Annotated in this window: 48 protein-coding genes (1 of these 48 running past the window's edge); 2 read left to right on the top strand and 46 right to left on the bottom strand. The window is 39.9% G+C overall.

Annotated features, from left to right (window positions below; translation table 11 throughout):
- From aspS to nth, 18 genes are all read right to left on the bottom strand, one after another.
- On the bottom strand, window positions 1–1222 hold the 5' portion of the coding sequence (gene aspS / locus L877_RS0102305) for an aspartate--tRNA ligase (RefSeq protein ID WP_026834720.1). 578 nt of this gene lie to the left of the window's left edge; the window shows 1222 of its 1800 coding nt (coding positions 1–1222); it begins with the start codon at window positions 1220–1222; the stop codon falls past the left edge of the window.
- 43 nt (window positions 1223–1265) lie between these two features.
- Window positions 1266–2516, bottom strand: a complete 1251-nt coding sequence (hisS, locus tag L877_RS0102300; RefSeq protein WP_026834719.1) for a histidine--tRNA ligase — start codon at window positions 2514–2516, stop codon at window positions 1266–1268.
- A gap of 39 nt (window positions 2517–2555) precedes the next feature.
- Window positions 2556–4001, bottom strand: coding sequence for a coproporphyrinogen dehydrogenase HemZ (gene hemZ, locus L877_RS0102295; protein ID WP_051437619.1), 1446 nt, complete (start codon window positions 3999–4001; stop codon window positions 2556–2558).
- Window positions 3994–4629: an MBL fold metallo-hydrolase gene (locus L877_RS0102290; RefSeq protein WP_026834717.1), complete on the bottom strand. Its 636-nt coding sequence runs from the start codon at window positions 4627–4629 to the stop codon at window positions 3994–3996. Before L877_RS0102290 ends, hemZ begins: the two co-directional genes overlap by 8 nt.
- Before the next feature lie 9 nt (window positions 4630–4638).
- On the bottom strand, window positions 4639–6945 hold the full coding sequence (locus tag L877_RS0102285) for a RelA/SpoT family protein (RefSeq protein WP_034784873.1): 2307 nt from the start codon (window positions 6943–6945) through the stop codon (window positions 4639–4641).
- A 70-nt stretch (window positions 6946–7015) separates the two neighbouring features.
- Window positions 7016–8296: an Ig-like domain-containing protein gene (locus tag L877_RS0102280; protein WP_026834715.1), complete on the bottom strand. Its 1281-nt coding sequence runs from the start codon at window positions 8294–8296 to the stop codon at window positions 7016–7018.
- A 29-nt stretch (window positions 8297–8325) separates the two neighbouring features.
- Entirely contained in the window at window positions 8326–10101 is a 1776-nt protein-coding gene (locus tag L877_RS13305) for a putative bifunctional diguanylate cyclase/phosphodiesterase (RefSeq protein WP_051437618.1), read from the bottom strand.
- A gap of 173 nt (window positions 10102–10274) precedes the next feature.
- Complete coding sequence (locus L877_RS0102270; protein WP_026834714.1) at window positions 10275–12056, bottom strand: GDSL-type esterase/lipase family protein; 1782 nt, start codon at window positions 12054–12056, stop codon at window positions 10275–10277.
- Between the two features lie 128 nt (window positions 12057–12184).
- Complete coding sequence (locus tag L877_RS0102265) at window positions 12185–14830, bottom strand: SGNH/GDSL hydrolase family protein (protein ID WP_026834713.1); 2646 nt, start codon at window positions 14828–14830, stop codon at window positions 12185–12187.
- 115 nt (window positions 14831–14945) lie between these two features.
- Window positions 14946–16628 carry a DNA repair protein RecN gene (recN, locus tag L877_RS0102260; RefSeq protein ID WP_026834712.1) on the bottom strand — a complete coding sequence of 561 codons (1683 nt, stop codon included), beginning with the start codon at window positions 16626–16628 and terminating at the stop codon, window positions 14946–14948.
- A gap of 43 nt (window positions 16629–16671) precedes the next feature.
- Window positions 16672–20607, bottom strand: coding sequence for an Ig-like domain-containing protein (locus tag L877_RS0102255; RefSeq protein ID WP_026834711.1), 3936 nt, complete (start codon window positions 20605–20607; stop codon window positions 16672–16674).
- Between the two features lie 142 nt (window positions 20608–20749).
- Window positions 20750–21067 (bottom strand): thioredoxin, encoded by a 318-nt coding sequence (trxA, locus tag L877_RS0102250; RefSeq protein ID WP_026834710.1) that lies wholly within the window; start codon window positions 21065–21067, stop codon window positions 20750–20752.
- 15 nt (window positions 21068–21082) lie between these two features.
- Window positions 21083–21280: a ferredoxin-thioredoxin reductase catalytic domain-containing protein gene (locus tag L877_RS0102245; RefSeq protein ID WP_026834709.1), complete on the bottom strand. Its 198-nt coding sequence runs from the start codon at window positions 21278–21280 to the stop codon at window positions 21083–21085.
- A 12-nt stretch (window positions 21281–21292) separates the two neighbouring features.
- Window positions 21293–21865, bottom strand: coding sequence for a DUF1836 domain-containing protein (locus L877_RS13300; RefSeq protein ID WP_051437617.1), 573 nt, complete (start codon window positions 21863–21865; stop codon window positions 21293–21295).
- A 360-nt stretch (window positions 21866–22225) separates the two neighbouring features.
- Window positions 22226–22822, bottom strand: a complete 597-nt coding sequence (locus L877_RS13295) for a manganese efflux pump MntP (protein WP_207637217.1) — start codon at window positions 22820–22822, stop codon at window positions 22226–22228.
- A 4-nt stretch (window positions 22823–22826) separates the two neighbouring features.
- Entirely contained in the window at window positions 22827–24050 is a 1224-nt protein-coding gene (gene fabF, locus L877_RS0102230; protein WP_034784869.1) for a beta-ketoacyl-ACP synthase II, read from the bottom strand.
- A 50-nt stretch (window positions 24051–24100) separates the two neighbouring features.
- Window positions 24101–25831, bottom strand: coding sequence for an AMP-binding protein (locus L877_RS11780; RefSeq protein WP_084554731.1), 1731 nt, complete (start codon window positions 25829–25831; stop codon window positions 24101–24103).
- A gap of 52 nt (window positions 25832–25883) precedes the next feature.
- Window positions 25884–26510, bottom strand: a complete 627-nt coding sequence (gene nth / locus L877_RS0102220; protein WP_026834707.1) for an endonuclease III — start codon at window positions 26508–26510, stop codon at window positions 25884–25886.
- A gap of 207 nt (window positions 26511–26717) precedes the next feature.
- Between nth and L877_RS13290 the strand changes: the two genes are divergently transcribed.
- On the top strand, window positions 26718–28433 hold the full coding sequence (locus tag L877_RS13290) for an endo-1,4-beta-xylanase (protein ID WP_051437615.1): 1716 nt from the start codon (window positions 26718–26720) through the stop codon (window positions 28431–28433).
- Window positions 28434–28580: 147 nt separating this feature from the next.
- Here L877_RS13290 and L877_RS0102210 read toward each other — a convergent pair whose 3' ends face one another.
- Both L877_RS0102210 and L877_RS0102205 read right to left on the bottom strand, forming a co-directional pair.
- Window positions 28581–29351 (bottom strand): helix-turn-helix transcriptional regulator, encoded by a 771-nt coding sequence (locus tag L877_RS0102210; RefSeq protein WP_026834706.1) that lies wholly within the window; start codon window positions 29349–29351, stop codon window positions 28581–28583.
- A 59-nt stretch (window positions 29352–29410) separates the two neighbouring features.
- Entirely contained in the window at window positions 29411–30349 is a 939-nt protein-coding gene (locus tag L877_RS0102205; protein ID WP_026834705.1) for an HD-GYP domain-containing protein, read from the bottom strand.
- Between the two features lie 239 nt (window positions 30350–30588).
- Here L877_RS0102205 and L877_RS0102200 point away from each other — a divergent pair, with 239 nt between their 5' ends.
- Window positions 30589–32343 (top strand): MATE family efflux transporter, encoded by a 1755-nt coding sequence (locus L877_RS0102200; protein ID WP_026834704.1) that lies wholly within the window; start codon window positions 30589–30591, stop codon window positions 32341–32343.
- Between the two features lie 211 nt (window positions 32344–32554).
- Here the strand turns inward: L877_RS0102200 and nadE are convergent, their stop codons facing one another.
- From nadE to L877_RS0102070, 26 genes are all read right to left on the bottom strand, one after another.
- Window positions 32555–33310: an NAD(+) synthase gene (gene nadE / locus L877_RS0102195; protein ID WP_026834703.1), complete on the bottom strand. Its 756-nt coding sequence runs from the start codon at window positions 33308–33310 to the stop codon at window positions 32555–32557.
- Window positions 33311–33320: 10 nt separating this feature from the next.
- The gene (locus L877_RS0102190) at window positions 33321–34037 is read right to left on the bottom strand and encodes a DUF4428 domain-containing protein (RefSeq protein WP_026834702.1); all 717 of its coding nucleotides are present in this window, start codon (window positions 34035–34037) and stop codon (window positions 33321–33323) included.
- A gap of 97 nt (window positions 34038–34134) precedes the next feature.
- Window positions 34135–34905 carry a tryptophan synthase subunit alpha gene (trpA, locus tag L877_RS0102185; RefSeq protein ID WP_026834701.1) on the bottom strand — a complete coding sequence of 257 codons (771 nt, stop codon included), beginning with the start codon at window positions 34903–34905 and terminating at the stop codon, window positions 34135–34137.
- Complete coding sequence (trpB, locus tag L877_RS0102180; RefSeq protein WP_026834700.1) at window positions 34898–36082, bottom strand: tryptophan synthase subunit beta; 1185 nt, start codon at window positions 36080–36082, stop codon at window positions 34898–34900. Before trpB ends, trpA begins: the two co-directional genes overlap by 8 nt.
- On the bottom strand, window positions 36079–36699 hold the full coding sequence (locus tag L877_RS0102175; RefSeq protein WP_026834699.1) for a phosphoribosylanthranilate isomerase: 621 nt from the start codon (window positions 36697–36699) through the stop codon (window positions 36079–36081). The genes trpB and L877_RS0102175 overlap by 4 nt, the downstream gene beginning before the upstream one ends.
- Before the next feature lie 4 nt (window positions 36700–36703).
- Window positions 36704–37483 (bottom strand): indole-3-glycerol phosphate synthase TrpC, encoded by a 780-nt coding sequence (trpC, locus tag L877_RS0102170; RefSeq protein WP_034784892.1) that lies wholly within the window; start codon window positions 37481–37483, stop codon window positions 36704–36706.
- 42 nt (window positions 37484–37525) lie between these two features.
- The gene (gene trpD, locus L877_RS0102165) at window positions 37526–38545 is read right to left on the bottom strand and encodes an anthranilate phosphoribosyltransferase (RefSeq protein WP_026834697.1); all 1020 of its coding nucleotides are present in this window, start codon (window positions 38543–38545) and stop codon (window positions 37526–37528) included.
- Between the two features lie 49 nt (window positions 38546–38594).
- Complete coding sequence (locus tag L877_RS0102160) at window positions 38595–39170, bottom strand: anthranilate synthase component II (RefSeq protein ID WP_026834696.1); 576 nt, start codon at window positions 39168–39170, stop codon at window positions 38595–38597.
- Window positions 39170–40654: an anthranilate synthase component I gene (gene trpE, locus L877_RS0102155; RefSeq protein WP_242837109.1), complete on the bottom strand. Its 1485-nt coding sequence runs from the start codon at window positions 40652–40654 to the stop codon at window positions 39170–39172. The genes L877_RS0102160 and trpE overlap by 1 nt, the downstream gene beginning before the upstream one ends.
- A 538-nt stretch (window positions 40655–41192) precedes the next feature.
- Window positions 41193–41639, bottom strand: a complete 447-nt coding sequence (locus tag L877_RS0102150; protein ID WP_026834694.1) for an Hsp20/alpha crystallin family protein — start codon at window positions 41637–41639, stop codon at window positions 41193–41195.
- 193 nt (window positions 41640–41832) lie between these two features.
- A complete protein-coding gene (locus L877_RS11770) occupies window positions 41833–43362 on the bottom strand; it encodes a serpin family protein (protein WP_051437613.1) in 1530 nt (509 codons plus the stop codon).
- Window positions 43363–43505: 143 nt separating this feature from the next.
- A complete protein-coding gene (locus L877_RS0102140; protein ID WP_026834693.1) occupies window positions 43506–44471 on the bottom strand; it encodes a glycoside hydrolase family 43 protein in 966 nt (321 codons plus the stop codon).
- Between the two features lie 186 nt (window positions 44472–44657).
- Window positions 44658–45710: a hypothetical protein gene (locus tag L877_RS0102135; RefSeq protein ID WP_026834692.1), complete on the bottom strand. Its 1053-nt coding sequence runs from the start codon at window positions 45708–45710 to the stop codon at window positions 44658–44660.
- A 74-nt stretch (window positions 45711–45784) separates the two neighbouring features.
- On the bottom strand, window positions 45785–46018 hold the full coding sequence (locus L877_RS0102130) for a hypothetical protein (RefSeq protein WP_026834691.1): 234 nt from the start codon (window positions 46016–46018) through the stop codon (window positions 45785–45787).
- Between the two features lie 27 nt (window positions 46019–46045).
- On the bottom strand, window positions 46046–46507 hold the full coding sequence (locus tag L877_RS0102125) for a hypothetical protein (RefSeq protein ID WP_026834690.1): 462 nt from the start codon (window positions 46505–46507) through the stop codon (window positions 46046–46048).
- Between the two features lies 1 nt (window position 46508).
- Complete coding sequence (locus L877_RS13285) at window positions 46509–47159, bottom strand: signal peptidase I (RefSeq protein ID WP_026834689.1); 651 nt, start codon at window positions 47157–47159, stop codon at window positions 46509–46511.
- The gene (locus tag L877_RS13280; RefSeq protein ID WP_026834688.1) at window positions 47131–49368 is read right to left on the bottom strand and encodes a DUF2357 domain-containing protein; all 2238 of its coding nucleotides are present in this window, start codon (window positions 49366–49368) and stop codon (window positions 47131–47133) included. The genes L877_RS13285 and L877_RS13280 overlap by 29 nt, the downstream gene beginning before the upstream one ends.
- A 12-nt stretch (window positions 49369–49380) precedes the next feature.
- Window positions 49381–50946 (bottom strand): hypothetical protein, encoded by a 1566-nt coding sequence (locus L877_RS0102110; protein ID WP_026834687.1) that lies wholly within the window; start codon window positions 50944–50946, stop codon window positions 49381–49383.
- A 13-nt stretch (window positions 50947–50959) separates the two neighbouring features.
- On the bottom strand, window positions 50960–51616 hold the full coding sequence (locus L877_RS0102105; RefSeq protein ID WP_026834686.1) for a signal peptidase I: 657 nt from the start codon (window positions 51614–51616) through the stop codon (window positions 50960–50962).
- A gap of 11 nt (window positions 51617–51627) precedes the next feature.
- The gene (locus L877_RS0102100; RefSeq protein WP_242837105.1) at window positions 51628–52341 is read right to left on the bottom strand and encodes a hypothetical protein; all 714 of its coding nucleotides are present in this window, start codon (window positions 52339–52341) and stop codon (window positions 51628–51630) included.
- Between the two features lie 5 nt (window positions 52342–52346).
- On the bottom strand, window positions 52347–53159 hold the full coding sequence (locus L877_RS0102095) for an EAL domain-containing protein (RefSeq protein WP_051437612.1): 813 nt from the start codon (window positions 53157–53159) through the stop codon (window positions 52347–52349).
- A 121-nt stretch (window positions 53160–53280) separates the two neighbouring features.
- Window positions 53281–53934, bottom strand: a complete 654-nt coding sequence (locus tag L877_RS0102090) for a metallophosphoesterase family protein (RefSeq protein WP_341349119.1) — start codon at window positions 53932–53934, stop codon at window positions 53281–53283.
- A gap of 96 nt (window positions 53935–54030) precedes the next feature.
- Window positions 54031–54669 carry a hypothetical protein gene (locus L877_RS0102085; RefSeq protein WP_026834682.1) on the bottom strand — a complete coding sequence of 213 codons (639 nt, stop codon included), beginning with the start codon at window positions 54667–54669 and terminating at the stop codon, window positions 54031–54033.
- Window positions 54666–55373, bottom strand: a complete 708-nt coding sequence (locus L877_RS0102080; RefSeq protein WP_026834681.1) for an ABC transporter ATP-binding protein — start codon at window positions 55371–55373, stop codon at window positions 54666–54668. The genes L877_RS0102085 and L877_RS0102080 overlap by 4 nt, the downstream gene beginning before the upstream one ends.
- Before the next feature lie 18 nt (window positions 55374–55391).
- Window positions 55392–57128: a hypothetical protein gene (locus L877_RS0102075; protein WP_156922961.1), complete on the bottom strand. Its 1737-nt coding sequence runs from the start codon at window positions 57126–57128 to the stop codon at window positions 55392–55394.
- 237 nt (window positions 57129–57365) lie between these two features.
- Window positions 57366–57671: integrase core domain-containing protein (locus L877_RS0102070; RefSeq protein WP_026834679.1), on the bottom strand; the 306-nt coding region annotated here is incomplete at its 5' end.

Below are 57671 nucleotides of genomic sequence, written 5' to 3'. Positions count from 1 at the left end.
CTTTGTTCTTGTCGGCCGCGAACAGAAGAAGATCTCCCGGCTTACCATCCATAGCCTTTACAATCGAATCCAACTCTTCTTCAGTCATGAACTTGGCGAAGCTGGATTTAAATGTTCCGTCCTCATTTATGCTCATATACGCAAGACCCTTAGCACCAAAATCCTTGGCAAAATCTACAAGCTTATCAATCTTCTTTCGAGGCATATTTCCGAGACCTGAAGCGTTGATTCCTCGAACAGAACCACCATTTTCAATTGCTCCTGTAAATACTCCAAAACCACAACCCTTTACAACTTCTGTGATATCAGTTAACTCCATTCCAAATCTTGTATCAGGTTTGTCTGAACCAAATCTATCCATAGCTTCCTGCCAAGTGAGTCTCTGGAACGGAATCTGAATATCCATATCCATAACTTCTTTGAATAATCTCTTTAGAAGTCGCTCGTTTGTGTCGATTACATCATCCTCATCGACAAATGAGAATTCCATATCTATCTGTGTAAACTCGGGCTGACGATCTGCACGAAGATCCTCATCTCTGAAGCACTTTGCAACCTGATAGTATCTATCATATCCAGAGCACATAAGCAACTGCTTAAAGAGCTGTGGAGACTGTGGCAATGCATAGAAGCTTCCCGGATGCACACGACTTGGCACAAGATAGTCTCTCGCTCCCTCCGGCGTACTCTTGTTGAGTATTGGAGTCTCAATCTCCAAAAATCCCTCTTCATCAAGAAATGCTCTGGTAACATTGGCAACCTTGCTTCTAAGCATCATATTGCGCTGAAGGTCCGGACGACGAAGGTCCAAAAATCTATATTTGAGGCGCAACTCCTCCTTGGTCTTACTATTCTCTTCAACAGGGAACGGTGGAGTTTCACTCTCTGCTAAAATTCGTATAGCATTGGCGCGAACCTCAATATCTCCCGTCGCCAAATTCTCATTTACAGCACCTGATCGTGGCTCAAGATTACCGGTAACTGCCACAACAAATTCTGCGTGAAGCTTGGTTGCTTTCTCAAAAGCTTCTGCTCCACAGTCGCTCTCTTCAAAGATACACTGTATGATTCCGGAGCGATCTCTCACGTCAACGAAAACGATTCCGCCTTTATTTCTACTCTTCTGAACCCATCCCATGATAGTTACTTCCTGTCCTACGTTCGCCTTTGTAAGTTCAGCGCATCGACATGTACGCTTCAAACCTTTCATAGACTCAGCCATTTTTATTTCCTCCTTAGTTTTCCTCTTTATTCTCAACAATCAATTAATCACAGAAAAATTCAACGACATCGGTATAACCGTCTTTTGCCAACTGCTCCTTCTGGAACTTTTTATTTTTCTTCATGATATTGACACTAACATTGACACCTGCTTTTCTCTCCTCATTTGCCTTAGCAAGCACCTCGCTGATGAATTTCTGATCAGCTCTCTTGTCAATGAGATAAGCCTTTTTTTCTCCCTGCTCAGGAATCTCAAAATCTCTCTCCAGAAGGAGAAGCACGATTCTCTCAAATCCTATCGAAAATCCACAAGCCGGAACTTCATTGCCTGTAAATCTCTTGACCATCTCATCATATCTACCGCCACCACCGACAGCAGCTCCAAACTCGTCCATGTAAATCTCAAAAATAGGCCCTGTATAATATCCCATTCCTCTTACGAGTGTTGGATCAAATACAATCTTAAACTCCGCATTTTTCAGCATATCTATTGTCTCTATAATTCCAGCCAGATTCTCACATATTCCATCTTCAACGCAATCACCAAGCATCTCGCCCATCTTGATTACGTCGGCATTTCCATCTGCCATATTTGCAAAAATATCGGAACATTTTTCTATAGAATTCTCTGCAAATCCCTCTTCAGCAAGCTCTGCCTTGATTCCATCCAGACCTATCTTATCCATCTTATCCAGGATGATAAATACCAAATCAAATTTATCTTCAGGAAAACCACAGTACGTAGCAATTGCCTTCAAAATACGTCTGTCGTTAACTCTGATGGTGAAGTTTTTAAAGCCCAATTTGCCAACCAGTGTTGATGTTGCCTGTATGAGCTCAAGCTCGGCAAGACTTGTTGGCTCGCCGAAAATATCGATATCACACTGCATGAACTGGCGAAATCTTCCTCTCTGCGGTCTCTCAGCTCTCCATACATTTCCCATCTGAAGTGCCTTAAATGGCGCACCCAACTCGTTGGCATTATTGGAATAATACCTTGATAGGGGCACAGTCAAGTCATATCTGAGTCCGCTGTCGACCAAATCTGCTTCACACTCAGCTTGGTCGAGTTTCAACTTCTCGCCTCTCTTTAATATCTTGAATATAAGCTTTTCGTTTTCTCCTCCCTGCTTACTAGAAAGGTTCTCGATGTGTTCCACACATGGAGTCTCGATTGAGGAAAATCCGTAAGTCGCATAAGTCTTCTTAATAAGACCGATAACGTAGTCCCTCACTGCCATCTCCTTTGGGAGAATATCCTTCATTCCTGTAACAGGTTTTTTCTTTAGTGCCATTGTTTTCTCAGGGCAAACAAGTTCGCCCCTCCTCCTCTCTTATTTTATTCTCTTTCTATCAATCATTTCGTCTATTCTACTTATGTAGTCTTCAACACTCTTTACATTTTCCACCCTTTCCATCCGCTGAGAGCCATCCTCTGCCTTGTAGACATACTTTGTCGACCCTCCGCTTCCCAGAGCCATGATAGAATGCATCTCCTCCATAATAAAAATATTATAGAGACACTCTTTACCAGGCTTCGCATATGCCACATTTTCCTGATTGGTATTTCTCGTCGTACCGGCCTTGTTCTTCTGCCTGTACATATAATATGGCATATAACCGTGTTTCCGGAGAAAATGTTCCGCCAGATTCTGCATATCTTCGATTGCATCATCCGCATCTACAATCTCACTTCCACTTTCCAAGTGCTCTCTTCTGATTCTAGAAGCTCGCTTGATAACTAGCGTATGAACTGTGACACTATCCGGATCTAGTTCAACAACTTTCTCAAGAGTATCTCTAAACTCATCAACACCCTCATTAGCAAGTCCGACAATCAAATCCATATTGATATTATCAAATCCCAGTTTCCTTGCAAGCTCAAAGGCCTCTACTATTTGCTCTATCGTATGTTTTCTCCCCAAAGCATCCAACGTAGATTGTTGCATACTCTGTGGATTGATTGATATCCTCGTAACTCCATGACTCTTCATGGACATCAATTTTCCCCTAGTAATGGTATCCGGCCTTCCGGCTTCCACCGTATACTCAGGTATCTCATCTAACGGAAAATATTTCTCGACCGCCACCATTAGCCTCTCAAACTGCTCCTCGTTTAAGGATGTCGGGGTTCCGCCTCCTATGTAGAGGCTCCTAATGATCTTTTCGCCCAACAGGTCCTGAACATTTTCCATCTCATATTCTAAGGCCGCAATGTAATCATCAACTCGCTTTTCATACTGCTTGTATGAAAAGGATGAAAAGGAGCAATATGCGCATATACTCGGACAAAATGGTATGCCTATGTAAACACTTATAGAATTGTCATGGTCCATATCTCCCGCCAACTTTTGCTCAATTGTAGCTATATCTGTAGCAAGTTTGATTTTAGACTCTTGACATCTATATTCCTCACGCATTATGCGTTCTACATCTTCTCTTGAGTTTCCATCTTCTATAAGTTTTCTAGGAATCTTGGCCGGTCTAATACCGGTTAAAATCCCCCACGGAAGTTCGATTCCGCTCCTCTCACTCAAAAACTCATAGAGACAATTTTTTATGTCATTTTTTGTATATGGCCTTTTGACACTTGCCTCGAATTCAAGATCCGGTCCGTGTATCCTGAAGATATAATCTTCACTTGCCAAACTCTCATCAAATACAGTTTTATATTGACGCTCAGGATAAAAAGCCATCATAAGCGCTCTCAAATCATATGAGAATTCATTGTCAAATGTTCTGATATATGTAATCTCAGAATTCGTGGTATCACTATGCATATGGATTATTTGCCACCTCGTATTCTATCGTTGTTGAAGGGCCATGTCCGGAAAATGCCTTTACATCACCCGGAAGATCAAGTATTTTTTCTCTAAGAGATGAGATAATCTCTCGATAATTTCCGGTTGGCAAGTCAGTTCTTCCGATAGATTCCATAAACAGAGTATCCCCGCAGAAAAGAACTTTAGCATCCTCTATATAAAAGCAACAACTTCCCTTGGTATGCCCGGGAGTATGTATAACTTTGATATCTAAGTCGGCAATATTATATGTTATTCCATCTCGCATAAGTTCATCCGGCTTTATACCATATCCATTTCCAACCATCGCTGTACAATTTAGATTAGGATCCTCTAAGACTTCCGACTCTTCTTCCAATGCATAAATCTTTGCTTTCATCTCAGATAACAAGTCCGGTATTCCAAGAATATGATCAAAGTGTCCATGAGTCAATAGAATTCCCTCAAGGGTTGCTCCCTTCTCTCTTACATGCTTGGCAATCACGCTGCCACTTGCTCCGGGATCAATAACAACACACTTGTCACTGCCTTCTTTCCTGACAACATAGCAATTTGTACCAACGCTGCCAACAACATATGTATCAATCTCTAGTCCATTAACTAACATTTTAACTCCTTAATTTGAACGTCTCTCAATATCTATAATGCTCTCTACATTCCTTATCTTCTTGACAAGCCTGTTGAGCTGCTCCACTCCGTGAGTCTCAAAACCAACGATTATCGTTGCCTTGTCCTGCTTAGTAGTTCGCACATTCATTGATTTAACATCAATCTTACTCTCCGTAAATATTCTGGAAATATCAAGAAGCACACCGCTTCTGTTGAATGAGTATATGACAATTTCCACAGGATAGTCCTTCTCATTGGTTCTGGCGCTGTCACTCCACTCAGCGTCAATCAGTCTTATGCGCTCTTCCGCCGGAAGATTAACCATATTGACGCAATCAGTTCTATGAATTGACACTCCACGTCCTCTGGTGACAAATCCCACAATCTCATCTCCGGGTACCGGATTACAGCATCTAGAAAATCTAACAGCGATATCATCAAGTCCCTCAACTACGATACTTCCCTTGTTCTTAGCATTGGTATGTCTTGCCTCGCTCTTTTTGTTAGACTCATTCACCTTCTCGATTGCCTTGAGAACATCTGCCTCATTTACAACCTTATTATTTCTCTTATCATATTCGTATTGTAATTTATTGATGATCTGACCTTCTCTCAGGCCGCCATGTCCGATAGCCGCACAGACAGAATCCCAGTCATTAAATCCATATTTTCTCTTACAAGGGCCTGTATACTCGGGCTTAAGAAGAATTGACAAATCAATTCCCTTAGTCTTTGCATATTGATAGAGAAGCTCCTTGCCCTTGGTTATATTCTCTTCTTTGAACTCAGATCGGAACCACTGATTAATCTTATTCTTTGCCTGTGTAGTCTTTACAACTTTCAACCAATCTCTACTAGGTCCCTTACTGTTCTGAGATGTTACTATCTCAACTCTATCACCGTTCTGAATCACATAATCCAGCTTGACGATATTACCATTCACCCTGGCTCCAACCATCTTGTTTCCAACAGCAGAGTGAATCGAATATGCAAAATCAATTGGCGTTGAGCCGGCAGTCAGTGTCTTTACATCTCCCTCAGGAGTGAAGCAGTATACACTGTCTGCAAAAAGATTGAGATCACTCTTTATCAAACTCAAAAATTCCTTGTTGTCCGACATGTCATTATTCCACTCGAGAATCTGTCGCAACCAAGCAATCTTCTCATCATCTCCCTCAACTTTGGAACTCTTGTTGGTTTCCTTGTACTTCCAATGGGCCGCAATACCGTATTCTGCGATCTTATGCATCTCACGAGTTCTAATCTGAATCTCAAAAGGCTGACCGCTTGGCGCAATCAAAGTTGTATGAAGAGACTGGTAATGATTGGACTTTGGCATGGCAATATAGTCCTTAAATCTTCCCGGAATAGGCTTATACATCTCATGGATAATTCCAAGTGCTGTATAGCATTGCTGCTCCGTATCAACTATGATACGAATTGCAAATAAATCATATATCTGATCGAGAGTCTTGTTTTGATTGAGCATCTTTCTATATATACTAAACAAATGCTTAACACGCCCGTCAACTATAGCGGAAATCCCCTCTATCTCGAGAGTATCCTTGACTCTCGCCATGATATCTTTGACAAATACTTCTTTTTTATCTCTCAAGTTGTTGAACTTCTCAGACAAATCCTTATATGCCTCCGGCTCCAAGTACTTAAGAGACAAGTCATCTAACTCTACCTTAACTTTGGAAATACCCAGTCTATCAGCAAGTGGCGCATAGATATCCATAGTCTCTCTCGCCTTTTCCTTCTGCTTCTCCGGTTTCATAAACTCCAAAGTTCTCATATTGTGAAGTCTATCTGCAAGCTTTATAATAATAACTCGTATATCCTTGGCCATAGCAAGGAACATCTTCCTCAAGTTCTCCGCCTGAACATCCAACTTGTCAGCCGAATAATTCAACTGCGTCAACTTAGTAACACCCTCTACCAAGATTGCAATTTCCTTGCTGAACATTTCCACGATATCCTGCTCCGAAAACTCAGTGTCCTCAATCACATCATGGAGAAGTCCTCCCACGATAGCCTCTGTATCCATCTGAATCTGCGTCAAGATAATAGCAACACAAACCGGATGAATCAAATACGGCTCGCCGGACTTTCTCTTCTGCCCTTTGTGAGCTTTCTTCGCCAATTCATAGGCCCTAGCCACCATATCCATGTCAATATCCGGCCTATCCGACTCAATAATCTTTTTAAGCACTTCAAACAAGACATCCGGGTCCGTAAAACTAGGCGGAATTATATCTGTCGAAAGGGCGCCTGTATCAAATTGTTCTATTAATTCTGATCCTTTACTCATAAAAATTACCTCTCTAATTCTACTTAACAAATATGGTGTCATGCTTGATTTCAAGAAAAATGTTCCGCTCCTAGTACTTAGGTCGCTCCATAATATAGCCACCGCCGTAGCAACCGTCCGGTCTTGCAGCCCATTTTTCACAAACACTTACATTTCCATTGTCATCAATATCCGATATGGCATATCCCACGAACATTTCTACGTGATAAATACCCTTATATCGACCATTTTTAGCTCCGGGCTCAAACATAAGATCTCCCGGTCTAAACTTGAGACTCTGCACCTGCTTCTTCGTATACTTGTTGGTAAGCACCTTGCCATTGCTCTTAATATACTTGGCAAGTTCTGCAGCAACCGGCGCATAATTCTTATTTCCAAACTTTATATTTGCAAGGGAATATGACTTCCAAACAAGCGAACTACAGTCGTAGAATCCCTCTGTCATTCGCTTCGGCTGGCTATACTTCCAGTTTCCCCCGATGTACTTTGCCCTCTTGATAACCTTAGTCATCTTGGACTTGACAACAGAGATAACGCTTGCGAAGTACGCATCTCCAAGCTTTCCCTTAATAATAACATTTCCAACTTTCTTGGCCTTAACAACACCTTTTTTGGAAATAGTTGCAACCTTTTTGTTAGATGTGGTCCAAGATGCTTTTTTCTTGGTGCCATTTACTTTGAGTGTAACTTTTCCACCCTTCTTTAGCACCACACTTGTCTTATTTATTGCTATCTCTGTAATATTGACATTTATGACAAATACCTTGCCTCCGATGGTAACTGTCAAAGTTGACTTTCCCCCCGAAGAGGCACTCACATAAAGATTGGTATCATTTATCCAGCAAGACAATCCCATCTTGGTGTTGGTTGATGTAAAGCTAAGTGTCGCATTGTCCAATTCAGCACTCGTAGCTCCTTTGATGGCTATCTGCGCTGTATATATGTCTCCATTTGCCTTGATCCCGGTGATAGCACTTCTCGAAAGTCTGACATTTTCCATGTTGGGATTGACATCTATGTCACAATATCCAACAAAAATGTATGATCCGGAAAAATCATATCCCTGTACCATAATCTCGGCATGACCTGTAGCAATACAAGTATAAGTTCCCTTAGTGGGATCAACTCTTACAACAGCATCATTAGAACTCGAAAAAATCCACTCCGTTATGGCAAGTTTAGTATTGGGATGGATGGTTCCGGCATCACCGACATTGGCGCTAACCTTGGCTGTATCGCCATAGCTCACAGGAACATTTTTCACTACTGCCTCACTCTTTCTGCTTGGAAGCAAGACAAAAGCTAGTAACAATGTCACAATAACACAACTAATTTTCAGTACTCTTCCCATGTAATATCACATCCTTTCGGTGCAAATACTTAGAACTGATCAACCATAGTATGAGTCAAATAATACTTTTCTCTGTCTATCAACCTTTTCTCATATTCTTCACGTGGCATAGCCTCATCAAACCAAAATCCTTGGATGACGGAAACTCCCGCCTCCTGAAGGAAATCAAGCTGATCCTTGGACTCAACGCCCTCAACAACTGACTCCATGTCTAACTCGTTGATCATATTAATAGTATTCTTAACTACTACATCGTTATTTTCATTATCATCAGACAAGTCGTCAACAAAGGACTTGTCAAGTTTAACAACATCCACATTGAAATCTTTTAGCATGTTGAGGGAAGAATATCCGGTTCCAAAATCATCAATAGAAACCTTAATCTTCTCACTCTTCATCGTGCTCACAAAGTCATACAAGCGGTCGTAATCTTCTACAGAGGCTGTCTCTGTCAGCTCGATTTCAATATACTTGCTATCCACTCCATAATTATCCATTGTCTCGAGAATTCTCTCAGCGAAGCTCTTCTCGAAGAGATGGAGTTTAGAGAAATTCACTGATACTCTGACAGGTTCAATCCCCTCTCTCTTCCACTTCTCGATATCCTTGCAAACCTGTTCGAAGACAAAATGGTCCACTTCGCAGATAACATTGCCCTTTTCAAGGTCCGGAATAAAGTCGTCCGGCATGATAATCTCGCCGCCCTTTTTCCATCTGACCAAGGCCTCGGCACCAACTACTTCTCTGTTCTCAACACTAACTTTAGGTTGGTAATAAACTACGAACTCTTTGTTAGTGAGTGCTCTTGTGATGGCCATCGAGAGTTTCTCCACCTGAGCAACCTTCTCCAGGATTTCAGGTTTAAACCAACAGTAATCATCCTTTTGACTGCTCTTGGCTTTCTTCATAGCCGCAGTGGCTTCTCCCATGTTCTTGCCGTGGGGATTGCCCTCGGAATTCCTAGTAATACCGGCTCTAACCGATATCACAAATTCATCATAGTATACCATACCCGTTGCAGGATTCCTATACTCTGCATTTACAGGAACTCCATTCAAGAATCCCAAAAGAGTCTCTGTAAATGGTCGTCTAACCACAACTACAAAGTTGTCTCCACCAACTCTGGCAGCGAGACCGCTCATGGAAACATACTCCTTAAGTCTCTCTCCAAATGCTCTGAGAATATTGTTAGCTCTCTCCGGTCCAACCTGCTGGTTGATATAACCAAAACTCTTAATATTAAAGAATATTGTATTATACTGATGTAACTTACCTTCCGCTAACAATTTATTGGCTTCAATCTCGATTCCATTGGCATTATATAATCCGGTGAGCATATCGAGCATCCTAACTCTCTCAATTGTATTAGACGCTCTGGTCTTTCCCAGTATCACATGAATTGTCTCAAATACAAATTCCAATTCACCCTTGTACTCATCAGACCACTTTTCTCCTTCATATGGTGAAGCATGAATTTCAAAAAGACTTCCGCTGTTTTCATCCAATTTGAGAATAAGCATATCATCCTCATTGCCGACCACCCATCTTGGTCTCTCCGGGATACTTAGAATCTTAGTTCCTCCCGCCTTGTAATCATAACCTATAATTATTCTTTCTGTGTTTCCTTCACCTTTCATAGTCCCCGTTGAATCCGCCTGAATAAGACAATATCCAACATTTAATATCTTGGCAATCTCAGGAATCACATCCATGAGATCATAGTAAAAATCAAGTCCTTCTCCCTTGACATTACTCATTTTGCGAAAAATCTTTTTATAATCTTCGCTGACAAATTGCTCATTCATAATTATTCATTCCTTTTTCAAAAACAGAATGTACGCTTTTTTACATTTAAGCACACGTACTCAAAGATAATTTTACCACAAAATAGACCATTTATCAATAACTAAAATGTCCCTTATCACAAATGACAAGGGACATTTTGAGTTTCTAATATATTTAATTAGCTTTAATGAAATTAGTCTACTCCAATTCCATACATAACGAACTGTTTTTCTTCGTCTCCGCTCTTCATTCTAATCTTGAGATTGTGGTCTGCTGCCTCATCCTCTTCAAGGATGCTAACAGTTCCTGCTTGGTTCCATCCACCACTCTCGTAACCTTTGACAGTCTTAACTACCTTATCGTCAACGAGAACCTCTACAGTTCCAAAACTTGCGTTGTTTGCGATATTATATGCAAGCAAAATATTCTTACAGTGGAGATTTGCTTCAAATACAGCATCTCCATCTCCTTTGTCATGCATCCAGTTAGTAGCAAACTTCTGTCTCTTCTGGTTGAAATGATATACACCAGAATTTCCAAAAGTACTTACAAAGCTACCTCTGTCAACTGACTTGAAGATATCTGAATGATTCTCAAGACAATCCTGCAATGTAGCTGGCTCAAGATTCACGATGTCAGCATATGTAGGTGTCTTATATGCTGGGAAATTGTCAATATCTGCAAGATTATCTGCTTCTGGAGCTTCTTTGTCAATGGCATCAATAAGATTGATAATTGATCTAGCCATCAACTCATGTCCTGCAGTTTTTGGATGATATGCATCATTGTAATACCAGTCAGTGAACTCTGTTTCTGTATAGTAATCCTCGATACCATCGGCAACACTTACAACCGGAAGGTCATAGTGCGCACCAATCTTCTTGTACTCATTTCCAAGAACTACATTGTGAGCCTTGAATACTGACATCACGAGAACTACTGCTGAACCGGCCTTGATAGCACGTCTGATGAGTCCATCCATAGCTCCACCTTTTGTACACTCACCGCTGTCATTAACGGCGAACTCGATAAAGAGAATATCTGGAGTCTTGCCATCATTTCTCTTGATAACATCGTTGTCATATCTAATGATACCAAGTGCTGATGGAGTACCACTCTGTCCTGCATTGATGAATTTTACATTATTTCCTGTTCCATATTTAGAAGCGAAGAAAGATGCTGACAACTGTGCATAGCAAAAATCATTAGTTGGTTTTGCACCCTCTCCCTCAGTGATAGAACCACCGATATAAGCAAGTGTAACATCCTGTCCTGCTCTTGCTTTGTCGATAACAGACTTAACTCTTGCATTGTTTCCTGTAGATACAAGTGACGCACTAATCATATTCTCCCAGTCTGTTGCTGTTGGCTGGAATTCGATGTCTGGGTTATTTGGAGCATACTCTGAAGTCATCTCCTTATATACACGAAATGCAGCAGATGTATCAGGGTTGATAGTCTCATTGGCAATTACCTTCTCTGTTGGAGCAGCTGTAGGTGCAACTGTTGGCTCGACAGAAGGTACTACACTTGCAGTAGCTGTAGGCGCAACTGTAGGTGCAACTGTAGGTGCTTCGCTTGTCTTAGCAGCCGGTGTAGTAGAGACTGGAGTAGCTGTCTCTGCTGCCTTTGCACTAGCATTAGACTTTACTACAACCTTTACTGTTCCAATTGACTTTTTCTTGCTACCTTTCTTCTCCGTTACCTTGATCTTAGCTGTTCCTTTTTTTACAGCCTTAATCAATCCCTTTTTAGATACTGTAGCCACTTTTTTGTTACTGGATTTGAAAGAGTACTTAGCTTTTTTAACCTTATTCTTGATTACTATAGCTTTCTTCTTTCCCACCTTGAGAGTGACTTTTTTTGTTTTGAGTTTAGCTTTTTTTGCAGCATTCACTTCCGGGGCTGTAACACTTGTCACAACCATAGCTAACGCCAAAGCTCCAGCCAAACCATTTTTAAGATTTTTGTTCATTTTACCTGCGGCTATTGCCGCCCTCCTTTGTTTATTTGCAACAAATGTCGCATATTTTATCCTTAAAATATCAGGTGAGAACTAGCCCCACCTGATATTTACATAAGATTCTATTGTAAATAATATGATTACTTATTAATTCCAAGAGCCAACAAAGTAAACTCCTTAGACTCGTTTCCTTCTGCCATTCTAACTTCTACAGTATGCTCTTTTGCTGTATCCTCGTTGAATGCAAGTACAGTTGTCGCATTGTTCCAACCATCTGTAGCATAACCATTCATGTCACATTTCTTAACACCATCAACATAGAGCTCTGCAGCACCTGTTGCTGTACTGTTAGAAAGCTTATAAACTACCAACAAGTTCTTACATGTGGTCTTGAATGTGAGCGGCTCACTTCCGCTAGTAGCCGTATGCTTCCAGTTTGTTGGGAACTTCTGGCTAGAGCTGTCGAAGAGGAATGTTCCTGTGGCAGTATCCTTTTCGCTAAATCCACCTGCTTTAAAGTCTGTAGTTGAAGCTTCTACTCTGTCAGGGCTAACAAGATATGTATTCTCGTAAGCGTCTGTAATCTTTGGCTCATCCGGTACGGCAGGTCCATCAATTGCTTCATTTTTCTCTGTCTCAGCGAACATTTTCATGATACACTGTGCTGTAAGCTCATAACCATTATTACTTGGATGAAGTGAATCTGAGAAGTACCAATCCTGGAATCCGATAATATCCATGAATTTGTCTCCGCTCACCGGATCCTTAGAATCAACTGCATTTTTCATGCTTACCATTGGAAGACCATAGTACTCTCCAAGTGGGATATATGTCTGCTGCATATTCCAATCACTTGCAAATACAGAGAACATGAGAACTACAGCTGTTCCTTCTTTCATTGCTCTTCTGATGATACCCTCATAAGCACCACCATTAGTACATTCACCACTATCATTTACCGCAAACTCCAAGAAGAGAATATCAGGGCTTTTTCCTTCATTCTTGTCGAGTACATCTCTCTCATATCTAACAACTCCGAGAGATGAAGGAGTTCCGCTCATACCGGCATTGATATACTTGACATTATCGCCGGTACCGTATTTATCAGCAAAGGCTTTGCATGAAACAGCTGCATAACACTTATTATTAGGTGTTGCATTTGCTCCCTCTGTCACAGAACCACCAAGGTATGCGATAGTGACATCTTCACCTTTTTTAGCTTTTTCAATAACTCTCTTTACAGCATCACCTCTACCTGATGAGATGAAAGATGACTCAACCATCTCTGCTGTCTGAGTTTCATTTGGTGCAAATTTAACAATCTCAACTGCTCCAGGATATGCAATCTCGAGACTCTTGATAGTAAGTTCCTCAATATTCTCGCCATATGTATATCCCTTAAAGAGAATTGTTGATGACTCTTGCTTAGCAGTAAATGCATAGACAGCCTCAAAATCTCCTACAGTATAATCGCTGTTATCTTCTGCATCCTGTGTGAATTTATAAATATTTGATGTCGCACTGTCTACACCAGGACAGAGATATGCTCTAAATCCGTTGGCACCTGAATTTGTACCCTTGATTCGAACAGTTACTGTCTCTCCAGTCTGAACTTTCTGAGGAAGTGTAAATGTGAAAATCTTCTGGTCTCTTGCAATGAATTCATTTACATTAGTATCCCAGATACAATTATCAGCTTCACTCAGTGTTCCATGACTTGTCATGCTAACATCCATAAATGAAGGTGCTTTTGCTACTTCAATGCTTGAAATAACCAAGTCTTTGATTTGCTCTCCATAAGTATATGCCTTAATGGTGATAGCTTCGCACTCCTTCTTGGCTGTTATCTTAAATGACTGCTCAAACTCGCCGGTCTTGAATCCATCCGGACATCCTTCCTTTGTGAAGAGAGCCTGATCTGAATTAGCATTACCTGCAGCATCACCATACCATGCTCTAAATCCATTAGGATCATTGTTTATACCTTTGATCTTGATATAAACTGTTTCACCGGCTGCAATCTTGCCGATTGGTGAAGACAAGCAGAAATATTCCTGATTCTTTACAACAATATTTCCCTCTGCATCAAGGCTCACGCCGCTTCCTCCGCCAGGAGTTGTAATCGTGTCCTTAGGAACTTCTTCGTAAGTAACAAACTTCTCCATCTCATCAACAAAACCATCATTAGGCTTGCTTGATGGTGTGGCATCCGGAGTAGCAACTGGCTCCTTAGATGGTTCCACACTTGGCGCCGCACTTGGTACCGCACTTGGCACCTGAGTTGGAGCAACACTTGGAGCTTCACTTGATACATTCGCACTTGGCACTGCACTAGGTGCACTGCTTGGAACACCACTTGCTTTCGCGCTGGCAGCTGCAGTAGGTACTGTACTTGCTATTGCAGTTGCCTTAGCTGGAGCTGCAGTGTTAGTAACCTTCTTGCTCTTCTTCTTTACTGTTACTTTTACCTTTCCAAGTTTTCTCTTTTTCCCATTGAGTTTCTCGGTTACAGTAATCTTCGCTGTTCCGGCCTTCTTTGCCTTGACAACACCCTTCTTGTTTACCGTTGCCACTTTCTTTTTACTTGACTTGAAAGTGTACTTAGCTTTCTTGACCTTGTTCTTAATCTTAACTGTCTTCTTTTTCCCCACAGTAATTGTAAGTTTTTTCTTGGCCAACTTTGCTTTTTTTGCAGCATTTGCATCTGCTGATCCAAGTGGAGCCGCTGTAACTACAAGCGCCAACGCCAAGGCCGCACTTAGACCCTTCTTAAATGTTTTTTTCATTTGTAAATACCTCCAAAATAGTTAATTTTTTCTTACTATTCTATTTTATAACATTTTGGAGTTTTGGTCTAATAAAACTTGTATTATACTTACAGCTATCCCTATAATTACATAATTATAATCTATTCTTTAATTTATTCGCCTGTTCCTTCATCTCTCTTGCATTTGATATGACTGTTTCAGTAATCGTCGCACCCCCCAGCATTCTAGCCAGTTCTTCCTCAATCTGATTGTCATCTATTCTCTCAATGCAAGTCTTGGTATCATCACTTGTGACATTCTTTTGAATGATAAAGTGTGTATCCGCCATTGCCGCAATCTGCGCCAAGTGAGTAATACATAACACTTGATGCTTACTTGCAATAGCAGCCATCTTTTCAGACACCTTTTGAGCAGTTCGTCCACTGATTCCCGTGTCAATCTCGTCGAAAATCAGAGTTCCGATATTATCAACACCGGCGAATACCGACTTAATAGCTAACATTATCCTCGACAATTCTCCTCCGGAGGCAACCTTTGCCAAAGGATTAAGGCTTGTACCCGGATTCGGCGCAACCAAGAATTCAACTTCTTCGCGCCCCTTTGATGTAAATGAATCCAGTCTATTAATGGCAATCTCAAATCTAACTTTCTCAAAGTTCAAATCCTCAAGAGTATCTATGATTTCGACTTCCAATTTCCCAGCCGAAGCATGTCTCAACTCGCTCAGCCTATCGCACAATCGATCTAGCTTCTGTTCAATCTCATCCCTTTGATCTTTTAGCTCCTGTCTATATACTTCAAAGTCTTCATACTTCTTGATTTTATCACACAAATCATCGTAGTATTGCTTGATTTCTACATAAGTAGAACCGTACTTTCTCTGACAGCTTCTTATTAGATCAAGTCTCTGTTCCTTTTCTCTGATTTCAGACTCGTCATAGATAACAGAATCCATATAATCCTTAAGAGAGTGATCAAAACCAACTATCAAGTCCTCGATTTCACAGAGTTCTTCCCGAAGTAAACCTATCTTATCATCTATATCCGCAATCTCTGTTATTTCGCGGAGAGCCCTACCAACATAATCTTCACAACTATCTGAACTGCCACATATCAGCTCTCTAACGGAAGAAAGATTCTCCATAATCCTAGCCGAATAAGATAACTTTCTTACTTCCTCAGCCAGCTCTTCTTCCTCGCCTTGTTGTATGTTGGCATTTTCAATTTCATCTCTCTCATAGATCATAAAGGACAGCTGTCTCTCGCGCTCCTCCGGAGTCAGATTATCTGAGTCAAGTTCTCGCTGAATCGCGGAATATTTTCCATAAAGAACCTTGATCTCATCTTTGATTTCCCCGGCTTCGTCCCCTATGTATCTATCTAATACTTCCATATGGTATTCTTTTTTGAGTAGAGACTGGTGCTCATGCTGGCCGTGTATATCAATCAGATAAGCCGCAACCTTCTTGATAGTACTAACAGACACGCTCTCGCCATTAATCTTATTGACACTTCTATTGGCAGTGATTCTCCTTGAAATCACGATTTGCCCATCCTCTGTCTCGACTCCCAACTCCTCAAGTGCAGCTATGACAGAATCATCTTCCACTTGAAATACCAATTCAACCATGGCATTGTCGCCATTATTTCCTATCATCTCGGATGAAACTCTTCCACCCAAAGCTATATTAATCGATCCGATAATGATGGATTTTCCGGCACCGGTCTCGCCGGTAAGAATATTGAGACGGTCCCCGAAATCCACATCAATCTCATCTATAATCGCAAAATTCTTTACATGTAAATTTACTAACATGATACCTCCCTGAACTTGTTAAGTCATCGCACGTCCTAGTCTATTATAACCCGCGAACTGTAACTTTACAAGACATTTTCAACCCACGAACCTTAGCATATATTCTGCAGGTTCCCTTGCGCTTAGCCGTAACCAAACCACTTGCAGTCACTGATGCTATTGAAGGATTAGAAGAATACCATGTGATTCCCTCTTTGATCTCATCAACGCTCAGCTGCTCTTTGTCATACAGGCGAAGCGGAAGTTTGGTTCTATTCATGCCAACAACCAATACATCCACATGACCCTGCATTCCATTGGATGTCACGCCGTAGATAGTCGCCTGACCACGTCTCTTGGCATATATCTTACCATTGCTATTCACAGTTGCAACTCTCTTATTATCTGAGTAGTAGCTAATTCCATCAGAAGAGTTAAATGGTTCGATAGTTATGCCGGACTGAATATGTCTGCCCTTTGTGACAATCACTTCTTGATTAGAAACTGTAACCCCTGTGGCCGGCACAGGTTCAACTACATTCACAAGGCAAACTGCACTTTTGTTAGACCCATCCTTGCTCTTGGCGCGAATCTTGCAAAGTCCCGGACTTATTCCCTGGATTCTTCCTGTGGAATCCACTGTTGCCACCGCATTGTCACTCGAGCTCCAGCTGAGACTTCTAATTGTGGCATTCCTTGGCGTAATCTTGGCACTCAGTTTAAATGTTCGCCCAACAAGGACTTTGACATTATATCTACTTAGTTTTATCTTTTTAACTTTATTAATTACCTTAACCTTGCAGGTAGCTTTTACCTTGGAGCCATCCTGAGCCATACAAGTTATTGTGGCTGTTCCAACCTTCTTGGCTGTTACTCTTCCCTTAGAATTAACCTTTGCCACAGACTTTTTAGAGCTCTTCCATTTGAGTTTTTTCTTGGAAGAGGCTGTCTTATACTTGGCTTTGATGGTAAACTTTTTACCCTTTTGTATAGTTTTTTTCTTAGGAGTTAGCTTTAATGTTGTGACAACCTTGGTCTTTTCCGTAACTGTCACAAGGCAACTAACTACAAATCCTCCGGACTTTGAAACTCCCTTCACAAGGGCTGTTCCACCCTTAGCACCGGTCACTACAATATCCGACACACTTCCGTTTGATGGCTTAGTAAGCTTTACAACTGCCCCATCAGAAGTTGTCCAAGTCACTGTCTTGTCATGAGTTTCCTTTGGAGTAAATTCCGGTGACAAAGTTATACTCTGTCCCACTTTCAAATCCGCTTTCTCAGGATTGAGCTTTAACCCTGTTGCAGCTTCCTTAACATTTACCTGAATAACCGCCACTTGCCCTGTCGAAGTACTGGCTTGAATAAATGTTGTTCCGGTTTTCTTACCGGTAATCACTCCAGTAGCTGAATCCACAGTTGCCACTGCCGTATTATAAGATGAAAAGGTAATTGTATCTGTTCCATCTGCTGGTGTCTTTACGATGGTTGGCTTAAATGTTTCTCCAGCCAAAATCTCACACGTAGTAGGAGAAAAAGACAGCTTGGTAATCGGCTGCTTGACGTGAATCTTAAGCTGAGCAGCCGGTCCCTCAGAACTCTTCACGAATAAAATAGTCTCTCCCGCTTTCTTTCCCACAATTGTCGCCTGATTGGTATCCTTATCATAATTCACAGAAGCCACTGAATTATCAGTAAACTCCCAACTAAGCGTCGTCTCGCATCCAACCGGCAGTAAAGATACCTTGACCACCTTGTTTGTTCCGGCATTTATAGTCACATCCGCATCTGACAAACTGAGTTCTTCACAGCCAGATGTAACCTTAACAGGAATCTGAACATAAACTCCATTTGGATTATACTTTGGCGCCACCATGATAAATGTAGCACCCGGGCCCTTACCCGTAAGCGTTCCATACTCATCAACCGTCACAATTCCGGTGTCAAGTGATGACCAACTTATATCCGTCATAGTTACATTTTTTGGTGTAAAACTATCAATCTTAAGTTGCTGCGTAGCTCCCGACTTCATCTCCACACTTTCTTTGTTGAGCTTTATTGATTCATACGGAGCATTTATCTTGACCGTACATACTTCCTGTTCTTTGTTGAGAGAATTGACAACTGTGACAGTTACGGACCCTCCGTCAGCCGGCACTGCCTTGGCTGTGATAGTCGCCGTCTTATTATCTGATGTTAGCGTATAGGAAAGAGCACTTTCATCAGAAATATACCAATCATATGGCGCTATAGCCACTTCAGGATTAGCCTTTACATTGAGCACAATACTCTCTCCAACATTCATAACCGCCGAAGTCTGTGAAATAGTCAGATTGGCAGCAGTTGTAATAACCTTAACCTTACATGTTGCAATATACTCTCTACCACCATTTCCGTTGGAATTATTGGTATATGATGCCCTTATCGTCACGTCTTCACTTGTCACCTTTACTCCCTTTATCATTCCTGTGGCATCTACCGTGACAAGACTCGGATCACTGGAACTCCAACTAACATCCGTATTTGGTATTCCCGATCCGTTAAACATGGAATTCAATGACACACTCTGTCCCACATACATAGTTATATAGGTCTGATCCAGAGTGAATGTATCTCCAATGGTAAGAGATATTCTAAACTTGGAACTATCAAGTTCTGCTGCCTTCTCCGGATTCGTCAACTCTCTTATTAAGTTTCTATACTCCGATTTTGTGATAACATCGGCATAAACTATAGTTGTTCCGTCCACATTGGTATCCTTGGCATGAATAACTGCACCCTCGTTTAACTTATCCGCATAGGTCTGCCAAGCTCCTGCATTGGAACTCATAGTCACATTAAAATATTTATTAAACTCATCTACTGTTATATTAAAAGCATCTGCAATGCTAAAATTCGAATCCACCGGGATAGTCTCTGCATAGTCAGAAAAGCTTGCATAGATTGTCAAATTCAACACAGTTGGGGCAAAAACATCATTTGATATATTATCCGACTCGCTCTCATAAGCACCTCTTGGATAAAAGTATATGCGGTAAACTCCGGCTTTTCCGGTCACTCTCAATTGATTAGATCTACTAGAAATCGGCGTCACACTTATGAGATCAGACTGTTTTCCAAAGGAATCTGCTATTAACTCCTCGCCTCCGGAGGCAGTATCCTTCTTAATCGCCCATACAACTTTATTGCTGAGCGCTTCTGTATTATTGGAAAAATCTGCATCAACATAAACGCTAGATCCGTTGTCAATACCGAATTCTGCGTTCTTCATAAATCCACTGTTTTTATTGCTAACTGAAGGGTAAACATATGCATCAACCGACGTTGTATACGATGTTTCCGGGCTATCTTCAGGCGTATATGTAGCCGTTATCTTGGCCTTACCTGCTCCGACAGGTTTCACAACTCCGTTTGAAGAAACTTCCACAACTTCGCTGTTAGAGCTCGTCCATTGGGCATCAGCGGCCTCTCCGTAATTAAGTGCAAGCGGAACATTTTCATCTCCCACATGCATGAACATGGACTTTGAAGAGTCTCCCTGATGAGCGTACTTAAAAACATTGTCATTAATACTTGTATCTACAGAAAATACCACTCTGAGTTTGCAAGTCACGCTACCGATAGTTGTTCCAATCTCGTCCCCTGTCTTATTGTAAACCGTAGCGGACACAGTCACTTCCCCCGGCGCCTTGGCCGTAATAATTCCATATATTTGCGCGCTTCCTTCTTCAATGGTGGCAATATCTCTACCTGTCTCAATACTCCACTGGACTTCATAAAGGGTCTTGTCCTCATACATAGTCTCAGAGTCAGACTGAAGAATCAGCTGCACCTGTTTGTTCTTAACCTCTCTGGCAGTACTTGGCGTCAATACTTCTCCATCACAAGTGATATGAAGATCATTGGCAGCCAGGGCATTGTATCTAAAATACTGAAAAACCCCCAGTACAGCAAGAATCGTTATTATCAATGTAAGTAAAATCTTTCTGCTCTTTTGCATATCAAACCCTCCTCGTCAAATGTTCACAAAATATATCGTCTATATACGTATTATTCTAAAGCAAATTTATGTCAGAAATCGCACAAAAAAGCCTAGATATCCACGACATGCAATAGGCATCCCTAATATCTAGGCATAGTTTTTAAAGTGAATTAATTATTGTCATAATCTCACTCTTGTCTTTGTATCCAACAAAGGAATCAGCAACTTTTCCCTCTTTGAAGAAAAATACCGTAGGAATACTCTCAATATCATATTCCATTGCCAAGTCTCTCGCTTCATCAACATTAACTTTGCCAACCTTAATCTTTCCCTGGCACTCCTCAGCAATCTCTGAGATTACAGGGCCAAGCATCTGGCATGGACCACACCAAGTCGCCCAAAAGTCTACCAATACCGGAATATCACTTCCTAGCACCTCTTGTTTAAAATTCTCCGCTGTAAGAACAACTTCTGCCATAATGTTTTCCTCCTTTTACTTCTCTTTGTAATACAACCTGCAATGGCAATATCCCTCAAAATCCGGATCAGCTATCTGCTGACGAAACTCCTCGCAGATACACTTGTACTCCGGTTTTTGCTGAAGTCTGCATGGACAATATCCATCATTCTTTGCCAGGCCTTCTTTGATTGTCTTAACCACACTTTCATCTTCATTTAATCTTACCGCCATAGAATAACCTCCTTAATCTTCTTCCTCCATAAGGAGTAATTTCTCCGACAAAAGCTGAGAAAACCCCCCAATCATGGCTGACGTGATAATCAAGTCATTAGTACGTCTTGTAGCATCCTCCACTGTGAGCTCCTCCTTGAAAAATGGTCTGGCAAGAATCCTAGCCTGTCTCACAAAATAAGTAGATGCAAGTTCATGTTGATTTACGAAAGATACATAAAACTTCTCTAACTCCGCGTCTGTCAAGTTATCCGGAATTAGTTTTTGTATCAATGCAATACTAAGAGAATGCTTGAGTGTTAGGATGATAATCAAGTATGCAATATGCTTTCTATAGTATCTTTTCTTAACCGGAACAGGCATTATCTTCTTGCGAACATAATTATTGATTGTAGCCGCAGTGATAAACTGTTCCTCTCTCAGCTCCGGTGGCAAATAGTCGAGGTATTGCTGCAACAAAACCAATACCTGCTCCATATAGAGTCCGAGGTTTGGTATATTGTCCCAGGCCGGAAGATTGTAATTCTCCATATACTTCTCCCATCTCTCCAGTTTTGATGCAACATACTTTCCTTCGTATTCCACAATCATATCCTCCATGAACGAAAATCTTATATAAATTTTACCATTCTTATGCAAATTTCTCAACAAATATTTTTTACATCTTTTTTCAAAAAACAGTTGACATGATATATCTCATGTGTTAATCTAATATCGTAGATTAGATGAGTTGATTCATTTAACTACATCCTTTTATGTGTATGCGTTAAATGCTCTTCTATCATTTACTATACGTCATACACACATAGTATAAGCAGTAGCATAAGCCCTCTTTGCTACTTGCAAGATTTGTCTGGCTCATAACGTTTTGCTTACCACCACAAACTTACCTCTCTCTTACATAAGTTTGTAGTTGCTGGTTATGAGCTTTTTTTTTGCATTTTTTTAGAATACTAAGATTTTTACTCCGATTAGAATAAGGATAATTCCACCTGCAACTTGAGCATAGCTTGTAAATCTCTCTCCAAGTTTTTTCCCAATACTGATTCCGATATAACAAATAACTAATGTAACAATACCAATAATGCTGCTTTCCAACAGTGATTCCTCTAAGTTGAGAAGCGTCAGAGACACTCCCACAGAGAGAGCATCCAACGCAGTAGCGCACCCTTCGGCCATGAGCTTAAAAGGTTTAATAATGCCATTCGATACTGCAACTTTATCATCATCACCAGAAAAGTTATCCCCTCTTTTCCCTTCAAGGATAGCACTTATGAGCATATGTCCCCCAACTATAAGCAAGAGCACAAATGATACAATAGGAATATACTTTGCATATTCTATATGATTTTCTATATATAAATGTCCCAAAAAATATCCTGCAAATGTGAACAAAAACTGACAGAATCCAAAAGTTGATGCGATTATCACCTTCTGGATTCTCCTTATGTTAATGTTGCACAATCCGTAAACAACAGATACCGAAAAAGCATCCATTGCAAGGCTCACACCGGCAATAATGGAGCCCAAAATCAACAACATAATACTATTCATATTTCTTAAAAATCACACTCGAATTCTGTCCACCAAATCCAAATGAATTACTCATTGCTACGTTTACTTGTTTCTCTACAGCCTTATTAGGAGCATAATTAAGCTTCTCGCACTTTTCATCGAGATTATCGAGATTGATAGTCGGTGGTACAATACCAGTCTCTATAGCTTTAATACACGTAATTGCCTCAGTTATTCCTCCTGCTGCCATCATATGTCCCGTAGCTCCCTTAGAAGATGTCACATACATATCTGATGTATGATCGCCAAATACCTTGACAATGGCACTCGTCTCTATCGGATCTCCCACAGGAGTACTCGTTCCATGAGTATTGATATAATCTACATCTTCCGGCTTGATGCCTGCATTTTCCACAGCTTTCTCCATGCAGAATATAGCACCAATTCCCTCTGGGTGAGGACTTGTAACATGATATCCATCAGTGCAATTAGAAAAACCGGCAATCTCCGCAATAATCTTTGCGCCTCGCTTCTTGGCATTCTCTTCTGTCTCAATCACAAGAGCTCCACCGCCTTCACCGATGACAAATCCATCTCTGTCTCTGTCAAATGGTCTGGACGCCTTGGCCGGATCCGGATTAGTAGAGAGCGCATGAGCCGATGTCAATCCAAGTATAAATATAGGCGACAATGCTGACTCGGTTCCCATGGCAACAACTGCATCTGCCTGGCCTGCCTGTATGAGCATACATGCGGTACCGATAGCATCTCCTCCCGAGGAACAAGCTGTACTAACAGTCAAGCTGGGACCTCTATATCCCTTGGCTATGGCAACTTGAGCTGCCGCTTCATTTCCTATAATCTTAGGGACAAACCTAGGACTGACCTTACTGCGAATGCCCTTGCTGAGCACATCCTGAGTTTCTGAAATATGATTAATTCCGCCCAGTGCTGTTCCAACAACAATTCCCATTCTATCAGGTTCTGCTGCCTCACCAGCTTGATCAATCGCCTGCATAGCTGCCGCAAATCCATATTGCATAAAAGGATCCATCTCTCTCGTGAGCTTCTTAGGCATGTGCTCTGAGGGCTCAAAATCCTTGATTTCTCCTGCAACTTTAACGGGAAGCTCGGATGTGTCAAAGCGTGTTATCTCATTGATTCCACACTTTCCGGCAACCAAGTTATCCCAATACTCATCAACTGAATTTCCAAGTGGGGTTATGGCCCCCATACCTGTAATAACTAATCTCATCTCAAAACGGACACTGAGTCCAATCCTCCTTATATATTCTGATGCAAATTCTACTTCTCTGCATCTTCATTCTTCTCTTCATCAGCGACTTCCTCTGCCTTCTTCTCGGCTTCTCTCGCTGAGTCAAGCCTAATTTCTTTCCTTCGAATCTTGCCACTAATAGTCTTAGGCAACTCCTTAGTAAATTCCAATACCTTAGGCCATTTGTATGAAGCAATATTGGCCTTTAGAGACTTCATAATATCATTCTTAAGCTTATCACTTCCATCTACTGAATCAATCAAAACTATGCTAGCCTTAATCGTCTGTCCACGAATAGGATCCGGCACAGGAGTAACTGCACATTCTCTTACATATGGAAGTTTCATAATCTCATTCTCTATTTCATAAGGTCCAATGCGATAACCACTTGATTTGATAACATCATCAGCTCTTCCGCAATACCAGAAGTAACCATCTTCATCTATATAAGCTGTATCGCCTGTATGATAATATCCATCATACCAAACCGAATTAGTCTTCTCTTCGTCTTCAAGATATCCCAAGAACAGACCATTTGGCTTTCCATTCTTGGTATTTACCACAATCTCTCCAACCTCACCTGGATCGGCAAATGTTCCGTCATTTCTCATAATCGCTAAATCATAATGAGGCAAAGCCTTGCCCATTGAACCCGGTCTAATCTCTGTTCCCTTTATATTTCCAATCATGAGAGTGGACTCAGACTGTCCAAATCCCTCGTGAATCGTAAGCCCTGTTTTGTTTCTGAACTTCTCCAAAACTTCTGAGTTAAGGGCCTCTCCGGCAGTAGTCACGCTCTTGAGTGATGACAAGTCGTAACCATCCAGCTTCAAATGCACAAGAACACGGTATACCGTAGGTGGCGCACAGAAAGAAGAAATCTTGTAAGTTTCTATCATCTTCAAGATTTCCTTGGCATCGAAGTTGTCAAAGTCATCTGTGAATATAGTTGCCTCGCTCATCCACTGACCATATATCTTGCCCCAGAGAGCCTTAGCCCAACCGGTATCGGCAATTGCAAGATGAACACTCCCCGGTCTTACCTGATGCCAATAATATGCTGTGACAAAGTGACCAAGCGGATATCTAAAATCATGACATGCTATCTTAGGATAAGATGTCGTTCCCGATGTAAAGAACATGACAGATGGATCATCACCATGTATGGCATTTTCCTCCACAGGTCTCTTGTATACATCCGAAAAATACTTAAGTTCTTTGTTAAATAGTCTCCAACCCTTTTTGTTACTTCCAACGAGAATCTTGGCCTTAAGACCATTGTACTTCTTGACAGCCTTATCTATCTCATTAGAAGAGTTTCCTACAGCTGTACATATAACTGCGTCGACTCTCGCCTTCTTAAATCTGTATTCGAAGTCCGACTTAAGGAGCATCTCAGAAGTAGGAATGGCTATTGCGCCTATCTTGTGAAGTGCGAGAATAGCAAACCAAAACTGATAATTTCTCTTCAAAACAAGCATGACACGATCGCCCTTCTTGATTCCCAAAAAAGACAGATAATTCGCTACTTTTGAAGAATATCTCGACATGTCCGAAAAAGTAAATCGGCGAAGTTTACCCCTATTTGATACATGGATCATAGCAAGTTTCTTGGGACACTTCTTGGCCAATTCATCTACTATATCATATGCAAAATTAAAATCTTCATCATTCTTATAAGAAAGATTCTGTAATACTCCCTCAGAATCTTCCTCCACCTCAATATACCTTGATGCAATTAAATTATCAATACTGCTCATTCTATAGCATCCTCCTTAAAAAAATCGCCCTCGAATTATACTTTACCATAAATTATCTCTTTTTACAAGAAAAGTTTAATGCGCATTTTTCACACTCAGGTTCCCTTGCCTTACACACTGCACGGCCGTGATCAACCAGCCTATGACAAAAGTCATTGCTCTTCTCAGGTGGAATGATCTTCCACAATTCTCGCTCCACCTTGGTAGGATCTTTGATTCCATCCACTAAACCCATTCTATTTACCAATCGTATGCAATGAGTATCGGTAACTATTGCCGGCTTTCCATATATATCTCCCATAATTAAGTTGGCACTTTTCCTGCCAACACCTGCTAAACTCATAAGATCGTCAAAATTATCCGGCACTTTACCTCCAAAGTCATGAACGATTTGATTCATGCATTTGTGAATATCTCTGGCCTTACTTTTTCCCAACCCACATGGGCGAACTATCTTTTCAATATCCTCAGGACTTGCTTCGGCCAAAGCCTGTGGAGAATCATACTTCTTATAAAGTTCTTTTACTACTATATTAACTCTCTCATCTGTGCATTGAGCGGCAAGCCTGACGCTCACCAAGAGTTTCCATGGCTCATCAAACTCCAGTGAACATCCGGTATCAGGATACTCTTTTTCTAAAATTTCTATAATAATGCCTGCTCTCTCCTTTTTAGTCATATATCTCTCTTCCTCCATGGCACTCAAATCCATTTAGTTAAATTTTTAACAAAAAGACTTGATTTTTTTTTATTTATCAATTATTATACATATATGGTCATAAAAAATCAAACATTATTCACATTATATCATTGATTATAAAAATCAAAAATGCTATATTGTCAATGATGTGTATACAATGACATCAAGAAATGGAGAAGAAGAAAAATGATAAGTAAAAAGTTAATATCTACGGGGTTGGCGTTGAGCTTATGTGTTACTTCACTTGCAGTTCCATCTGTTTCAGATGCGGCAAAGAAGCCAAGTATCACCAAGAAGCTCACAGTTAATGTTGGTAAGTCTAAGACACTTAAGGTTAAGAAAGCGTCTAAGAAAGCCAAAGTAACTTGGAAATCTACCAAGAAAAAAGTTGCAAAAGTATCTAAAAAAGGTTCTTTGGCAGCAAAAGTAAAAGGTATTTCAACAGGAAAGTGCAAGATTAAGTGTACTGTCAAAGTTGGTAAGAAAAAGTACAAACTTACTTGTGCAGTAACTGTTAAAGGTAACAAAAAGACTAACAAAGCTACTACTGCTCCAGCAGCTAGCAACAAGCCAGTTGAAAGTGCAGCAGCTAATACAAGTTCTGCTCCGGTAGCGACTACTACTCCAGCAGCAACTCCAGTGGCTACACCAAGCTTTGTGACAATGACACCGGCAACTAAACCTCCGGTAACACTTCCACAAAGTTTTAAAAATAATTACAATGGTATATTCGAGCACATTGGAACATGTGCAAATTACTATGGATATGGCAACAAGAAAGACCAGCTTAGAGACGAAGAGCCTATGAACTTTATCAAAGATCAGTTCAACAGCATCACTCTCGAGAATGAGATGAAGCCAGATAGCGTTCTTGGTAATAACAGTACTGTTATCACAGTAGCTCAGGCCAAAGAGCTTGGTTATGTCATTCCGGATAATTATAAAGAAGAAGTTGTTCCACAGCTTAACTTTGAGCCGGCAGATGGCGCTCTTAAGTATTGTAAGGACAACGGTGTTCAGCTCAGAGGTCACACATTGATGTGGCACCAGCAGACTCCTGCTTGGTTCTTCAGAGCTGATTATAACGGCGGAAAGGCTGTAGTTTCAAAAGAAGTTATGGATGCTCGTCTTGAGTTCTATGTTAAGACTTGTATGAAGCACATCTTCGACAAGGAGAAGGAACTCACTGGTGAATACGGTTCACTTTGCTACGCTTGGGATGTTGTAAATGAATATTTACATCACACAAACCAGCCGGGTAGCACAACATGGATCGATGTATACGGCGAACAGGAACTTAGACCTGAGTATGTTAAGAAGGCCTTCCAGTTTGCAAACCAGATGGTTGAGGAGTATAATTGTAAAGACAAAGTAACTCTCTTCTACAATGACTATGATACTTACTTTGAAGTTGAGGATCTTGTAAAATTCGTTAATTTCATTAACGAAGGTGAGAAGACCAACATCTGTCAGGGTATCGGAATGCAGAGTCATATAGATATCGAGAGACCTACTATAGATGAATTCAAGTATGCACTTGAAACATTCATGAATACTGGACTTGAAGTTCAGATTACAGAGCTTGATATTACTATTAACTTCGACACAGACGAGTCTAATGGTAGAGAAGCTAAGTTTGACTATAAGGATGAAGACGAGACTTGGGATGATCAGGCAAAATTCGTTAAAGATTTTATGCATATGATTCTCAATGTCCAGAAGACACGTAACTTGGTTACAGCTCCTAAGGGACTTACAGCAATCACAATTTGGGGATTGTTCGATAAATGTTCTTGGAGAAACAAGTGTGAACCTCTCTTCTTCTCAAATGGAATTGAAATGGATGAAGCAAAACCTGCTTACTATTCATTCCTTGAAGCAGCCGACGAGTGGTATAATTAATTTTATATTAATTATCCTTCCAAATATATAATTTTTTCCTAATTTTACCCCCTGGCGATCTGTCAGGGGGCTCTTTATTGTCTTACGACCGTAGGGAGTAAGACCAGCAATATGCGATTCCATAAATCCTATTATTTTAACTAAATATCACAATTGAGAATTTCTCTTGCGGTACTCCGTAGGAGATATCCCCTCTTCTTTCTTGAACTGCCTGCAAAAATGTTCGAAGCTATTATATCCACATGCAAAACTTATTTGCTGGATATTCTGGTTCGTTTCCTTCAGCAGATATCTGGCTTTCTCCAACCTACTTTCGATCACATCATTCACACATGCTGTTCCAAAGTATGTCTTGTAATACTTTTGTACTGCTCGCACTCCCAGGTTAACTTTACCGGACATCTTCTGCAATGTCCACTGCTCCTCCGGATGCTGATAAATATTCTTTCGCAATTCAACAAAAGTTTCCTTGAGTATATCTCTACTCTCCTCATTTGCATAGTCATGTAATCTATGAAGAATAATATGCATCAATTGATCAATTATATACTCAGAACTCTCATTTTTCCAATAATTCTCATCTGCAACTGATTGCCAGTATCGGACAAAATACTCATACTCCGAACACTGTATAGGCCGATTAAACGGTAGATAAAACTCGTTATACATAGTCTCATCAGAATTATATCTAATCCATGATCCAACTATCAGACCATTTCTCGATATAAAACAAATCTTCTGTCCAGGCTTGTGTATAATGCATGTATTGGGTGGGCAAACCTGCAATTCCCCATCAATTTCAACTTCCACTTCACTCTTGAAAATTGACATTTGATATTCCCCTTCTGGTAATACATACTCTTCTCTAACGTCTCCCTCAAGCCTGTGATTAATCATAGCATACAAAATCTTGAACACTTCTTACACCTCCGTTATAAGTAATCACAGTGCTATTTATTTATTTCTCTATAAATTAATTAATCGTCTAGCTCCCACGCACGACTTTTGTATAAATCTTCCAGTATATCGCCATCAATCTTCCCCTCTGAAACCATATTTCGCATTATCTCAAATGCGGTAGATGGGGTATGTGGCGTCTTATACGGTCTATCCTCCGCCGTAAGTGCATCAAATATATCAAGAATAGTTAACAACCTTGTTTCCCAAGCAAGGTCCTCCGCTTTCAAGCCTTCGGGATAACCAGAACCATCTAAGAACTCATGATGTCTAGATGCCCACTCCGGAACATTTTTATACTGCCCCGTGAAACTCACTGCATCGAGCATGTCCTTGGTATGGGAAACATGTGACTTGATCACTTCCCTCTCCTCCTTAGTCAGAGTTCCATTCTTCAAACTCAAGGCGGATAGCTCGTTCTCTTCTAGGAATTTAATCACGGTTCCGTCGGCTTTCTTGCACTGAATCTTAGCTATTTTAGAAACCTGTTCTATCATCTCATCTGTCAAATGTTCCATCTTATCAATCTTATCAATAAAACGAAATGCAGCATCCAATGACATCAGATACTCTCTGAGCTCAGACTCATCTATCCTATTTTCCAGACAATCAACTTTAGCCACCAACTTGGATACTTCTATTCGATGTCTAATATCATCTATTCCCGCTCCAAGTCTCGTGGATTTGTCCATTATCTCCCTTGGAATAACCAACTTGCCTATATCATGTAACCAAATGCTCATGATAATCGGATCTCTATTTAAACAATGATCCTCTCCCAGGCGTCCCTGCTTTTCCAACCAATCGAGATAATTGCTTGCGTATTGAACCATATTTTTTGTATGGTTAGCATTATAGGGCGTCCTCGTCTCTATCGCAGTTATAAGTACCTTTACAAAGGTATGCATCTGCGTAAGGAATTGATTGTTTTTATCTTCTTTCATCTTGATAATTTCCATTCAATCCGTCCTCTCATTTACTTGTAAATGCGTAATACATCAAAAAAACTTCAACCGAGTTCAATACCATATACTATTTTACCATACTTTTCAAAAAAAAGATAGTTATATATTGTTTTGTTATTGAAGAATTGTCCAATACATACACTTGTCAAGACTTTTATTGTTATGATATAATTACTTTGGGTGCTTTGTTTGCACCCAAGTAAGATAAAATAAAGTGTGATGGAGATTATATAATGATAAAAAAACTATACAAGGAAATGTCAGTTGCACAAATTCTTTCCTCTATGACTGTAATCATATGTCTGCTGATTGACAGCATTATGATAGGTCGTTTCCTGGGAGTTGATTCAATGGCAGCATACGGGTTGGCAAACCCTCTCCTGCTGGTATTCTCAGCTTTGGCAAGCATGCTCTCTTCAGGAATTTCAGTTGTATGTGGAAAAACCATAGGAAAAGGTGATAAGAAGGGAACCAATGGCCACTTTTCAACGGCTATTATTATTTCGTCTATAATACTTGCAATCGGAATTCTTGTGGTTATTATCTTTCGCTCACAGGTAGCCTGTCTTCTGGGAGCAGAACAGGGTACAAAGATTCACGAATTAACAAGTTCATATCTTTTGGGATTTATCATTGGAGCACCCGCATTCTTCTTTGCCATGCTCATGATTCCTTTTGTCCAATTTGCCGGAGAACAAAAGAGGCTAATTCTAGCCGTTGCCATTATGACATTTGGCGACATCTTCTTCGACATTCTCAATGTATTTGTCTTCAAGGGCGGCATGCTTGGCATGGGACTTGCATCAAGTCTTAGCTATTATGCAGCAATCATCGTGGGATTACCATATTTCTTCAACAAGGACTGCATATTTAAATTTTCTCTTAAGAGCTTTTCAAAATCAAGACTTGTTGAGCTTTTGAAAGCGGGTATTCCTACAATAATCAACATGCTCAGCACCGTTATGCTTACATATACCTTTAACCAGATTCTCATAAGAATCTCCGGAAGCAGAGCCGTGGCAGCTTACTCCATCATTGCCACCATCGGAAATCTCTGCTATGCATTCTGCATAGGTTTTGCCGGAGTAATACTCATCCTAGCTGGAGTATACTACTTCGAAGAAGATCGACTTTCATTGGTAGAATTGGTAAAAGTCATGGTAAAGAGTAACACATGGGTTGATTTTATCGTGGCTCTTGTGGCAATTATCTTTGCCCCATTCATCGTCAAATTATTCTTGGGAAATGATCCTACAGCCGCACCTATGGCTGTTATTGGTGTCAGAATATTTGCACTCTCTGTAGTTCCAAGCTCACTCAATACTGCATTCAAACACTTCTATCAGGGAACAGGACGACTCCGAACTACCAAGGCGCTTAGTATTCTTCAAAACTTCGCAGCACCAACGTTTTTTGCCTTTGTCTTAAGTTTCTTTGCAGGAACTAATGGTGTATGGTCCGGATATGTATTTGGTGAATTAACGGTTCTCGCTCTAATATGCATTAACACTTGGCGGTTCAACAAAAAGATCACATTCTCTGCCTCAGCCTTTGCAATGTTAGAAAAAAAGTTTGGCGTGGGGCAAAAAGATACTATGAACATGGAGATTATGACACCACAAGATGTCATCAAAGCCTCCCAAGCATCAACAGATTACTGCATTAACCATGGCAAAACCAACAAAGCAAGTATGTACGTAGGACTCTGTATCGAAGAGCTCTGTAACAATATAATTCAATACGGATTCAACGATGGCAAAAACCATCTAATTGACCTAAAACTATTTGTTAAAAAGGACGAGCTTTTGATAAGAATTAAGGACGATTGCGTATCCTTTGATCCAGTAAATTATCTTAAATCTGAAAACCCAGATGATAAAACTCATCACATAGGAATTAAGATGGTTTCAGATATCGCAAAATCCTTTAATTATACCAATACGATGTCATTAAATAGCATAACAATTACACTTGGATTAGATGACTAATAATTATAGAAAAAAAATACGGATGGTTTGCCCGTTTGGGGCATTTCATCCGCATTCCGCTGGTCTTACTCCCTCCGGTCGTAAGACATTTTGTGAATCGCATATTGCTGGTCTTACTCCTTACAGTCGTAAGACAATTCAATGGAAACGCATTCCGCTGGTCTTACTCCCTCCGGTCGTAAGACATTTTGTGAATCGCATATTGCTGGTCTTACTCCTTACAGTCGTAAGACAATTCAAACGATGGCATCTTCTGGAGTTTAAAGAGATTCAATTCATGAAGCCTATCAATTCTTTCCTTAATCTCCTTAGATGGTTCCTCGCCTTCGCGTATGTAGCGATCTAATTCTTCGTAAGTAAAACCGAGTTTTTCTTCATCAGTTTGTCCACATAATCCATCAATCGGAACCTTATCAACAAGCTTTGACGGCAAGCCAAGTTCCCTTCCTATTGCTCTTACTTCTGTAACAGTTAGATTTGATAGTGGGCTGAAGTCGCCCGCTCCGTCTCCATATCTTGTTGCATATCCGACCCAATCTTCTGAAAGATTACATGTATTAGCTACTCTTCCGTTGTTATTCTGTCCAACGGCATAAAGCACAGACATTCTGATTCTTGGTGGAAGATTGATCTTCGCCTGATCGGAAAAATCCATTACTGAAGATATTTCCTTTGTGACGCCATCAACCGCATCCTTAATATTGATTTCATAACTCTTGATTCCAAGTGTTTCAACCAATAATTTGGCTGCATCAATATCTGATTGAATGCCACATGGCATGAGCACGCCGATTACCCTTTCTTTACCAAGAGCCTCTACACACAGCGCCGCAACTACCGATGAATCTTTTCCACCGGAAATACCAACAATTGCATTACATGTTGGTCCATTTTCCTCGAAAAACTTCTGTATCCATGAAACTAATTCGTCTTTTGTGCTCTTTGCATTAAACTCATAACTATTCATATCTTTCCCTCTAGAGTGATGCTCCGCAGTATTCGCATGTTCCTGCTGCTGTTGGAATTCCTGTTGCCCCGCAGAATGGACATACAATTGTCTTTTTAGGCTCGTTTGCCGAGATAGTTTGTTCACGGACTTCCTCGTGAATGTTTGTCAGTGCTGCCACTATCTCTTCGCCCATATCTTTGTATTTATCATACTCAACCCTGGAGTCACCCTCAACTGAACTACTGTTTAATCTAAATCTAATATCATCAAAATATGGATTATTTACATTTATAATAATTGTAAAATCATATTCATAGCGATATCTTGGGGGATTATAACTCTTTTCATTTCCCTCGTCGTCTGTAAACTTTTCTTCGTACTTATCCTCATCGATATCGAGATGACATCCTGTGACATCTGCAAAAGCTAGCACATCTGGATTGGCCTCTCTAATATTTCCCGCGGATGTTACCATAAAGTTTTTTGCAGCCTCATCGAGGTAAACTTTGGTTCTGTCACCAATTGTTTTTGTCGAGTGAAATCTCTCAACTTTCTCCTTGTTTGCTTCACGATATGCAAGCTGTTCCTTGATACTTGCCACCGTAGAGTGTCTTCTCTCGCTAAACCAAGGGGATAGCTTTGATGCACAACTTTTACATAAATTTCCGTCTTCTAACTTGCGATTTCCCAAAAGCTTGATCTTCTCACCACAGACATCGCAAAATTTCTTGTCAAATAAACCCATAATTGCCCTCCTAACATATGATTTTTTTACTACTAGTTCATTCTATCACTTATGTTGTGCAAATAAATCATATATTAGGACTATATTTATCTAGATTTTAACTAATTGCTTCCTTCATCTTCTTGACATATTCTTCGATGTGAGCAGCTGCCTCCTCGCCATACTCTTGGCAGATTTTGACGATGGCAGATCCAACGATAACACCGTCGGCAAATCGGGACATTTCCCCAGCTTGCTCCGGTGTAGATATGCCAAATCCAACTGCACATGGAATATCAGAGACACTCTTGGCAATGTCTATCATTCCGCCGATATCTGTACTTATCTTGGCGCGAACACCTGTTACCCCAAGACTAGATACACAATACAAAAATCCACTGGCATCTCCGGCAATCATCTTGATTCTGTCGTGACTTGTAGGTGCCACAAGAGAAATCAGATCTAAGCCGTATTTCTTACATGGTTCCTCAAATTCTTCTTTTTCCTCATATGGGATATCCGGAAGGATAAATCCATCTATTCCTACCTCCTTGCTTCTCTTGGCGAATCTCTCGATTCCATATGAGAAAAGCACATTGGCATATGTCATAAATACCATAGGAGTATCAATCTCACTTCTAAGCTCCTCTACCATGGAAAATACTTTGTCAGTAGTTGTTCCAGCATTTAGGGCTCTGAGACTGGCATCCATGATCACTTCACCTTCTGCTGTGGGATCGGAAAAAGGTATCCCAAGCTCGATGAGGTCTGCGCCAGCTCTCACCATTGCCAGAACATTTTTCTTCGTGGCCTCCAGCGATGGGTCACCGCAGGTCAAAAATGGGATAAATGCTTTGCCGTTTGCAAAGGCTTCTCTAATCTTACTCATACAAATTCTCCCCTCTATATCTTGCAATAGCCGCAACGTCCTTATCACCACGTCCCGAAACGTTAATTACAATTATCTTATCTTTATCAAGAGTAGGCGCAAGCTTGATTGCATGGGCAACTGCATGGGCACTCTCAATAGCTGGAATAACTCCCTCGATTCGAGATAGGTACTCAAAAGCATCAACTGCCTCATCATCTGTAACTGCCACATACTCAGCTCGTCCTGTATCATGAAGATTAGCATGCTCCGGCCCGATTCCAGGATAATCCAGTCCTGCAGAAATCGAGTAAACAGGAGCAATCTGTCCGTACTCATCTTGGCAGAAGTATGATTTCATCCCGTGAAATATTCCAAGCTTTCCTGTATTGATAGTAGCAGCGGTTTCAAAGGTATCGATTCCCCTACCTGCTGCCTCGCAACCTATGAGCCTGACATCCTTATCTTCTATAAAGTGGTAAAATGCTCCGATAGCATTTGATCCGCCACCGACGCATGCCATAACCACATCGGGAAGTCGTCCTTCTTTTTCAAGCATTTGCTGCTTTATCTCGCGACTGATAACAGCTTGAAAGCTTCTGACCATTTCCGGAAATGGATATGGTCCCATAACAGATCCGAGAACGTAATGAGTGTCATCTATTCTTCTTGTCCATTCTTTAAATGTCTCTGATACTGCATCCTTGAGAGTCTTAGTTCCCGTCTCAACTGGATGAACTTTGGCACCCAGAAGACGCATTCTATATACATTGAGAGCCTGTCTCTCGCAGTCTTCACTTCCCATGAATATCTCGCATTCCATATTCATCATAGCTGCCACAGTTGCGGTTGCAACACCATGCTGTCCTGCACCTGTCTCTGCGATAACGCGAGTTTTGCCCATCTTCTTGGCCAAAAGCATCTGACCGAGAACATTATTGATCTTATGGGATCCAGTGTGATTAAGATCCTCTCTCTTGAGATAAATCTTCGCTCCGCCCAAATCCTCTGTCATTCTACTTGCATAATAAAGTCGGCTTGGACGGCCTGCATACTCATTGTACAGCTCTGTTAATTCTCTATTAAATTCAGGATCTTCTTTGTATTTATTATATGCTTCCTCAACTTCATTAATAGCATTCATTAGTGTCTCAGGTATATACTGTCCACCGTGAATACCGAATCTTCCTTTACTCATTTTGACCTCCTAATAATATCCATTATCAATTCCATCTTTTCCGGATCCTTGCGACCTTCTGTCTCAAGTCCCGAACTAAGATCAAGGGCATACGCTCCCACGTCCATAGCCTCTTCTACATTATCGGCTGTTAACCCTCCAGCAAGGAAAAATGGTCTGTCAACTTGCTGGCTATATTTCTTCAAGATTTCCCAATTAAAAACCTTGCCGTTTCCACCAGCTCTTGCCTTACTGTAAGCATCAAATAAATAGTAATCCACCTTGTATTTCATAGCATTGATAATATCATCTTCACTTCTCACGGCAAAGGCTTTGATAACTGGCTTTCCCGTCATCTCTTTTAGCTTTTCAACATATTCCAAGTCCTCATTGCCGTGAAGCTGTGCAATATCTATTATACTATTTTTCAGATAATATGCAACTGTCATTATATCTTCATTGACAAATACTCCGACAGTTTGTATCCTTTTGTCAAGCATATCTCTGAACCTTCTCGCTTTCTCTTCAGTTATTTGCCTAGGGGATTCTGCGAATATAAATCCAACATATTCAGGAAGCAACTTGTTGACAACCCTAATATCCTCATCTCTCATCATCCCACAGTACTTGACTCTCATGACATCACAAACCTTTCAATTCATCTAACGCCGCTTTTTTATCAGAACTTCTCATCAAAGTTTCTCCTATTAAAACCGCATTAGTTCCGTTAGCCTCTAGCTTTTCGATGTCACTTCGATTCTTAATTCCGCTCTCGGAAACAAAGACAACATCCTCCGGAACAAGCTTTCTTAGGTTGCCAGAATTATTAACATCCACCTCGAAATTTTTGAGATTTCTGTTATTCACTCCTATTATCTTTGCACCAATCTCCAAGGCCATACCTATTTCTTCAGAGTCGTGCGCTTCTACAAGTGTAGATAAACCTAATTCCTCGGCCAGTAATGCATATTCTTGCAATTGGTTCTTCTCCAGAATCGAACAAATAAGCAACACTGCTGATGCCCCGAGAGCTCTTGCTTCATAGATCATATAAGAATCTACTGTAAAGTCTTTGCGAAGTACCGGTATGCTTACTTCTGCTGCAATCTCTCGCAAGTATTCATCTCTCCCAAGAAAATACTTTGGTTCAGTCAAACATGATATGGCATCGGCTCCGGCTTTTTCGTATTCTCTTGCAATTTCAAGATAAGGAAAATCTTCCGCTATAATTTCCTTCGAAGGTGAAGCTTTCTTCACCTCACAGATAAAGGACAAACTCTCCTTAGAAAGTGCTTTATAAAAGGGAAAATCACTCTTCGCCGGCATGTCAAGCGCTATCCTCTTCATCTCATCCAGAGGTGTTTTTCTCTTGCATTCCTCAACTCTGGTCCTGGTACAATCAGCTATTTCATCTAAAATCATCACCATACTCCTTTGCTTCCAAGATATAAACACAAGTAATCTTTATACTGCAACTGCATTTGTTGCCGCAATAAAACTTGTCAATTGTTCATAAGCTTTTCCTGAATCAATAGCTTCTCTTGCAATCTCAATTCCCTCTTTTATTGAAACGCCTTTCATGATATGGATAGCTGCTCCGGCATTCAGAAGTACCGCATCTCTCTTCGGACCATTTATCTCTCCCTTAACAACTCCAAGAAGAATCCTCGCATTCTCCTCAGGTGTTCCTCCAACAAGCTCATCCTTGGAACATTTTTCCAGACCATAATCCTCCGGATTGATTTCGTACGATGTAATATCTCCATCTCTCAACTCATATACCTTAGTTGGGGCGCTGAGGCTGATTTCATCTAATCCATCCGTTCCATATACAACCATTGCTGCCTTTTGTCCAAGATCCTTAAGTGCGTTGGCAACCGGCTCAAGTAGGCTCTCGTCATAGACACCCAAGAGCTGGTGTGTATTATAAGCTGGATTAGTAAGTGGTCCAAGGATATTAAATACTGTAGGAATTCCGATGGACTTTCTGATTGGTCCCACATATCTCATGGCCGGATGATACTTTTGCGCAAACATAAAGCACATATTTGTATCCTGCAACACCTTGGCATTATCCTCTGGTTCTATCTCAATATTTACACCAAGTTCTTCGAGACAATCTGCTGTACCGCACTTACTTGATGCCGCTCTATTTCCGTGCTTTGCAACCTTCACTCCGCATGCGCTTGTAACAACAGCAGCTGCTGTAGAAATATTGAAGGAATTGGACTTATCTCCGCCAGTTCCAACAATGTCGATAACCTCTGCACCGTGTCTATCTAGTCTTCTTGCAAAACTTCTCATTCCCTCTGCAGAAGCAGATATCTCTTCTACTGTCTCACCCTTCATGTGAAGTGATGTGAGATAAGATGCGGCCTGTGCCTGCTCTGCTTCTCCAGACATAATCTCTGTCATTACTCTTAAAACTTCTTCTCTTTCCAAATCCTGTCCATTAACTAATTTACCTATTGCTTCTTTAATCATAACAATTCCTCCATTCAAAATTAAACTTCAATTATATTATATGGTCTATTTATGCAATCTCTATTGCAAGGAAATTCTCCATAATCTTCCTTCCGTCAGGTGTGAGAATCGACTCCGGATGGAACTGCAATCCATATACAAGACCTTCTTTATTGCTTACAGCCATTATTTCACCATCATCGGCTCTTCCGATAACGCCCAGTTCATCTGGCAGCGTCGATTCATCAACTGCCAAAGAATGATATCTCGCAACTTTTATCTTGCTCTTTAATCCAGAGAAGATAAATGTTCCGTTGTCGATATCTACAACAGACGTTTTACCATGCATAAGCTCCTTAGCATATGTTATCTTGGCACCTAGCGCCTCACATATTCCTTGATGTCCAAGACATACGCCAAGTATCGGTATTCTATTCTTGAATCTTTTAACGACTTCCTCGCATATCCCCGCATTCTCCGGACGTCCGGGACCAGGAGATATTATTATATGACTTGGTTTCATCTCTTCTATCTGATCAACTGTATACTCATCATTTCTAATTACTTTAATATCTGGATTAATTACTCCAACTACTTGGTAAAGATTATAGGAAAATGAGTCATAATTATCTATTAATAATATCATTATAATCCCTCCCTTTCACTTGACATCTCAACTGCTTTTACAACAGCTTTTGCCTTATTAATACACTCTTCGAATTCCTTCTCCGGTTGACTATCTGCCACGATACCAGCTCCGGATCTAACAAAAAGTTTGCCATTTTTCTTATAAGCAATTCTGATTGCTATACAAGTGTCAAGGTTTCCGGTAAAATCAATATATCCTATTGCTCCACCGTAAATTCCTCTCTTATTATTCTCGAGCTCGTTGATTATCTCACATGCTCTTATCTTAGGTGCACCAGACAAAGTTCCCGCCGGTAGAATAGCATCAATTGCCTCTGTGATAGGAATGTCTTTTCTCATAACACCTCTAACAGTTGAGCCGATGTGCATAACGTGAGAATACCTTGACACTGACATATAGTCTTCCATCTCAACAGTTCCAAATTCGCTGACTTTACCCAGATCATTTCTTCCCAAGTCCACTAGCATGTTATGCTCAGCCAACTCTTTCTCATCTTGTAATAGCTCTTCTTCCAACATGGCATCCTCGGCTTCATCCTTTCCTCTCGGTCTAGTTCCCGCCAAAGGATATGTATGTAAGATTCCATCTTCTAACTTTACAAGTGTCTCCGGTGAAGCTCCTGCAACTTCCATATCATCACCGCTAAAATAGAACATATATGGTGATGGATTAAGACTCCTTAGAATTCTATATGCTTCGAAGAGACTACCTTCAAACTTTGCTTCCATTCGATTGGATAGCACCGCCTGGAATATATCTCCCTCAAATATGTAATTCTTGGCTTTCTCAACCATTGAACAAAACTCTTCTTTTTCAAACATTGGTTTGAATTCAGATAGAAGCTTTGGTTCACTGATTTCTGCATCTTCGCCCTTCTCGATAATATCAATTATCTCTTCAATCTTCTTTGCTGCATCATCATAACTTTTATCTAAATCATCCAAAGATGCATTTACAATTATACTGATTTTATTTCGTATATTGTCAAATGCTATCACTTTATCAAACAACATAAGATCCACGTCTCTAAAGTTTTCTTCATCCTTTGCATCAAGATTTAGAGTTGGAAACGCATACTTAATATAGTCAAATGAAAAGTATCCGACCAATCCGCCGGTAAATGAAGGTAACCCCGCAATTCTCGGACTTTTGTGTGAATTAATCACTTCATTTATATATTCCTTGGGATGATTAACTCTCTCTTCTTTGAGAGTATTTCCATTAGAATCAATTACCGTCAACAACCCATTGGTACATGTTATATTGAGCTTTGGATCAAATCCTAAAAAAGTATATCTTCCTGTCTTTTCCAAATTCTCAACGCTCTCCAACAAAAAACAATGATTGCTAACTGCTTTTAGCTTTTTTAACACCTTTATAGGTGTCGTAATGTCTGATAGAATCTCAGCACATACGGGAATATAATTGTATTCTCCTTTAAACTTCTTTGCTGTTTCCTTTTCAGGTATCATATTCACCATCATTCGCCTCCTTACTACTTCTCCGACGTCATGTGTTATACGATATCCTCGATTCCCATTGTATATGCATTATGTCTAGAATTAATCCATATAAACAAAAAAGTCCTTGATGATAAACTTAATTATCATCAAGGACGGTAAATCATAATCAATACCGCGGTGCCACCTTGCTTTGTGGATTACCACACACTTATCAGAGTACCAACATACTCCTTGCAACTCACGTATGCATTCACGTCATGGAATACTCAGCAACTATTGTCACCTTTGACCATGCCCTCAGCGGCCCATTATAATAAGCAACTACTACTGGTTCTCAGCTCCCCAGCTCTCTGTAAGCGTCTCTCTTACCTTTATCCCCGCGTCATCGGTTTCGGTAATATTCAATTACTATCTACGATTATATATCCTAACGGAACATTTGTCAAGAAAAAAAAAGAAGAAATCAATTCTATCAATGAGTAGGATGTGAAGAAAAACCAGAGGGATACCACAGCCACGCCATAATGTGCAGCTATGATATCCCTTAAATCATGTATTATCCTTCAATAGCTATATACTGTTTTTTTGGAAGTTTCTCTGCTTCATTCTTAGGAATTGATAATTTCAAAACTCCATCTTCGAACTTAGCCTTTATATCTTCCTGCTTAACTGCATCTCCTACATAAAAACTTCTCTGCAAAGAACCTGCATAACGTTCCTGACGGATAAGTTTACCCTTCTTATCCTTTTCTTCCTTATCAAGTCCCTTAGCAGCGCTTACTGACAAGTAACCATTTTCAAGTGATAACTTAATCTCGTCCTTCTTAAATCCAGGAAGATCAATATCAAGCTCATACTTGTCATCATGCTCATGCACATCAGTCTTCATAACCTGTGCAGCTCTCTTTCCATAGAGTTTTCGGTCGATATCTCCGAAATCCATCCTTGGAAAATCCATCCAGTCATCCAACAAATTCTCTCCAAAAATACTAGGTAGTAACATAAGTCATTCCTCCTTCTCAAGAAAAATATAATTAAATAAGTTTCATGAGCAAGGGAAGGAGTGTTTGGATTCTTACTTAGAATCTTCTCTATTCCTTTGTTCTGACCATATTATAGCACCAATTGTTAGCACTGTCAAGAGGTGAGTGCTAATTTTTTTTTTGGCAGAAAAAATTATTTCTTACTGGGTTTTATTACAACGTATTTACCACGCCAACAAATACCGGCAATCCAGTCTTGGAATTAACAATTGCGTACACAAATGGTCTATCAAGTACAACTTCCTTTGGGTCAGAATATGCAGATGCTGCTCGCATTGCCACTACCGTAACTGCTGCCGCTTTTGTTCCATTACGGTCAAGCTCTATAAAAGTCTTATGTAAAATATCATCTATAAATATGTTATCATAAAATGTTGCCATGTTAGTAAAGTTTGCTTTTCCACTGTCAAACGCATTCTTGATTCCCATATCCATAAAAACATCTTTCAAAGCAGTTTCATAACTATATTTGAATTCAGGCATTTTGGTATAAACCATACCTCTTTCCTCATTCTTGTATATTTTGGACAAATCATCTTCCTCAAAAGATGCTAACAACTCTGCAGTTGTCATACCCTCTTTAGGCAAAAGAGCCATAAATTCATACCTTCCGCCCTTATATGGTTTTGTAAATCCAGTGAAGTTTTCTCCTGAAACATATCCATATTCAGATCCAACCAACATAGTTGCATCCTTCTCTTTGCCGCTGGCATCCGTAAACTTTTCTCCCTGTTTGACGCTTCCATCTCTGTACTGTTCAGCCCATTCTCCTGTAAATGCAAGTGCATTAATGAGATATGCTCTAGCATCACTAGGAATATTGTCAATAATCTTATCAATCATATTGTCAGTATTCTTTTTTACCCAACTGTTAATTTTTTCAACTGTATTCTTGTCAAATGGTTCGAGAAGAGTTTCAGCATTGTAATATTTTTTCACTACCTCTTTGTAACTATCCTTAATACTAAAACCTTTTTGATCCTTCGCCCATATGGAATTAGCCATGGAAAAATCCACATTTACTGAGGACATCAGGTTATCATTATATGTTGATAAATCCTCATTAAATCCCTTTAATCCGAGCTCTCCGCACAGCGTATTCTCAAACTCCGATAATGTGTCATTTTCTGCTCCATTAGCCGCAAGCATGGAAGCGGTAACTATTGACTCAGGTGATATCAGAATATTTTCATTTGCTTTTGCCTTTTTAGAGACACGTTGAATCAAATCTAATGAAACTTTGGACATCTGCTTGACAAACTTGTCACTAACCGGCTTTTCCTCGCCTTCTTGGCGAATAACTGTTTTATTATTTGCTGTAACTTTTACCTTACATATATATTTCTTCGTAAAAGTCTTCTTGGCTTTTTTCTTCTTCTTATACTTAACCTTTATCGTAATCTTGCAATTTCCCGCTTTAAGAGCTGTAACTTTTCCCTTCTTTCCAACCTTTGCAACAGTTGGCTTGGAGCTCTTGAATTTCTTCGATACTACAAAGCGTCCCTTCACGGAAATCTTCTTTGACTTGCCCTCTTTAAGTTCTATTTTCTTAGTCACTTTCGGTTTAATTGGATTTTTCTTTTTTGCTTCTACTCCTGTAGAAATCACAGATGCAGACAATGCAGCAACAGACATACATACCAACGTCATCTTAGTCAAATCTTTTATTTCAAATCTTCTCATAAAAACTCTCTCCTTTTTTACAGAATAATCCTATATCATGTATTAAACCACATACCTATGGCATAATTTAGTCAATAATTGTCTTACGAGATTCCCAAAAAAAGCGTCGGGCATTAAACCCGACGCGAAACTGCTTATTCACATTATGGCTGGATAGTCTTAATTGTTCCATCCTCATTGTACTCAAGCTCAACGAACTTAACACATCTTCTGTGGTTGATTCCCTTAGATACTTCGCAGTCATGATAGAACAAATACCATTTTCCATGATACTCAATGATTGAGTGGTGAGTTGTCCATCCAATAACTGGCTCAAGGATACGTCCACGATATGTAAATGGTCCCTTAGGATCCTTGCTTGTAGCATATACGATATAGTGTGTTGTACCTGTTGAGTATGAAAGATAGTAAGTATCATTGTACTTATGCATCCATGGTCCCTCAAAGTAACGACGGTCCTCATCACCTGCTCTGAGCTCCTCGCCATTCTCATCCAAAATCTTGATGTGCATTGGCTCTGAAGCAAGCTCCTTGATATTGTCCTTAAGCTCTGCTACCATAGGTCCGATAGCTGGCTCATCTGCAGCTGGCTCCTTGCCATCCGGATCAAACTCTCCAGTCTTCCAGTTCTCCAACTGTCCGCCCCAGAGTCCACCATAGTACATATACACTTTGTCATCATCGTCGTGGAATACAGCAGGATCGATACTGTATGTTCCCTCGATATAGTTTGGTTCTGGTGTAAATGGTCCGACAGGGCTATCACTCTCTGCAACGCCGATACGGAAGATTCCATCCTTATCACGAGCAGGGAATACCAAGTAATATTTTCCATTCTTCTTTACAAGATCCGGTGCCCACATCTGCTTACTTACCCAAGGTACATCCTTCATGTGAAGTGCTTCACCGTTATCAACACACTCTGCATCTATATCATCCATAGAGAGAACATGATAGTCCTCCATAAGATACTCGTCACCATTATCATTGTCCTCACCATCATGTGGAAGGTCATGTGAAGGATAGATATAGATCTTATCATCGAACACATGCGCAGATGGATCTGCTGTAAAAATGTGTGTTACAAGAGCTTTTCTCTGATTACTCATTATCAATTACCTCATTTCTTAGTTTTCTCTTTTTTCTTATGTGTCACATTATAATCCAAACTCATAGTTTATCTCACTGTGACAAATGCCATGTATCATAATTGTAACATAATTCCAGAAAAAAAACACCATATTTTTTCAAAATATGGTGTTTTTTGTATATTCTTATGAAATTATGTTTATTGATTACTTGAATTTGAGAGCAATTCTAAAGGTTTCTGCTGCATTAGGATTGTAGCACTCTTTATCCTCACCTTCAATCCAAACACGTATAATCTTCTTAAGGGCTCCACCGTATCCACCATTGCTTCCATCGGTTGTTCCCTTATAAGAAGCGCCAGTCAAGTCAACAACATTTTCTTTATCATCTCCTGATGAAATAACCTTATCCACGTTTGCCCAACTAGGTGATGTAGCTGATACAGCTTTTGGATCACCACTTCCACCTTGTCTAGAATAATAATTATATGAATCTATTATCGAATCGTTGCCCGTTCCAAATGCTGTTGCTTTCTTCAAATCAACTATACCTTGATTAGCTGAAAGATCCGCATTTAATACAGCTACTCTAGTTGCCTCATATATGTCATCATTTGAATTAGCATCACTTGAATTAGTAACATATCCCTCGACTGTGAGCTTCACTCCAGCAGAATCCGATGTTCTGAACCAAACTGGAATATCAACATAATAACCATCATCATTGGTTGTTGTAAAGTCTAGCGCTGGTTCAGGCGTCCACGAAGGAGTTAGTGCGGTATCAGTTTTTTCTGTGCTAGTATATGCATGTAATTTAGCTACTTGAGAATCTGGGTCTGGTGTCGCAAATACAGCTCCATCTTTAAGAGTTCTTCCTACTCCAGTCGCATCACCTGTGTAAAAGATGTTGGCACCATTTACTGAAGAAGCAGGGAACAATTTACCAAATGAATAGTACTTACTTACATCTGCTTTATTTGACCAATCCGAATCAACTGCTGGATTAGCTGCTGTTGCTCCGGTAATAATACCTTTGCTGTCTGATAGCGCTCCTCCGGTCAGTGCACCAAGAGAAATCTGCACTCCCTTTGGAGTAGCCGCTGTCATCTTGATACCTGTAACCTCAAGCTCCTTACTCATGGTGAACCATGCATATGTTGTCAGTCCAAGCATAAGTGCTGATACTAGCAGCATCGCTGTAGCTGACACAAGTTTCTTTTTATTGCTTATTTTAATTGCCATATTCTTTTCCTTTTTCATAATATAACCTCCTTTTCTAACGTTGCATGATATTACAAACATCGTAGATATAACGTGCCATTTTATCTTTGTTTCTAGAGACTATTTAGCTGCTTTTGTAACTCCGTCATGTGGGAACGAACAGCTGTAATCTCCCCGGTATATTTATTAAACCACTCTACATCGCGCTCATCAGGCGTCTCCTGCAATAGAACGGCCTGTACTAATGCCGACTGTGAACGGGAGCGTTTTCTCTCCATTTCGTTTATCGTCTGCATACAAATCTTAATTTCTTTTTTAAGTTTTCTCTTTTTTGCCCAATCACTCATATCTTTACCTCCTCAGGACAACCTCCATCACTTTCCCATTCTGTCTATCTGGTTGATAATCTCATTTGCTTCATCAAAGCCCTTGTCTAGGTTTTGTGCCAAATCATCGACTGCTTTCTTATATGCCCCCAACTTCTTCTTATCATTCATCTGCTTAGGGTACTTGATGAGGATTGTATTAAGTTCGTTGATTGTGATCTTTTGCTTTTCAGTCAGATTCTCTAGGAGAAAACTAAAACTGTTTGCTGCACTCATGTCGCTAATAATCTTTCTATAGCGAAACTCATAATCACCATCTGCGTTTATATAAGAGTCAAGCGAATCCGAAGTATGATTCAAACATGATACAAATTGTTCTCTATACTTAACTTGAATCCGTCTCGTCTCGTCTATGTATAATCCTATAAATACAATCATTCCGATTGCCATAACGACTGCGAAGATAATCGCAAGATGCATTCGTCTCTTCATGATATCTTCTTGTGTCACCTTACCTATCCTCCTCTGCTAATCTCTTTTTCTCTTCTTCGATAGCAAGCCGCATCCTTTCTTCATAGGATCTTTCTTCCCTAACTTGCTTTCCAAGTCGCATGATAGTTCTAGTTTCGTGCATAGCAATAACAAGTATCACTATCATTATCGACAGAATTGCCAACTTTCTGAAGTCCCCAAAGCCAGAAAGCCACAAAAAAATTCTAGATTTTTTTTCAAACCGGCCAATAACCTGACTTGGCTGAACATTTTCACTGTCTACAGCGGTATTTGCATCTCCTTTCGTGGAAAATGTTCCGTCAGCCTTCACTTCCACAATTCTGTGGGTAATCAGTGCGCCGTCCGTGCTCTCCTCTTGAGACTTATAAACTATGATATCTCCGGCCTTCAATGTTGAAGCATCTACTTTAGTAATGTATATGAAATCATCGACATGAAGTGTCGGTTCCATGCTTCCAGTGGCGATTCTCATCAAACAATGCCCTGCAATCATCGTGGGCTTTCCACGCTTGAGATTCTGCGTTAAGACAAATGCCAAAACGCACAACACAAGGGTTAATACAACAAGAAACACACTTATGATAAAAGTTATACTAGCTTTTTTCTTAGCATTGCCGCCTTTAGGCTGCTTTGTTTCCTGTTTCTCCATCAGTTCCATCTCCATATTTTCTAGTTTGCTCTTCCCACCAGCGTCTTATTCTCTCCACCCTGCTAACATGGTACTCGCGATAGTACTTCTTCATCTGTTCGCGAATTGCCTTCTCCTCTTCAGGAGTTCGCGTAGGTGGTACATATGGCTGCTTTGGCCTATTCTTATCTTGCTTCTTGCGCATGCGTTTGAACTTAGCATCATCTATACTTCTAAGGAATGAATACTTAGCCGAAGTAGCATACTTTCTGTAGTATTTTTCCATAGTCTTCTGCTCTTCCTTGGCACGCTTCTTTGCTTCCTTGGCCGCAGCAATACTGGCTGCCTTGCGCTTCCAATCCGGATTATCAGTATCCGCCGGAATTCTATTGAACAACAAAACCATCAAAGCTGTAAATAGCCTTGGAATGAGATAAATCGGATTATAAGTATACTCTCTGTAAATAGTCTCAAAGGATTTACTTTCATAGTAATTCCTCATTTCCTTGAGTTTGGCCGCTCTCTCTGCTGCGATTCTCTCTTTCTCAAGCTTTTGCTGTTCTATCTTCATCCTTGCAACAACTTCCCTTGGATCCTCGCTTATATCGTCTTCCTCCATATTGGCCTTGACTTCTTCGATTTCTTCCTCAGTTACTTGTGCTAGGACTTCGTCCATCTCCATCTTTTCTTCCTGGTCGTCCGTCACTTCTACATTAATATCAATTCCCTCGGCGTCTCCGAGTTCAGAACGAACCAAGCTCTTCTCTTCTTCAAGACGCTTTCTCTCTGCCTCGATTCTCTCTTGTTCTTCTCGTCTCTTGCGCTCTTCCTCTTCTTTTTTGCGCTTTTCTTCGAGCAGTGCCAATCGCTCCTCTTCTTGGCGCTGTCTTTCTCTCTCTGCCGCTTCCTGCTCTGCTTTTTTCTTGGCGAGCATCTCCTCTAGGCGACGCTGTTCTTCTTCCTTTTTCCTCCGAAGAGCCTCACGTCTTTCCTCGCGCTCTCGCTCGATTCTCTCCCTCTCTTCACGGCGTTTTCTGGCTTCTTCCTCAGCTTGCAACTTCATCAAGCGCTCGTTTTCAAGCTTCTCTCGGTAAGCCTTCTCTATAGTTATGGCTTTGTTTATTTCTTCAAACATTCTTGCAGGATCCGCCGGCATAGTTCTAACAAACTCTTTTTCGCCATCTTCATCTATATAACCTGCAACGCCATCTACAGTAATATCGTAATCAGGTGAAAGCTCTTTGTCAAACTTTTTGACAAATTTGGGTTTCATCCCGGTATAACTCTTCTTTTTGAGAGTTTTAAATGCCTCATCGGCATTTTTTTCATCAACTTGATAGCGGAACAAAACCATCTGCATCAGCGCTAAGCGGTAAAAATTCTCTATATAATCATCTTCAGCTTCTACCGCTGTATCTTCCATATTGATTTCATATCCCGCCTTATCATAGCTTTCTATGTACTGCCATAGAGCCAGACAGGCTTTGAGATCAACATTTTTCATGATGGCATTGGTTCTCATAACAGGGGGGCGAATAAAACTATTACCTAGGGTTGTACATAATTCTGAGCCCTTGTACCCCTCGATAGTACTTTTGAGTTTTTCAACCCTCTGCCATACACTATATCCACTTTCATCATATGATTCAAGGTCTGATACCGTCTCGAGCTTGACATCTATCTTCATCTTGCCACCTTTGCCGTCATCTATTACGGTATTATAGCCAAGAGAAAATGCCTGCTCATCCTTAGTTATCTGGACCAATTTTTCATATCTTGAATTGATAAATATATAAAGCCTGTCAACCAATGTGTTGACGAACTTATTCTCGTACGTTTCAAGAGTTTCCTCTTTGTATACATTTAGTATCTTTGATGGTGTTATCTTCCCGGTCTTGGGATCCACACTCTGTATATAATCTGTATGTTGTGCAAGGTGCTTAATGCTCTCAACTGTAATCTTTTTCGAAAGGGCTATAGGCACAACTTCCTCAACATCTTCTATTGTTCTTCGAGGATTACGAATTACATTATCCACGTGAATCAGACCATTTTCAATAGCCTCCACCCACGAAACATCAATTGCTTTCTGCATCAACTTTCTATTTACCGCAAAGGTATTGCGGCTTCGGTGTAGCGCAGAATTGAGATTTGCAAACAACTCGTCCTCATCCAGGTGTTGGATAATATCATGAAAATCAGTATATAATTGAGCTAGTGATTCTGCCATGACTCCACCCCCTTAGAACAATTTCTGCAAGCGCTCCAAATAAGCAATTGATTCCTTCATGTTGCCCTTACCAAACAACTTGACAAGATAATTGCACAATTCTTTTAGCTCTTCCCTGAGCATAGCTAGGTTCAGCGATTCAAACTTACGGAATATTTTCGTTGCAAGAACATAATCGATTCCATCTAGTTCTTCTCCACCTGCTGCAACATATACCGGAACAAAAAGTCCCATCTGCATCAAAATACGGTTACCAAACGCAACTCTGATTTTCTCGATTACCCAGAGGTCAAGCTGCTGTATCTTCTTCAAATTCTCCTGTGAGATTGGATACATACTGAACGCCTCTTGGAAAAGTTCTGTCAAGTGATCAAATCCCAAGTTGATTGGTGGCGTATCCGGAGCATCAAATGCAATACCCTTGGCATCTAGATTAATTGGCTGCGCACGGTCGTATACCTTATCCGCAATTGAGAATGTTGAGTCATCGTTATTCGCTGTTCCGATATACCATACATTCTGTGGAATCACAAGCTTACCCTTGTCAAGTTTGACAGGGTCAGTGCTCCACACATTAGGAACCAAATCAAGTTCCCACTCATCTGCATTTGGCATTTCAAGGATTGACAACATCTCCGCAAAGTAGTACTCAACGCGGGCGATATTCATCTCGTCCAAAAGAATAAGGTTTACGTCATTGTTGTAGCCAGATGAATAGATTCTCTTCAAAACCTCTGTCTCATTGAAGCTCTTGGTGAACTCGTTGAAATATCCGAAGAGCTCCGTCCTATCTCTCCAAGACGGCTGAACAGAAGCAATAGTTGTATCTACTTGCAAGAATTTTCCAAAAGAATACGGCAAGGATGTCTTACCTGTACCAGATATACCTTGGAGAATCAAAAGCTTAGTGGATGCCATACCGGCTAAAAATAGTCTGATAGTCTTGTGTTCATAGTACAAGTGCATCCTTGAACATGCAAAGTTTCTATATCTATCTACTATCTCTTCGAGAGTTATGTCATTATCATATTCAGGTGGAGTATATGTTTTGTAGAATGTATCAACCTCCATGAGCTTGGAGAATCTCATCTCGGCTGTCTGGATAATACCATCTTCCGTAACTTCATGTTGTTCTACTTCTTCACCCTCGGCATTTTGGAAATCGCCAGTTGTTCCCGGAAGTCCTGTTCCTCCGCCAACTCCCATAGCAGATACTTTCATGGCCATAATCTCGTCCTTTTCTTTGACGAGCTTCATTACCTTCTGTTGTAACAGCGATATCTCCTCCAGCAAGTCCTCATCGCTTACTATGGAGTGTCTAAATCTCAGATATTTACGAATGAACAAAAGAATCATAAATATCAACAAAACATAAACTGCAACCACTAAAATCAGGGCTAAGACCGCAAGAATCCACTCTCCGACACTGAAGCTTCCGCTGTATTTGCGGAATTGCTCCACGTATCCAGGAATGTTAAACACTTGTCTCAACCCTCTGTAAATTCCTATAAATATCTCTCCAAAGCCCTGAAGCATTGATGAGATAAATGCAAAAAACCACTTTAAAAAACTGTTCATATGCACCACCTACTTATGACTCTTCACTGTTCTTGGCGGTGTTCTCTTCCTGTTCTTTCTCTGCAAGATACTCTTCAATAGCACGTCTTTTGATCTCTTCTTCGTCCAAATCACTATTGGTTCCTGCTTTCTTAACTTCCATAACTGCAAAGATGAACTTGTAAAGTTCAAACAAGAAGAATATTGCCATTGGAATCAAAATGCAGATAAAGAATCCCTTCTGAGTCTGCAAGAATCCCATAACAACTCCACCTTTTTTAATACTTTTTTCTGTCCACTTACCCACAATATCACTTTGGAATGCCGGCAAATCATCATCCTTTGGATTGCCATCACCCCTTGTCATAAAGGAAATATTCGTTCCGTCATCGTCAATTCCGGTGATTCTATGGGTATTTAATGCTTTCTTTCCTTCAATGATTGTCCAAAAAGTGATTACATCACCTTTCTTAAGCTGCTTGACATCATCGACCTCACGACATATGATCAAATCTCCCTTTTCAAACGTTGGCTTCATCGAATCTGACTCCACCTTCATCGGGATATATCCCATGAAATTGGATATACCATTGTTCTTATTCGAGGAGAAAACCAACAAGGTCACAACAAATGCCGCAATCAAAATTATCCAAGCTAAAACACTTACAACAACCTTTAATACCTTACTCATTTCCCTGCTCCTTACGTTGTCTCAACTATGCGAAAATCCATTCCAAGTTTGAGAGTACCGCCAATAATCTCATTGGTACAATCCGGATCATTTCCCTCTAGCCAAATTACTACTGTAAACTTATCCTTGGCCTTTGGTGCCATTTTCTCATGCTTGGTTTGCATTACCTTATTTGATGATAAGAATGTACTATCGCAATCCTTCTCACTACCTGAGCCATCTTTCTTGGTTTTTCCATAAATCTTGCGTTCACCATTTATCCAAACACCAATTCTGACGGCATCATCCACACCTTTTGTAATATTTTCCATGTTCAGAACACCCTCATATGAGATTGTATCATCACCGGAATTAATCAAATAAAATGTATAAGCTATATAACTCTCACCATTATGCGGACCATTTATCATATCGATATTTTTTGGCAAATCCTCTCCGCTGATATTAGTCATATCATTGACGACGTCCGCTTGGAGCCTTGAATTTGCCATCGTATAATCTGGTGTCTCTGACAATGTCAATCCCTGTCTAACCATATCATACTTGTTTACACGTATCGTAAATGCGCCATATCGATCATAGAAATACGAAATTGCATATGCTATTGCCACGATTATTATCAGAATAACAATCAACAATGCAACGCTTCGCATAAGCACTCGATATCGCTTTATCTCCTTTGCGGTTCGTCGCAGCTCGAGGACGTCTCTAACTTTTTCGTCCACTGCTGTCAACTCCCTTCAACTTTTTCATCTTTTTCTTTTGGTTTCCTTATGTAGCTTGGATTCATATACTTGCCTGCTAACGGTCCGGCAATATAAGAGCATCCACACTCGTACAACTTTTCAGCTTGACTGGAATCCTTGATTCCATCTGCTATAGCCTCAGCTCCCATCTCACTTACAAACCCAACAATGGAATTTACTGCATTGTCAGCTCGCGTGCTCTGCCCTATATAACGGGTTACATCATGATGCAATAAACAATAGTCCACTTCAAAAGAAGACAATCTCATCATAGGACAATTATCTGCTCCAAATCCCTCAAGCAAAAAGTGAAATCCTCTGTTTCGTAATTTTAAAATATTCTCTGATATCCTTTTGTCATCACTTTTTTCATCTAATATATTTCCCGAGAGAGCAAATGTAATCTTTCCTGTCGGATACTCATTGCTCTCAAATAAACTCAACAATTTTCTCTCTATCCTAGAATCTACTAGAGCTCTTAGGGGCATATAGACTGAAACCCAACGAAAGAAAAAATCCCTCTCCATAAGTCTTTTAGATATATCAATCGCTTGCATAACCTCTAGTTCAAACAGTTCGTTCGCCTGTTCCGTCGCTTCAGCTGTCTCTCTATAAGCTTCTGGCATCAATGTTCCCAAACCCGGTGTATGCAACTGTGTTCGTGATTGAAAAAAAACTACATCTCCACTAGATATCTCGCGAATATTTCTTAAATGCATGTCCACTGCTCTGACTCCATCTACTGTTGTCTGGATTTCTTCAGAATCCGTGGCTGCTTGTAATCCTTTTTCTTCCAAGAAACTACCTCCTGAATAAATACTCCGCTTCTAGTACACATATTTATATGTAGAATTATACCATAATCCACAAATCAAGTCAACGATATGAATACTACGTGTGCATTGTCAAGTAGTGACATTATCGAACATTTACATCTTCTGGTATCGGCATATTAGCTCTTCTCTGCTTATCAACCTCAATCCACTCATCAAGAGACAGAGGCTGATAATCAGAAAACATACAAAAACAATTGATCATCTGACAAGGAATGCTAGTATGCTCATCCGAATTGGCGAGAATCCGCTTCCTCTGCCTCGTTTGTTTTATGAAATCATTTACGATAACCTCGTCATATGTATTATGAACGTGTCCATAGAGCATATATGTCTTGGCCTCACCCTTTTTATTGGTTCTATACTGACCATTGTAACAAAAGATTGGATAATGTGACAGAATAACTTTTCTGCTATTATCATTTAATTCTCTATAATGATGAATCCACTCAAACAAATCGGAGTCAAATGTCCTCTGTTTTATAAATCGGTCATGATTGCCGATTATTAAAGACTTTTTCCCATTTAATTTTTTTATTATTTCTGCAGTCTCCTCTGCCTTTCCTATGCTAAAATCTCCTAGAATAACTACTTCATCCTTCTTTTTGACCTTCTTATTCCACTGCTCGATCATATATAGGTGCATGTCTTCGACAGACTCAAATCCTCTTTCATCCATTCGAAAGTTCAGATTTTTGTGAAAAAAATGTAAATCCGATATATAATATCTCAAAACCATCTCTCCTTAATGCATATATAAACTACATATATTATAATATTAAAAACCCACAAGGTCAACCTGACCTGCGGGTTTTATAAATTCCAAAAATGATCATTAATTATAATTTGGTCTTACATTATACTTTATGCCCCCAACCAAAAGGAATACAAGTCCAATAACAGCCATTATTACCCCATTTTTCGCGTTAAACTCATCTCCGTCCGTATAAATGGATATTTTTTTAAACAAACCAAAAGAGTCAACAACATTTATGCAAAAAGCATATAAACCAACTACAATAAGCCCTATACCAACATTGGAAAGAATATAGTTTAACATAAATGCCAATGAAGATAAGCAAAAACTCTCTAGTGCAACATAAAAAATAATACTAGGATTTATGTGTATTATTAATATATTGATTATGCAATACCCGATAACTATCATAGGGAAAAAGCATCCTTGTAATACTAGATGTGAAAGAGCACTGGAAGATCCAGATATGTATATCCTATATAACTCATTTCCATCATCGTGAATAATATTCTTATTGATTATAAGTACCCACCAAGTCAGCACAATTGGCATCACAGTTTGAAAGAAAGACGAAATGTTAGAAAGTTTTTCTTCATCAGAAAACTCATGTATATCATATACGCTTTTCAGAAATGCAATTATAGAATACACTACAACCACAGGAATCACGTAAACTAATATTCTCTTTATTATACGATTTACCGTCATTTTAATCATTCTATTGCACCATCCATTATTGCAAGATATCCCCTCATCATCGATTTTTCAGAACCTGTTTTCTGGTTTTCCCCGATTATTTGAAGTTCCTCTGCTGTTTTATCGGCAATAATATTGCCATTTTTCATAACAAGGACTCTATCACAGGTCTCTTCTAAATCCTCAATAATATGAGTAGAAATCAGTATCGTTTTTCCTTCCTTAATATCATTTATAAGAGAATTAAATCTCATTCTCTCTTCTGGATCAAGTCCGGCAGTTGGCTCATCAAAAATAATTATATCTGGATTCCCAAGAAGTGCTTGAGCAATACCAACACGCCTTAACATACCTCCGGAAAGATGTCCAACTCGTTTCTTTTCCTCTTCGCCAAGATTGACAAGTTCCAATACACGTTTTATCTCTTGATCACATTCTCCATTTGGAATCCCTTTGGCTCTTGCAAAATATGTCAACGCATCATGTACCGTCAGCTCTCGAAATGCTCCATACTTTTGAGGAAGATAACCAATACACTTTTCAGTAGCAATAGAAATACTGCCTTTCTTGGTTCTATATAATCCCAATATACATCGGATCAATGTGGTTTTCCCAGCACCATTAGGGCCTAGTAAACCATAGCAATTACTATCTAGTTCCACTGTTATTCCTTTTAAAATACTCTTTCTCCAAAATGATTTATTTAGATTGTCTATAGTAATCAATTAACTAACCTCCATTATCTACTTGATTGAATTCAAATACTCAATCTCATCCATCTCACAAGTATCATCAAGAAGATACTTCATGATTTTTTGATTTACTTTCTGAACTCCATATTGTTGCATCTTTTCTATATATAAAGAATACACTTTGTCATATTGCATGTCCTCTTCATCACGTTGAGCGCTATCATCTGATTCATCAGAGTTTTCTAGTTCCTGCAAATCAGTATCCCGACTTGGAGCCACGGAAAGAACAGACTCTCTCAGATTTTCTTTACCGGAATGTTTTTCTAGTTCATTTCTAATCACATCCCAAGCATACAAAGAATTACTCATATAAATGCAATCTCCACAATCATAGAAACAATTCATATTTGAATTAAATCCCAAATTTTCTGGAATTGCAATTACTTTCTTTTCTGAATAATCTAATTTAATATTGGTATCAAGGAACTTGTTTATCTCTTCTAATTCACTGTTCAAATCTTCCGAAGTCAAACAATCAGCTACGTCGTATGAACTTGCATCCAAAGGATATGCAAGAACCTTTATGCCATTCTTAACCCTTTCTTCACATCTTCCCCCAATGAGGCTAAATCCTCTGGCAAATCCATAGAACTGATTGTTCGAGCCTTGTAGATTAGATACACACTTAGGTCCAGAAACCGACACCTTGAATTCAGTTTCATCTTCTAAAAAACTCGACAGTTTTCTGTTTTCATCGTATATACTATGCAGTCCTGCTTTAGGATAAAAAGCAAACATCTGAGGCAAAAAAGCGGACTTTGTGTTAGAATAAAACATCGGACTATTGCCCTTATACTCTACATGAATCTTCTTATTCTTTGTTGCCCCATTCTTAATCACAATATAATCTCCATCGCGATCGTAATTAATGTCATCTCTTCCGTCTGTCAGACTATTTATCTTATAACCTCGATACAAAGTAAATTTTAAATCTTCATCATTCTCACTTGCATCAATATCCATATCAACTACAGCAGTAAGTTCTTTATCCAAATCAAATTTCATATTGTATTTAGTCACACAAAAACTAGCCTTCTCATTTTCCTTACACGAATCATCATCAATATAGTCATTCATGCTCGAGATTGATGAATATGGTGTGTTTCCTGCCACCAAAACACTGCCCTTGTTATAAATATTAAATATACATATTGCTGCCATGACAAGGGCGCAGCTGCTTACAATTATTCGTGATAATCTTCCTTTTAATTCTTGAATAGTATTAATGTATATCATAGAAATCAGCATTAATATCATCGAAAACTTTCTGAATCCCTCAACGGTCAATCCATACAAAGGGTCCAAAACGGCTAAAGAATTACGTGAAATTGGATTTATAAGATCTATCACTGTAAATACAGGAATGCCATACATGCTCTGCAAGTCATTCCAAAATCCGCCAAGTTGAGGAATAATTAATAAAACTATTAACACAATTATAGCATATCCTATAATTCTATTCTTCAATCTTGATATTATCACTCCCAATGCAATTGCACTCAATGACATAATCACAATATCCCAGATAAAAAAAGTTTGTATATCACTTACAGGCAAACCATTATTATTCAGTTTTTTAAAACCAAGATACACATAAGCCCCGACATTCACTGAACTAATAATGCTCATCTGGAACAACACAAACAATTGACTCCCCCACACCACAACTGCCTTCCCGCATTTATATCTAATACTTTCAAGCATATTTACATCGTATGCTTTTCTCATATATTCGAATCCAATAAAAATCCACAAAATGAATGATATAAGGCTCAAAAGGCGAATATCTTCATAGTAATAAAAACTACTCGATACGTAAGAATCAAACTTTAAACTAGCATCTAAAAAAGCATTATAAAGCTTTACAAGAATATAATTATTAACCCCTACCATTATTATATACGCTACAATTACACTTTGAAATTGTCAATATTGGTTGGCAGATTTCTTTGGGAAAATTTATCACTATGCCGCAACGGGCTGTGAATCATAGTATTTCCTGCGTTTAGCTGCAGGAGGGAGTCCTCCGTTAGCAGAGCAGATCCTTCGGTTGTTCCAATAGGACATGAAGTACCTCCAGATAACTGTTTTTAACTCTTTGACAGTCATAGATTTGGTATCATATCTATCGTAGAGAAGCTCCGTTTTGAACCTTGCCCACATACTCTCGCATCGAGCATTATCATGACAGCGACCACCGTCACTATTCATACTTTGAACTACGCCGCATTTTTTGATAGCATCTCGATATTCCTTGCTGGTATATTGACT

It is taken from the genome of Eubacterium xylanophilum ATCC 35991 (assembly GCF_000518685.1).
GTDB lineage: Bacteria > Bacillota > Clostridia > Lachnospirales > Lachnospiraceae > Eubacterium_F > Eubacterium_F xylanophilum.
The sequence above is the reverse complement of the archived record's forward strand: the minus strand, read 5'-3'. Positions and strand labels throughout refer to the sequence as shown.

Excerpts from the sequence above, each read along its gene's own strand:
- hisS (WP_026834719.1), bottom strand. The coding sequence starts at position 2,516 with ATGGCACTAAAGAAAAAACCTGTTACAGGAATGAAGGATATTCTCCCA.
- hemZ (WP_051437619.1), bottom strand. The coding sequence starts at position 4,001 with ATGCATAGTGATACCACGAATTCTGAGATTACATATATCAGAACATTT.
- L877_RS0102290 (WP_026834717.1), bottom strand. The coding sequence starts at position 4,629 with ATGTTAGTTAATGGACTAGAGATTGATACATATGTTGTTGGCAGCGTT.
- L877_RS0102285 (WP_034784873.1), bottom strand. The coding sequence starts at position 6,945 with ATGAGTAAAGGATCAGAATTAATAGAACAATTTGATACAGGCGCCCTT.
- L877_RS0102280 (WP_026834715.1), bottom strand. The coding sequence starts at position 8,296 with ATGGGAAGAGTACTGAAAATTAGTTGTGTTATTGTGACATTGTTACTA.
- L877_RS13305 (WP_051437618.1), bottom strand. The coding sequence starts at position 10,101 with ATGAATGAGCAATTTGTCAGCGAAGATTATAAAAAGATTTTTCGCAAA.
- L877_RS0102270 (WP_026834714.1), bottom strand. The coding sequence starts at position 12,056 with ATGAACAAAAATCTTAAAAATGGTTTGGCTGGAGCTTTGGCGTTAGCT.
- L877_RS0102265 (WP_026834713.1), bottom strand. The coding sequence starts at position 14,830 with ATGAAAAAAACATTTAAGAAGGGTCTAAGTGCGGCCTTGGCGTTGGCG.
- recN (WP_026834712.1), bottom strand. The coding sequence starts at position 16,628 with ATGTTAGTAAATTTACATGTAAAGAATTTTGCGATTATAGATGAGATT.
- L877_RS0102255 (WP_026834711.1), bottom strand. The coding sequence starts at position 20,607 with ATGCAAAAGAGCAGAAAGATTTTACTTACATTGATAATAACGATTCTT.
- trxA (WP_026834710.1), bottom strand. The coding sequence starts at position 21,067 with ATGGCAGAAGTTGTTCTTACAGCGGAGAATTTTAAACAAGAGGTGCTA.
- L877_RS0102245 (WP_026834709.1), bottom strand. The coding sequence starts at position 21,280 with ATGGCGGTAAGATTAAATGAAGATGAAAGTGTGGTTAAGACAATCAAA.
- L877_RS13295 (WP_207637217.1), bottom strand. The coding sequence starts at position 22,822 with ATGTTGTTGATTTTGGGCTCCATTATTGCCGGTGTGAGCCTTGCAATG.
- fabF (WP_034784869.1), bottom strand. The coding sequence starts at position 24,050 with ATGAGATTAGTTATTACAGGTATGGGGGCCATAACCCCACTTGGAAAT.
- L877_RS11780 (WP_084554731.1), bottom strand. The coding sequence starts at position 25,831 with ATGAGCAGTATTGATAATTTAATTGCATCAAGGTATATTGAGGTGGAG.
- nth (WP_026834707.1), bottom strand. The coding sequence starts at position 26,510 with ATGACTAAAAAGGAGAGAGCAGGCATTATTATAGAAATTTTAGAAAAA.
- L877_RS13290 (WP_051437615.1), top strand. The coding sequence starts at position 26,718 with ATGATAAGTAAAAAGTTAATATCTACGGGGTTGGCGTTGAGCTTATGT.
- L877_RS0102205 (WP_026834705.1), bottom strand. The coding sequence starts at position 30,349 with ATGGAAATTATCAAGATGAAAGAAGATAAAAACAATCAATTCCTTACG.
- L877_RS0102200 (WP_026834704.1), top strand. The coding sequence starts at position 30,589 with ATGATAAAAAAACTATACAAGGAAATGTCAGTTGCACAAATTCTTTCC.
- nadE (WP_026834703.1), bottom strand. The coding sequence starts at position 33,310 with ATGAATAGTTATGAGTTTAATGCAAAGAGCACAAAAGACGAATTAGTT.
- L877_RS0102190 (WP_026834702.1), bottom strand. The coding sequence starts at position 34,037 with ATGGGTTTATTTGACAAGAAATTTTGCGATGTCTGTGGTGAGAAGATC.
- trpA (WP_026834701.1), bottom strand. The coding sequence starts at position 34,905 with ATGAGTAAGATTAGAGAAGCCTTTGCAAACGGCAAAGCATTTATCCCA.
- trpB (WP_026834700.1), bottom strand. The coding sequence starts at position 36,082 with ATGAGTAAAGGAAGATTCGGTATTCACGGTGGACAGTATATACCTGAG.
- L877_RS0102175 (WP_026834699.1), bottom strand. The coding sequence starts at position 36,699 with ATGAGAGTCAAGTACTGTGGGATGATGAGAGATGAGGATATTAGGGTT.
- trpC (WP_034784892.1), bottom strand. The coding sequence starts at position 37,483 with ATGATTTTAGATGAAATAGCTGATTGTACCAGGACCAGAGTTGAGGAA.
- trpD (WP_026834697.1), bottom strand. The coding sequence starts at position 38,545 with ATGATTAAAGAAGCAATAGGTAAATTAGTTAATGGACAGGATTTGGAA.
- L877_RS0102160 (WP_026834696.1), bottom strand. The coding sequence starts at position 39,170 with ATGATATTATTAATAGATAATTATGACTCATTTTCCTATAATCTTTAC.
- trpE (WP_242837109.1), bottom strand. The coding sequence starts at position 40,654 with ATGGTGAATATGATACCTGAAAAGGAAACAGCAAAGAAGTTTAAAGGA.
- L877_RS0102150 (WP_026834694.1), bottom strand. The coding sequence starts at position 41,639 with ATGTTACTACCTAGTATTTTTGGAGAGAATTTGTTGGATGACTGGATG.
- L877_RS11770 (WP_051437613.1), bottom strand. The coding sequence starts at position 43,362 with ATGAGAAGATTTGAAATAAAAGATTTGACTAAGATGACGTTGGTATGT.
- L877_RS0102140 (WP_026834693.1), bottom strand. The coding sequence starts at position 44,471 with ATGAGTAATCAGAGAAAAGCTCTTGTAACACACATTTTTACAGCAGAT.
- L877_RS0102135 (WP_026834692.1), bottom strand. The coding sequence starts at position 45,710 with ATGAAAAAGGAAAAGAATATGGCAATTAAAATAAGCAATAAAAAGAAA.
- L877_RS0102130 (WP_026834691.1), bottom strand. The coding sequence starts at position 46,018 with ATGAGTGATTGGGCAAAAAAGAGAAAACTTAAAAAAGAAATTAAGATT.
- L877_RS13285 (WP_026834689.1), bottom strand. The coding sequence starts at position 47,159 with ATGGAGAAACAGGAAACAAAGCAGCCTAAAGGCGGCAATGCTAAGAAA.
- L877_RS13280 (WP_026834688.1), bottom strand. The coding sequence starts at position 49,368 with ATGGCAGAATCACTAGCTCAATTATATACTGATTTTCATGATATTATC.
- L877_RS0102110 (WP_026834687.1), bottom strand. The coding sequence starts at position 50,946 with ATGAACAGTTTTTTAAAGTGGTTTTTTGCATTTATCTCATCAATGCTT.
- L877_RS0102105 (WP_026834686.1), bottom strand. The coding sequence starts at position 51,616 with ATGAGTAAGGTATTAAAGGTTGTTGTAAGTGTTTTAGCTTGGATAATT.
- L877_RS0102090 (WP_341349119.1), bottom strand. The coding sequence starts at position 53,934 with ATGGTTTTGAGATATTATATATCGGATTTACATTTTTTTCACAAAAAT.
- L877_RS0102085 (WP_026834682.1), bottom strand. The coding sequence starts at position 54,669 with ATGATTAAAATGACGGTAAATCGTATAATAAAGAGAATATTAGTTTAC.
- L877_RS0102075 (WP_156922961.1), bottom strand. The coding sequence starts at position 57,128 with ATGAGAAAAGCATACGATGTAAATATGCTTGAAAGTATTAGATATAAA.